At 58.8% G+C, this 57,671-nt stretch carries 50 protein-coding genes and 1 tRNA gene (1 of these 51 running past the window's edge); 28 read left to right on the forward strand and 23 right to left on the reverse strand.

The window, feature by feature from the left end; translation table 11 throughout:
• The first annotated feature begins 599 nt into the window (after window positions 1-599).
• Complete coding sequence (locus ACOMDU_RS09180) at window positions 600-1,496, forward strand: hypothetical protein (protein WP_421130037.1); 897 nt, start codon at window positions 600-602, stop codon at window positions 1,494-1,496.
• A gap of 802 nt (window positions 1,497-2,298) precedes the next feature.
• Here the strand turns inward: ACOMDU_RS09180 and ACOMDU_RS09185 are convergent.
• Complete coding sequence (locus tag ACOMDU_RS09185; RefSeq protein ID WP_421130038.1) at window positions 2,299-2,781, reverse strand: hypothetical protein; 483 nt, start codon at window positions 2,779-2,781, stop codon at window positions 2,299-2,301.
• A 119-nt stretch (window positions 2,782-2,900) separates the two neighbouring features.
• Complete coding sequence (locus tag ACOMDU_RS09190; RefSeq protein WP_022136242.1) at window positions 2,901-3,512, reverse strand: DUF1836 domain-containing protein; 612 nt, start codon at window positions 3,510-3,512, stop codon at window positions 2,901-2,903.
• A gap of 138 nt (window positions 3,513-3,650) precedes the next feature.
• On the opposite strand from ACOMDU_RS09190, the gene ACOMDU_RS09195 reads away from it, so the two are divergent.
• From ACOMDU_RS09195 to ACOMDU_RS09220, 6 genes are all read left to right on the forward strand, one after another.
• Window positions 3,651-4,325 carry an SGNH/GDSL hydrolase family protein gene (locus ACOMDU_RS09195; RefSeq protein ID WP_022136241.1) on the forward strand — a complete coding sequence of 225 codons (675 nt, stop codon included), beginning with the start codon at window positions 3,651-3,653 and terminating at the stop codon, window positions 4,323-4,325.
• A 34-nt stretch (window positions 4,326-4,359) separates the two neighbouring features.
• Complete coding sequence (locus ACOMDU_RS09200) at window positions 4,360-5,217, forward strand: DegV family protein (RefSeq protein ID WP_421130039.1); 858 nt, start codon at window positions 4,360-4,362, stop codon at window positions 5,215-5,217.
• 452 nt (window positions 5,218-5,669) lie between these two features.
• Entirely contained in the window at window positions 5,670-6,335 is a 666-nt protein-coding gene (locus ACOMDU_RS09205; RefSeq protein WP_178265081.1) for a restriction endonuclease, read from the forward strand.
• Between the two features lie 54 nt (window positions 6,336-6,389).
• Window positions 6,390-7,556 (forward strand): IS1595 family transposase, encoded by a 1,167-nt coding sequence (locus ACOMDU_RS09210; protein WP_178265082.1) that lies wholly within the window; start codon window positions 6,390-6,392, stop codon window positions 7,554-7,556.
• Window positions 7,557-7,663: 107 nt separating this feature from the next.
• Window positions 7,664-9,403 carry an AIPR family protein gene (locus ACOMDU_RS09215; RefSeq protein WP_178265083.1) on the forward strand — a complete coding sequence of 580 codons (1,740 nt, stop codon included), beginning with the start codon at window positions 7,664-7,666 and terminating at the stop codon, window positions 9,401-9,403.
• Window positions 9,404-10,287: 884 nt separating this feature from the next.
• Window positions 10,288-11,109 carry a hypothetical protein gene (locus tag ACOMDU_RS09220; protein WP_421130040.1) on the forward strand — a complete coding sequence of 274 codons (822 nt, stop codon included), beginning with the start codon at window positions 10,288-10,290 and terminating at the stop codon, window positions 11,107-11,109.
• Window positions 11,110-11,490: 381 nt separating this feature from the next.
• Here ACOMDU_RS09220 and ACOMDU_RS09225 read toward each other — a convergent pair whose 3' ends face one another.
• Genes ACOMDU_RS09225 through ACOMDU_RS09235 form a run of 3 tightly spaced genes read right to left on the reverse strand, consistent with a single transcriptional unit; the run spans window position 11,491 to window position 14,600 of the window.
• Window positions 11,491-11,967, reverse strand: a complete 477-nt coding sequence (locus ACOMDU_RS09225) for a pyridoxamine 5'-phosphate oxidase family protein (protein WP_421130041.1) — start codon at window positions 11,965-11,967, stop codon at window positions 11,491-11,493.
• Window positions 11,968-12,020: 53 nt separating this feature from the next.
• A complete protein-coding gene (locus ACOMDU_RS09230; RefSeq protein ID WP_421130042.1) occupies window positions 12,021-13,037 on the reverse strand; it encodes a sugar-transfer associated ATP-grasp domain-containing protein in 1,017 nt (338 codons plus the stop codon).
• Window positions 13,038-13,088: 51 nt separating this feature from the next.
• Window positions 13,089-14,600 carry an oligosaccharide flippase family protein gene (locus tag ACOMDU_RS09235; protein WP_421130145.1) on the reverse strand — a complete coding sequence of 504 codons (1,512 nt, stop codon included), beginning with the start codon at window positions 14,598-14,600 and terminating at the stop codon, window positions 13,089-13,091.
• 146 nt (window positions 14,601-14,746) lie between these two features.
• Here ACOMDU_RS09235 and ACOMDU_RS09240 point away from each other — a divergent pair, with 146 nt between their 5' ends.
• Window positions 14,747-15,733 (forward strand): helix-turn-helix transcriptional regulator, encoded by a 987-nt coding sequence (locus tag ACOMDU_RS09240; protein WP_421130043.1) that lies wholly within the window; start codon window positions 14,747-14,749, stop codon window positions 15,731-15,733.
• Between the two features lie 147 nt (window positions 15,734-15,880).
• Here ACOMDU_RS09240 and ACOMDU_RS09245 read toward each other — a convergent pair whose 3' ends face one another.
• Window positions 15,881-16,072, reverse strand: coding sequence for a hypothetical protein (locus ACOMDU_RS09245; protein WP_421130044.1), 192 nt, complete (start codon window positions 16,070-16,072; stop codon window positions 15,881-15,883).
• A 559-nt stretch (window positions 16,073-16,631) separates the two neighbouring features.
• Between ACOMDU_RS09245 and ACOMDU_RS09250 the strand changes: the two genes are divergently transcribed.
• The 4 genes from ACOMDU_RS09250 (at window position 16,632) to ACOMDU_RS09265 (ending at window position 22,096) form a co-directional block, all read left to right on the forward strand.
• Entirely contained in the window at window positions 16,632-17,462 is an 831-nt protein-coding gene (locus tag ACOMDU_RS09250) for a hypothetical protein (protein WP_421130045.1), read from the forward strand.
• Between the two features lie 670 nt (window positions 17,463-18,132).
• The gene (gene hydA, locus ACOMDU_RS09255) at window positions 18,133-19,506 is read left to right on the forward strand and encodes a dihydropyrimidinase (RefSeq protein ID WP_421130046.1); all 1,374 of its coding nucleotides are present in this window, start codon (window positions 18,133-18,135) and stop codon (window positions 19,504-19,506) included.
• Window positions 19,507-19,518: 12 nt separating this feature from the next.
• Window positions 19,519-20,040 carry a hypothetical protein gene (locus ACOMDU_RS09260; RefSeq protein WP_421130047.1) on the forward strand — a complete coding sequence of 174 codons (522 nt, stop codon included), beginning with the start codon at window positions 19,519-19,521 and terminating at the stop codon, window positions 20,038-20,040.
• Window positions 20,041-20,455: 415 nt separating this feature from the next.
• Window positions 20,456-22,096, forward strand: coding sequence for a hypothetical protein (locus tag ACOMDU_RS09265; RefSeq protein ID WP_421130048.1), 1,641 nt, complete (start codon window positions 20,456-20,458; stop codon window positions 22,094-22,096).
• Window positions 22,097-22,204: 108 nt separating this feature from the next.
• Here the strand turns inward: ACOMDU_RS09265 and ACOMDU_RS09270 are convergent, their stop codons facing one another.
• On the reverse strand, window positions 22,205-22,732 hold the full coding sequence (locus tag ACOMDU_RS09270) for a stage V sporulation T C-terminal domain-containing protein (RefSeq protein WP_022136270.1): 528 nt from the start codon (window positions 22,730-22,732) through the stop codon (window positions 22,205-22,207).
• A 126-nt stretch (window positions 22,733-22,858) separates the two neighbouring features.
• Here ACOMDU_RS09270 and ACOMDU_RS09275 point away from each other — a divergent pair, with 126 nt between their 5' ends.
• Window positions 22,859-23,083 (forward strand): hypothetical protein, encoded by a 225-nt coding sequence (locus ACOMDU_RS09275; RefSeq protein WP_421130049.1) that lies wholly within the window; start codon window positions 22,859-22,861, stop codon window positions 23,081-23,083.
• A gap of 155 nt (window positions 23,084-23,238) precedes the next feature.
• Here ACOMDU_RS09275 and ACOMDU_RS09280 read toward each other — a convergent pair whose 3' ends face one another.
• The 5 genes from ACOMDU_RS09280 to ACOMDU_RS09300 all read right to left on the reverse strand — a co-directional run bounded on the left by ACOMDU_RS09280 (window position 23,239) and on the right by ACOMDU_RS09300 (window position 28,739).
• A complete protein-coding gene (locus ACOMDU_RS09280; RefSeq protein WP_421130050.1) occupies window positions 23,239-24,006 on the reverse strand; it encodes an HpcH/HpaI aldolase family protein in 768 nt (255 codons plus the stop codon).
• Window positions 24,007-24,050: 44 nt separating this feature from the next.
• A complete protein-coding gene (locus ACOMDU_RS09285; protein WP_421130051.1) occupies window positions 24,051-25,328 on the reverse strand; it encodes a GNAT family N-acetyltransferase in 1,278 nt (425 codons plus the stop codon).
• Window positions 25,329-25,532: 204 nt separating this feature from the next.
• Window positions 25,533-26,177: a CatB-related O-acetyltransferase gene (locus tag ACOMDU_RS09290; RefSeq protein WP_421130052.1), complete on the reverse strand. Its 645-nt coding sequence runs from the start codon at window positions 26,175-26,177 to the stop codon at window positions 25,533-25,535.
• Window positions 26,178-26,193: 16 nt separating this feature from the next.
• Window positions 26,194-28,101 carry a hypothetical protein gene (locus tag ACOMDU_RS09295; protein ID WP_421130053.1) on the reverse strand — a complete coding sequence of 636 codons (1,908 nt, stop codon included), beginning with the start codon at window positions 28,099-28,101 and terminating at the stop codon, window positions 26,194-26,196.
• Between the two features lie 107 nt (window positions 28,102-28,208).
• Window positions 28,209-28,739, reverse strand: a complete 531-nt coding sequence (locus ACOMDU_RS09300) for a hypothetical protein (RefSeq protein WP_421130054.1) — start codon at window positions 28,737-28,739, stop codon at window positions 28,209-28,211.
• Window positions 28,740-28,867: 128 nt separating this feature from the next.
• On the opposite strand from ACOMDU_RS09300, the gene ACOMDU_RS09305 reads away from it, so the two are divergent.
• Window positions 28,868-30,235, forward strand: coding sequence for a uracil-xanthine permease family protein (locus tag ACOMDU_RS09305; RefSeq protein ID WP_421130055.1), 1,368 nt, complete (start codon window positions 28,868-28,870; stop codon window positions 30,233-30,235).
• A 296-nt stretch (window positions 30,236-30,531) separates the two neighbouring features.
• On the opposite strand, the gene ACOMDU_RS09310 is transcribed toward ACOMDU_RS09305, so the two are convergent.
• The gene (locus ACOMDU_RS09310) at window positions 30,532-31,176 is read right to left on the reverse strand and encodes an MBL fold metallo-hydrolase (RefSeq protein ID WP_421130056.1); all 645 of its coding nucleotides are present in this window, start codon (window positions 31,174-31,176) and stop codon (window positions 30,532-30,534) included.
• 145 nt (window positions 31,177-31,321) lie between these two features.
• Here ACOMDU_RS09310 and ACOMDU_RS09315 point away from each other — a divergent pair, with 145 nt between their 5' ends.
• Window positions 31,322-32,425, forward strand: coding sequence for an SLC13 family permease (locus tag ACOMDU_RS09315; protein WP_421130057.1), 1,104 nt, complete (start codon window positions 31,322-31,324; stop codon window positions 32,423-32,425).
• 43 nt (window positions 32,426-32,468) lie between these two features.
• Complete coding sequence (locus tag ACOMDU_RS09320) at window positions 32,469-33,410, forward strand: AEC family transporter (RefSeq protein WP_421130058.1); 942 nt, start codon at window positions 32,469-32,471, stop codon at window positions 33,408-33,410.
• 27 nt (window positions 33,411-33,437) lie between these two features.
• On the opposite strand, the gene ACOMDU_RS09325 is transcribed toward ACOMDU_RS09320, so the two are convergent.
• Window positions 33,438-34,157 (reverse strand): TVP38/TMEM64 family protein, encoded by a 720-nt coding sequence (locus ACOMDU_RS09325; protein ID WP_421130059.1) that lies wholly within the window; start codon window positions 34,155-34,157, stop codon window positions 33,438-33,440.
• A 120-nt stretch (window positions 34,158-34,277) separates the two neighbouring features.
• Entirely contained in the window at window positions 34,278-35,531 is a 1,254-nt protein-coding gene (locus ACOMDU_RS09330; RefSeq protein ID WP_421130060.1) for a chloride channel protein, read from the reverse strand.
• Window positions 35,532-35,763: 232 nt separating this feature from the next.
• Here ACOMDU_RS09330 and serC point away from each other — a divergent pair, with 232 nt between their 5' ends.
• The 4 genes from serC to ACOMDU_RS09350 all read left to right on the forward strand — a co-directional run bounded on the left by serC (window position 35,764) and on the right by ACOMDU_RS09350 (window position 40,261).
• Window positions 35,764-36,855 (forward strand): 3-phosphoserine/phosphohydroxythreonine transaminase, encoded by a 1,092-nt coding sequence (gene serC / locus ACOMDU_RS09335; RefSeq protein ID WP_022135446.1) that lies wholly within the window; start codon window positions 35,764-35,766, stop codon window positions 36,853-36,855.
• An 80-nt stretch (window positions 36,856-36,935) separates the two neighbouring features.
• Complete coding sequence (locus ACOMDU_RS09340; protein WP_421130061.1) at window positions 36,936-37,841, forward strand: D-2-hydroxyacid dehydrogenase; 906 nt, start codon at window positions 36,936-36,938, stop codon at window positions 37,839-37,841.
• 448 nt (window positions 37,842-38,289) lie between these two features.
• Window positions 38,290-39,474, forward strand: coding sequence for an aminotransferase class I/II-fold pyridoxal phosphate-dependent enzyme (locus tag ACOMDU_RS09345; protein ID WP_421130062.1), 1,185 nt, complete (start codon window positions 38,290-38,292; stop codon window positions 39,472-39,474).
• Window positions 39,467-40,261, forward strand: coding sequence for an SDR family oxidoreductase (locus tag ACOMDU_RS09350; RefSeq protein WP_421130063.1), 795 nt, complete (start codon window positions 39,467-39,469; stop codon window positions 40,259-40,261). The genes ACOMDU_RS09345 and ACOMDU_RS09350 overlap by 8 nt, the downstream gene beginning before the upstream one ends.
• A 78-nt stretch (window positions 40,262-40,339) precedes the next feature.
• On the opposite strand, the gene proC is transcribed toward ACOMDU_RS09350, so the two are convergent.
• From proC to ACOMDU_RS09380, 6 genes are all read right to left on the reverse strand, one after another.
• Complete coding sequence (gene proC, locus ACOMDU_RS09355) at window positions 40,340-41,137, reverse strand: pyrroline-5-carboxylate reductase (protein WP_421130064.1); 798 nt, start codon at window positions 41,135-41,137, stop codon at window positions 40,340-40,342.
• 330 nt (window positions 41,138-41,467) lie between these two features.
• Window positions 41,468-42,055: an indolepyruvate oxidoreductase subunit beta gene (locus ACOMDU_RS09360; protein WP_022134998.1), complete on the reverse strand. Its 588-nt coding sequence runs from the start codon at window positions 42,053-42,055 to the stop codon at window positions 41,468-41,470.
• A gap of 1 nt (window position 42,056) precedes the next feature.
• Entirely contained in the window at window positions 42,057-43,832 is a 1,776-nt protein-coding gene (iorA, locus tag ACOMDU_RS09365) for an indolepyruvate ferredoxin oxidoreductase subunit alpha (protein WP_421130065.1), read from the reverse strand.
• An 87-nt stretch (window positions 43,833-43,919) separates the two neighbouring features.
• Window positions 43,920-44,975 carry a butyrate kinase gene (gene buk / locus ACOMDU_RS09370; RefSeq protein ID WP_421130066.1) on the reverse strand — a complete coding sequence of 352 codons (1,056 nt, stop codon included), beginning with the start codon at window positions 44,973-44,975 and terminating at the stop codon, window positions 43,920-43,922.
• A gap of 222 nt (window positions 44,976-45,197) precedes the next feature.
• Window positions 45,198-45,554: a hypothetical protein gene (locus ACOMDU_RS09375; RefSeq protein ID WP_421130067.1), complete on the reverse strand. Its 357-nt coding sequence runs from the start codon at window positions 45,552-45,554 to the stop codon at window positions 45,198-45,200.
• 30 nt (window positions 45,555-45,584) lie between these two features.
• The gene (locus ACOMDU_RS09380) at window positions 45,585-46,193 is read right to left on the reverse strand and encodes a TetR/AcrR family transcriptional regulator (protein WP_421130068.1); all 609 of its coding nucleotides are present in this window, start codon (window positions 46,191-46,193) and stop codon (window positions 45,585-45,587) included.
• 159 nt (window positions 46,194-46,352) lie between these two features.
• Between ACOMDU_RS09380 and ACOMDU_RS09385 the strand changes: the two genes are divergently transcribed.
• A tRNA-Leu gene (locus ACOMDU_RS09385) sits at window positions 46,353-46,440 on the forward strand.
• Between the two features lie 157 nt (window positions 46,441-46,597).
• Here ACOMDU_RS09385 and ACOMDU_RS09390 read toward each other — a convergent pair.
• Window positions 46,598-49,261: a transglycosylase domain-containing protein gene (locus ACOMDU_RS09390; protein ID WP_421130069.1), complete on the reverse strand. Its 2,664-nt coding sequence runs from the start codon at window positions 49,259-49,261 to the stop codon at window positions 46,598-46,600.
• 286 nt (window positions 49,262-49,547) lie between these two features.
• On the opposite strand from ACOMDU_RS09390, the gene ACOMDU_RS09395 reads away from it, so the two are divergent.
• The 7 genes from ACOMDU_RS09395 to ACOMDU_RS09425 all read left to right on the forward strand — a co-directional run bounded on the left by ACOMDU_RS09395 (window position 49,548) and on the right by ACOMDU_RS09425 (window position 57,583).
• Window positions 49,548-49,838 carry a DUF1292 domain-containing protein gene (locus ACOMDU_RS09395; protein ID WP_421130070.1) on the forward strand — a complete coding sequence of 97 codons (291 nt, stop codon included), beginning with the start codon at window positions 49,548-49,550 and terminating at the stop codon, window positions 49,836-49,838.
• A gap of 566 nt (window positions 49,839-50,404) precedes the next feature.
• The gene (locus tag ACOMDU_RS09400) at window positions 50,405-51,979 is read left to right on the forward strand and encodes a peptidylprolyl isomerase (RefSeq protein ID WP_421130071.1); all 1,575 of its coding nucleotides are present in this window, start codon (window positions 50,405-50,407) and stop codon (window positions 51,977-51,979) included.
• Window positions 51,980-52,001: 22 nt separating this feature from the next.
• Window positions 52,002-52,727 carry a tRNA threonylcarbamoyladenosine dehydratase gene (locus tag ACOMDU_RS09405; RefSeq protein WP_421130072.1) on the forward strand — a complete coding sequence of 242 codons (726 nt, stop codon included), beginning with the start codon at window positions 52,002-52,004 and terminating at the stop codon, window positions 52,725-52,727.
• Window positions 52,724-53,401, forward strand: a complete 678-nt coding sequence (locus tag ACOMDU_RS09410; protein WP_421130073.1) for a DUF554 domain-containing protein — start codon at window positions 52,724-52,726, stop codon at window positions 53,399-53,401. The genes ACOMDU_RS09405 and ACOMDU_RS09410 overlap by 4 nt, the downstream gene beginning before the upstream one ends.
• A gap of 27 nt (window positions 53,402-53,428) precedes the next feature.
• Window positions 53,429-54,100: a DUF2461 domain-containing protein gene (locus tag ACOMDU_RS09415; protein ID WP_421130074.1), complete on the forward strand. Its 672-nt coding sequence runs from the start codon at window positions 53,429-53,431 to the stop codon at window positions 54,098-54,100.
• 280 nt (window positions 54,101-54,380) lie between these two features.
• Window positions 54,381-57,014, forward strand: a complete 2,634-nt coding sequence (locus tag ACOMDU_RS09420; protein WP_421130075.1) for a cation-translocating P-type ATPase — start codon at window positions 54,381-54,383, stop codon at window positions 57,012-57,014.
• On the forward strand, window positions 57,011-57,583 hold the full coding sequence (locus tag ACOMDU_RS09425; protein WP_421130076.1) for a uridine kinase family protein: 573 nt from the start codon (window positions 57,011-57,013) through the stop codon (window positions 57,581-57,583). Before ACOMDU_RS09420 ends, ACOMDU_RS09425 begins: the two co-directional genes overlap by 4 nt.
• A gap of 53 nt (window positions 57,584-57,636) precedes the next feature.
• Here ACOMDU_RS09425 and ACOMDU_RS09430 read toward each other — a convergent pair whose 3' ends face one another.
• Window positions 57,637-57,671: the final stretch of a pyridoxal phosphate-dependent aminotransferase gene (locus ACOMDU_RS09430; protein WP_421130077.1), read on the reverse strand. 1,156 nt of this gene lie beyond the right edge of the window; the window shows 35 of its 1,191 coding nt (coding positions 1,157-1,191); its start codon lies off the right edge, out of view — the gene reads right to left on this strand; the stop codon is at window positions 57,637-57,639.

A 57,671-nucleotide genomic window follows, 5' to 3' on the forward strand; every position in this document is an offset into this window, starting at 1 on the left:
CTTCCCCTTGAGGGGAAGGTGGCAACGCGAAGCGTTGACGGATGAGGTGTCATTGCGAGCCAGTCCGCAGACTGGCGTGGCAATCCGCTCGTCGCGGCGTCAGCCGCCTTGGCCCCCTCTGGGAGGGGGCTGTCGCCGTAGGCGACTGGGGGAGAGAAAAAACAACCAACCTCACTTTACGCAAAAACCACTTCACTTGCCTAAATTGTAACCGAATTATGAACGGGATTTGGGGCGCATTTCGGGCCGAATAGTTTACATAATGACTTTTCGATTTTAGCTGGAAAATTTTTCCAGCTAAGTTGTTGCGTTTTTTGAAAATCTCCATTTGAATTGCATAAATGCTGCGTTACACAAGAATTACGCTTTGCAGGTGCTCAGATAAATTGCGTAAATTCCTGGTAAATTATGGAAGAAATGGAAATTATTTCCAATTACGGGCGATTTTTAACGGCGCGGTGTCACTACCTCAAAAATGGAAATAACTGGTAATAAAATCCGTAAAAATTTTTACAACATAATGATGTTTACGTTGTAAACGGTGGTCCGAGTGACAAAGCTGAACCGGACGCAAACAAATTTTTATGGAGGAAACAAACATGAAGAAGATCATTGCAACTGTGCTGGCCATGGTCATGGCTCTGGCACTGTGCACCACCGCGTTCGCGGCGGATCCTGTTGCTGGTTATACCGGCTATACCAGAGGCGGCGAAAAGCTGATGGCGAACACCACGGATGCTGAAAGCTTTTCTGTGGTAGCTCACGAGGCTGCGTTCAACAAAGCCACCGGCGTTGGTAATGTTGCTTACTACACTGTAAGTGGTGCCTCGGCTGCAAACACTGGCTACAACGGTGATTACACCAAGGCAGACAAGACTGATTTCGATCTGCAGCTCACCAAGTCCGGTGCTTCCACACTGTACCTGAAGCACGTTAATACTGGTGCTAGCTATGTTGCCAAGGTTGAGGCTTTCACCAAGATTGGTGACAAGTGCGGCCAGCTTGATGTTGATGCCGATGGCACTTACTATGTGAACACCAGCAAATACACTTCTGATAACGGCACCAAGGACGCTGGTGAGGCGTACTTTGTGGCCAGCGATGCTGAGAGCGCTGTGTATGTCCTGCTGAACGGCAAGCTGGTTTCCGTGACGCTGGCTGGTGAGCAGACTCTGGTTGGCCACACTTGGGTTGCTGTCGAGAAGGATGGCAAGGTCGTTTCTTACAAGTGCTCTGACTGCGGCACTGTTGCTTCCATCTACAAGACCTATGCTGCCGCTAAGGCTTCCGGTCTGAAGAATGTTGAGGCGTTTGTGAACGATGATGGCGAGACCATCTACCTGGCCTACACCGATGGCAAGACCGACACCACCAAGCCCACCGACACCAACAAGTCCCCCAAGACCTTTGACGCAGGTATCGCTATGTACGTCGGTATGGCTCTGACCTCCGTCGCCGGCTCCGCCGTCGTCATCGGCAAGAAAAAGGAGTTCTAATTAAACACAAAAAAGAGAAAGGCCCATTGGGCCTTTCTTTTTTTGCGTTTAATTATCCCTGGCCTAACGGCCAGGGATAATATAGATGATTTTTCTTTTTGGGGTGCTTCTTTTTTGTGTTTAATTATCCCACCCCCCTGGCGGGGGTGGGGTGAATAGAGTTTGCTTTCCCGCTGGGCCTTTCTTTTTTTGTGTTTAATTATCCCTCCCGCTGCCGCGGGAGGAATAGTAAAGGGTGTTTTCCCCTATGCCTTTCTTTTTTTACTTTAATTATCCCACCCCCTGGCGGGGGTGGGGTGAATAAAGATTGCTTGCCCGCTGGGCCTTTCTTTTTTGTGCTTAATTATCTCTGGCCTAACGGCGCGGACGAAATAAATATCCCCCGCTGCCGCGGGGGATAAATATATATCCCTCCCGCTGCCGCGGGAGGGATAGTGAATGCTACTTTTCTGCGGGGTGCTTCTTTTTTTGCGCTTAATTACCCCACCCCCTGGCGGGGGTGGGGTGAATAGAGATTGCTTGCCCGCTGGGCCTTTCTTTTTTTGCGCTAAATTATCCCTGGCCTGACGGCCAGAGATAATTTAGCCCCTTTCGAGCTTGAATAACAAAAAGGCATCCCTACGGGGTGCCTTTTTGGGGGCCGTCGGGGACGCCGGCCCCTACGGGTGTTCAGCGGGGGCCCCTGCATTGTGGACGCCGGCCCCTACGGGTGTTCAGCGGGAACCCCTGCATGCAGGCGGATGTGGGCATCGGCCCCTACGAGGGAAACAGGCCGTACCCCAAGGGGGAGGGTTTTTGGCCCTCAAAACGGGATGGTGCCGCCGGTCGCCACGGTATACGGGGTAAATATGCCGCCGGCGGGGGGCAAAATGGTCAGCAGGATATAGGCCACACTCAGTGCGGCAGTCAGCAGGTACCAGGGCAGCGCGTCACCGGAGACGCGCCGCCACAGGGCGGCGTACAGGGCCAGCGCCGCCGTGATAGCCAGCACGGCCACCACCGCCGGCGCCAGCGGCATCCAGGCAAGCGCCAGGGCCAGCGCCGCGCCGGACAGGGCCATCAGGCACAGTCCGCCCCGGCTGCCGCCCTTTTGCAGCACCCACAGCGTCGGTGCCGCCGCCAGCAGGGGAAAGAACGCGGCTTTGCCCATCTCCCATGGGCTGTTCCATACGGGGGAGAGCGTGTTGGTCAGCGGGCCGGGGAACTTTTCCTGCAGCGCCCAGAGCAGGATCGCCGCGGCCAGGGCGGCGTGGAATGCCAGCACATACGGCAGGAGCTTTTTCATACGATCACCTCGCGGGAGTATATGCGCCGCGCCATAAGAAAATCCGTGGCCTTTCGGCCACGGATTTTATAGTTCGTTCACATATTCCCCTCGGAAATGCTATACAATAGCCCTGTTGATCACGGCTGGGGCGGTGTCTGCTCCGCGGCCAGCACATCCTCGGCATCTGCGCCGCACAGGCGTATCAGCTTCTCCGCCAATATCTTGGAGAACCCGGCGATCAGCGCACTTTCGATGACCAGCAGCTCCACGGCGTTATTGCCGTTCTGTTCGTTGGCGCTGCGGATGCCCTCCGACCCGGATTGCACCTGCTGGTTGAAAAACAGCCCCACCCGGCGGAATTTCAGCGAGTAATCCTCATACACCGCGCGGACGTCCGTCTCGTTGCTGTCAGCGGGCAGGATCTTCTGCACATCGCTGATGCTCAGGCTCTGCTTCATGGTCAGGATCATGATGAGGTACGCGATGTGGATGCGGTGGTATTTCCGCTTCTCCGGCGCGGGCATGATCTTCAGCCGAACGTAGTTGTTGATGGTGGAGGACGTGACAAAGCGCTCCTTGCCGCCCACCGGCGCGGGAATGAAGCTGAGATACTGCTCCAGCAGTACGATGACCTGGTCCATATACAGGCCGAAATCCGGTATCGTCTCCCAGTCCGGCAGATGATAATCCGTGATGAACTTGTCCCACCGCTGCAGCTTGTGGGCGATCAATTCCTTGTCATATTCCATAGCGACACCCCTGTATCCGATTTGCTGTATAGTATACCACATACAGGCACATCATGCAAGAAATCCAGCAGAAAAATCTGTTGACGCGCGTGTGCTAATATGCTATATTAGATAAAAACCACATGGGGAGGCAGTCCTATGGAACGTGCTTTTATCTACGGTGATTCTCTGCTGAAGGCCACCATGCCCGACGCGGATATGCGCTACCACTTCCATCTGCCGGAGGTGATGGCCCAGTATCCCAGCGACCGGCTGGAGGTGGTGAACCGCGCCAAGATGGGCGCCACAGTGACCAAAGGCCTGGCGTTGGTGGAGCACGATGTGCAGCGGGGCATGGATGCCCGCTGGGCGCTGGTGGCTTACGGCGGCAACGACAGCGATTTCGACTGGGAGGCCGTCGCCGCCGCGCCGGAGCAGGACCACCTGCCCCGCACGACCCTGCCGGAGTTTACGGAGAAGCTGCACTGCGCCGTCACGGCGCTGAAGTCCGCCGGCGTGCAGCCGGTGCTGATGACGCTGCCGCCCATTGACGGACAGCGGTATTTCCGATTTATCTCCCAAAAGACGGACGGCGGCAGCGTGCTGCGCTGGCTGGGAGATGTGGGACGCATTTACCGCCACCAGGAGCTGTACTCCGACGCGGTGGCGGCTCTGGCCTTTGCCGAGGGCGTGCCCCTTATCGACGTGCGGCGGCAGTTCCTGCCCCAGCGCGACCTGTCCGGTCTTATCGCCGCCGACGGCATCCATCTGACCATGTCCGGCTATCGCTGCCTGTTCGACACGCTGGCCGACTGGGTGCGCGCACGGCTGTAATATAATACATATCTATCCTCAAAGGAGACGCATTATGATCAAAGTAATGACTGACAACGCGGCCAATCTGCCGCCGGATCTGCGGGCGCAGTACGGTATCACGGAGTTGTGCCTGACCTATACCATCGACGGTGAGCCGGTGGACATATCCAAGCCCTTTGACGGCCACGCCTTTTACGAGGCTATGCGTAAGGGTGCGGAGGTGAAGACCTCTATGATCACACCGCTGGCCGCCCGCGAGGCCATGGAGCCTGTGCTGGACCGGGGCGATGATGTGCTGTATGTGGGGCTGTCCGGCGGTGTCAGCGGCACCTGCTGGGGCGTCAGCGTGGTGGCGCAGGAGCTGCGCGAGCGCTACCCCGACCGTGACATACGCGTGCTGGATAGCCGCGGCGCTTCCCTGGGCGAGGGGCTCATCGTGCTGGAAGCCGCCGATATGGCGCAGAAGGGCGCAGATATGGAGACGATCGTGGCCCGCGCCAACCAGCTTATCGGCAAGATGCGCCAGCACTTCATGGTGGACGATCTGAAATTCCTTCGCAAGGGCGGCCGGCTGTCCGGCGCCGCGGCCTTTGCCGGCACACTGCTGCAGATCAAGCCCATCCTACAGGGCGATCCGGAGGGCAAAATCGTGGTGCTCAGCAAGGAGCGCGGCCGCAAAAAGGCCATGGATACGCTGATCCGGTTGTATGAAGAAATGGTGGAGGATAAGTCTGCGCCGGTGGGTATTTCTCACGCCGCCGCCCCGGCGGAGGCGCTGCACCTGGCCACCGCCCTGCGGCAGGCCGGCTGCACCGGCGAGATACTCTCCGTCTGTCACGAGCCCGTCACCGGCGCCCATGTGGGACCCGGAATGCTGGCCCTGTACTTTTACAGTCAGACCTGGCGATAAGTTAACAATAATATATATTATGGTAAACCCAACAGCCGCGCTTTTAGCGAGGCTGTTGGGTTTTTCCTTTGGGAAAGTCCCTTTTCAAGATAAGTGTTGCTATGTATAATCGTGAATAAACTTTGAAATACGTGAATAAATAGTTGCATCTGCGCGAGGATACCTTTTGAAACAGGGTATCCTCTTTTCGTTTGTCTTTGTGGTAAGAAGAAATATATATTTCAAATCAAAGGATTGGGAGGTGCAGATACATTGCCACTACTTTGATATACAGTCAAACCAGCAACATACATTCAATGACCACTCAACAATCATTCAATCCCGCATGGATACATTGCAAAAGATAGCGACATCAGTCCAATTTAGGGATACCTAATTGCACACCATCCTCTCTGCTATTGAGAAGTGAACTTCACAAATGGAGTTACTACTTTTCAAAGGAGCATATAGGCATGGATACCTCATTCCTCTTTCAGAACTGTTATACAGGAACAGATTTTGAGAACCTCATGGTTCAGTTTCTTGGTGAGCATGGGTTTCGTGCAAAGAAAACAGGCAGTAATGACGGTGGCATTGACATCATAGCCACCAGTATCACAAGGCCAATCAAGTATTCATTCAACATTCAATGCAAGTTCTTCAACAAACCTTTAAGCAAGGCACCTATACAAGAGGTTTATGCTGGAACCCATTACTACAATAACGGTGCGGCACCTGTTGTCATCACTAACAATCGGGTAACAGCAGAGACTAGAATATTTGCAAAGAAACTTGGGGTAGAAATCATCGCTGATGCTGAGTGGACAGAAATCAAGCAAGTTATAGACAGTAAAAAGATAGCCAATCCAAATGTGCATGGCGGTTTAATGGGGATACTGCTGGCGTTTATCACATCCGACAGTGGTTACCTAAAGATGGTGTCCTCAGCAATACAGAAAACAGACTTAAAAGCGCCATCCAACAAAGAGCAGTTGAAGCTGGAACTCCTAAGTGCATTTGATGCGGCAGAAGAATTTATCCGTGAGTCTGCCTACTATCAGCAGAAAGCAGCACAATGCAGCCAAAAGGCGCTATCACTCCAGAAGCAAGCACTTCTAAAGAACTTGGACTACGGTTGAAGGGCAAGCACCGAAAGCAGTGCAGACAGGCGGATACTGCTAGGAGGGCTTACTATGGCCGATTTCTTCAAGGAGATACTGACTGACATTGATAAACTCAGCGATGAACAAGTCAACCAGTTAATGGCTGCACTGGAAGTTAAGAGGGCAGGAGGACAAACCACAAAGGACAGCATAAAAGAGAATGATGAAATACCTCTGGCGTGTCCACATTGTGGGAGCATCAGTCTGAAGAGACACGGAAAAGCAGGAGGCAGACAGAGATACCGTTGCAAGGATTGTTGTAAAACTTTCTGTGAAACCAGTCAGACATTGATGTATCATTCAAGACTGGCGCCAGCACAATGGAAAGGTTTATTGTTGGGAATGGTGCAAAATCTACCATTACAAGCAATAGCCGATACTATTGGTACGAGTGTACCAACGGTATGGCATAATCGCCACAAGGTATGTTTGGCACTCGAAGAAATTTATAAAGAGCAAAGTGAGTTCATAGATATTGCTGAATGTGACGAGTTTTACATTCCGGTTTCTTTTAAGGGCAAACGAGACCCTGCATTTTTCATAGATGTACTTGACCGTATGCCTCGTCATCACAGAACATACGAAGAAAAAGTCGAGTATCTAAAGAAAAATGGCCTTTGGGACAGATTAAAAAGTGAACCAGAGCGATTGGAGCGACTGCTTGAATCAGGTAACAGCTACAAAAAGGGTATCAGCAATGACCAGACCTGTGTGTTGACTTGTAAAGATAGAAGTGGACATTTTACAATAGACCCAGTATGTGTAGGAAGATTAGAGACAAATGATTTGACAAAGAATCTTTCTGGAAAGTTTGCAAGCGATGCTATTCTTGTTACTGATAGCCATAGTGCATATCAGGGATTTGCCAGAACAGAGCACATACAGCTGGAGCAAATAGAATCTGGCAAACATTCTAAGGGAGCCTACAATCTTGGACGCATCAACGCAATACATTCAAAGCTATCCGCATTCTATCCAGAACAAGAAGAGCGAGCACCGGCCACGAAATATCTTGGACTGCAATTAAAGTTGTTCTGGTGGTTAGAGGCCAACGGCACACTCAGCACGCAAGAAAAGGTAGACAAGCTATATGACATAATGGCCGACAAGACAAATGTTACCGGAGCCGACTACGCAAGCATCACCAATCGAGAATTGACACTCAACACCAAAGGATTGTTCCCAAACAAGGTTTAACAAAGCAATAATAGTGGCTTGAGAATAAGCCACTATTATCTATTGAATTGCATACCTAAATATTATATACTTTTTGCAATGTAGAATAAATTTGGAGGTAAAAACTTATGTATGCCAAGATATTACATGATATACAGCAAACCTATTATCAAGACAATTACGCAAACGATGGCCAGCGTTTTGTAGCATGGTATTTACGGAACATCCATGGGTTAAATACTGTAGAGGCAAAGGACTGCATTACAGATGGCGCCAATGACAAGCAGATAGACGCTGTTTATATCAATAATCAAGATTCTACCATCTATATCATTCAGGGAAAGTTTATGTCTGGTGAGTATATAGATGCCGAACCTGTTAGGGAAGTGTTGTCTTCGTGGATTTTGGTTCAGGACTTAAATCAGTTGCAGGATGCCGCAAATTCTAAATTAAAGGTCAAAATCAATGAAATTTCTGCAGCATTAGACGATGACTATGAGATTTGTTTTGAACTGGTAACGACTGCAAAGTTGACTGATCAGGCTCAGATGGATGCGGATGCATTTAGCAAGAAGTTATCAGACAGCGAAGAACTGAACGCCAACTTCGTTGTAGTTGACGATGAAATGCTAAAGGTCAAATATGACGAGGCACTTAACAAAACCAATAACTACATCAATTTCACTTTTCAACTTGAATCTGGGAAATACCTTGATGTAGAGTTAAATGGCACTCGCGCTGTATTGGCAGCTATACCTCTTAAGGATTGCGTAAACATTCCAGGTATTAAAGACGGAAGGCTTTTCAGAAAAAATGTTCGACAATCTCTTGGAAATAGCAACAAAGTCAACAAGGGTATAGCTAAGACAATCAAGAAAGAACCTGGAGATTTTTTCTTTTGTCACAATGGCATAACAGCGCTTTGTTCGAAGATGGACATTCAGAATGGGCAGTTAACTGTAAAAGACCTGAACATTGTAAATGGATGCCAGAGCCTTAGCACAATTTTTAGTTGTGGAGAGGCAGCTAAAAAGTCATACGGATATATCCTGTTTAAGTTCTATGAGATGGCAAACAGTGAAAAAGCTGACAAAATCACTAACTCCACGAACTCTCAAAGTGCTGTAAAAGCTAGAGATTTACGAAGCAATGATAAGATTGTACTGAGCATAAAGAAAAACTATGAGCAGACTTACCCAAACGGTTACATGGTTACTAAGCGTGGAGAAAATGTTGATACAACAAGGTATGATGCTGGGCACATCATACAGCTTACGGACTTGGGGAAAGAACTGATTGCATGGCACTCACAGCGTCCAACCTTGTCTTATAGCGAAACAAAGATATTTGACATTTACTTTAATCAACTGTTTAAGAAGGACTATCCAGCAGAAGATGTACAGGCACTACATGAATTACACAGTGCCATTATGAGTAGGTGGAATCCTGATAATCCAATGGGTCTTGATGAAACCTTACTTGCGATGAAGTCTTATGCCCCATTTCACCATTTGTATGCTGTATCTATAGTATTTGCTGAGGTTAGCAATATGAGTGAAATGGTTCCTCGCCCTAGTAAAGTACTAGCACAATTAAAGGAATGTGGCATGATGGACACAATTATAAACATTGCTGGTAAAACATTGAATCGAGCTTTCAAAAATGCGAACAGCAAGGCTGTCGCGGAAAATCGAGTATTTAGTCCTCAAAACTGGATAAAGTCAAAAGCATCTATTGTGTCTTTGACAGAGGCTCTTCGTGTGCGTTTAGATGCCATGGAAGATGATGAAACAAATCTCGGCGCAAAAGTCCAAAGCTGTTGTAAATTGGAAAAGCAGGACTTTGAATCAAGATGGACTGCTGACTAACTTGTATAAAAAGAGGCAGGAACCGTTACGGCTCCTGCCTCTTTTTATGTCCCCTAATGAATAAATCTACATTAGAATAGGCTAACCAAGCAGTAGCAACAATTAACTTAAAAGGGAGTTGGGAAAAGCAAGGCTCCCGGGCAACAGATGATATCTGTCGCCCGGGAGCTCCCCTCCTGTCGCGCGGGGCCTGTACCTCGCGCCCCCTACGTTGTTTCATGGTAGCACTCTGAAATCTGGTTTTCAAGAAAATTGGCGATTTCTTAACGGCATCTTAACGGAACATTCACAGATGTACCCCCGCGCCCGGGGGCGCACCACCCAAAGCCGCCCTCCGGGCGGCTTTGGCGCGATTTGATAATCGCCCGCCCGAGAGAAGAAAACGCCCCTACCGTGGCTGGGGCAAGTGGCCGCGTAAGCCTCCGCGCCGCCGGGACGGCGAAACTTCCTTTTACGCACAAAAACACAGACAACGCTTTCACCGAATAAATTGTAACCGAATTATGAACGGCTTTTGGCCGCTATCAGCGTCAAAGCAGTTTACATAATGACTTTTCGATTTTGACTGGAAAATTTTTCCAGCGAAGTTGTTGCGTTTTTTGAAAATCTCGATTTGAATTGCATAAATGCTGCGTTACACAAGAATTACGCTTTACAGGCGCTCAGATAAATTGCGTAAATTCCTGGTAAATTATGGAAGAAATGGAAATTATTTCCAATTTCGGGCGATTTTTAACGGCGCGGTGTCACTACCTCAAAAATGGAAATAACTGGTAATAAAATCCGTAAAAATTTTTACAACATAATGATGTTTACGTTGTAAACGGTGGTCCGAGTGATGAAGCCGAACCGGACACAAACAAATTTTTATGGAGGAAACAAACATGAAGAAGATCATTGCAACTGTGCTGGCCATGGTCATGGCTCTGGCACTGTGCACCACCGCTTTCGCGGCGTCTCAGACCTATGATGTCTTCGGTAAGGATAGCGATGTCGCTCTCGCCGAGGAAGTCACCGTAACCTACCACAAGGCTGACGCTGATGAAAACACCATTGCTTACTATGCGCTGAGTGGCGACCAATTCAAGGACGAATATTACGTCAAGGTCACTAAGGCTTCCGATGCTAGCTTGGTTCTGAAGTATACTGGCAAGACTACTGTTGCCATGTACCTCAAAGAAGTTAAAGAAGTCAAGTATACCGATGGCGAGGCGGCTGCATATACTAATCTGGGTAGCAAGTGCGGTCAGGTCAACTACAAGGATATCGCTGGTGCCGACAAGAAGACCAAGTTCTATACCGCTACCAATGATAACGACGATGTGATTCTGTTCTCCGATGTTACTGGTGGCAACAGCAAGCTGCTGGTTGGCGGCGAAGTCCTCGTTCTGACTGAGGTTGGTAAGCTGTCCGATAAAGTCGTTCCTCACACTTGGGTTATCGATAACGAGAAGCTGACCGCTAAGTGCTCCGCTTGCGGCGCCACCGCTAAGGTCTATGAGAATTACACCGAGGTTCCCTCCGGCGCTACCGCTGAGCAGGTCGCTGGTGTGTGGGTTGTTGCTGACAAGACCGCTGACCCCACCACTGAGACCAACAAGCCCTCCCCCAAGACCTTTGACGCTGGTATCGCTATGTACGTCGGTATGGCTCTGACCTCCGTCGCCGGCTCCGCCGTCGTCATCGGCAAGAAAAAGGAGTTCTAATTAAACTCAAAAAAGAGAAAGGCCCGCTGGGCCTTTCTTTTTTTGCCTTTAATTATTCCTGGCCTGTCGGCCAGGGATTTTGCGCCCTGTGGGGCGCGGTTTTCTCTGTCACTTTCTTTGCCGAAAGAAAGTGACCAAAGAAACGGCTTAAGGGAAGGGGGATTCCGATTTCCCCCTTCCCTTAAGAAACCCATCCCCTTGAAGCGGCCAAAGAAGGGGCGGACGTGCGCGTCCCCCCTTCTTTGGAAATATCCCCCCTCGGGGAGGGAACGAGGGGGCGGATTGCCGCGTCGCTTCGCTCCTCGCAATGACAGATAAGGGGGATTCCGCGCTCTGCGGGTTGGCAACAAAAGGCAGCACCTTGCGGTGCTGCCTTTTTCATCAATCGCCTTGGGATTCTTTGCCGGTAATGTGCTCCGGAATGATCTTTACCAGCATGGTGCGCTGCATGGAGTGCTCGGCGCAGAGAACGGCCCGGGACATGGAAACCGGGTCCAGCGCCTGCACCAGCAGCTTCAGGGCGTACATCTTTTCCTCCGGGTCCTGCACCAGTACGGCCCTGCCCTGCACGAGGGCGGACTTGTAGGCAGTGGTCAGCTCGCCGGGGATCAGCTCTGCCTTGGACACGGCGGACAGGCATACAGGTGGCTCCTTCGTCAGGATGTCCCACTTGCGGCCGGCGCCGGCGCAATGAAAATACACCGCATTGCCCTGCTCGTCGGCCACATGGTTCACGGGCACACAATAGGGGGCGCCGTCACTGTCGGTCATGGCCAGGGTGGCATAGGTGGCGTCACGCAGCACCTGCCAGGCAAAGGCGGCGTCACGTTCCTTGTCTTTTCTGCGCATAGGATGCATGGTCTGTCCTCCTTATCTCTGTTTCGCCCCGCGGGGCGCAGCATACGGTTTCATCACATAATGGGGCGGCCCAGCAGCTTCTCGAACCGGGGCAGCATACCCTCGTCCACATGGCCGGCGTTCTGGCACATATCGTAACCGGGCAGGTTGTTGCCCTCCACCAGCACGGGGCCGTCCGGCGTGATGGCCACGTCCCAGCCGATATATTTCAGGTGCGCCTCCACCCGCCTGGACGCGGTGCGGCACAGCTCCAGCGCCTGGTCGAACAGGGGGATCTGGAAGCCCATGATCTCTGTACCGGTGACGGGGTGGCGCTCGTAATATTTGCCGGTCTTGTCGCAGAAGGCGGGGCGGTACAGCTGGCCATGCTCGTTCACCGGGGCGTACATACCGCCGGAGGAGACGTTGTCCACGCACACGCCGCCCATGCCCATACGGACCAGGGCATAGACCATCTGCGCGCCCTGCGCTGTCACCAGCGTGACGATACGGACGGTGTTCACCGAGTCGGGGCACAGCTTATTCATGTCCGGGTGCTGGCGGATGGGCTCCTCGATCAGCAGCTGGCCGCCCTTGACCAGCCGGTCATACAGAGCGTCGTAATCGTCGATGTCCGCTGTGATAAGACGCTGGATGCCCTCGCCGCCGCACAGCCCGGCGGGCTTGCAGAAGATGGCCTCCGTGCCGGCGCAGAAGTCCCGCAGGCCCGCGGCGTCCGTCTTACGCAGGTCCAGGAAGCGGCGCTTCAGCAGGTCGGAGAAGATGGTGTCGAACTCGATCTTGTCGTTGAGTTGATAGAAATACGCCGGATCGTTCATCTGCCGGGTCAGGGCCTGGTTCTGCACGGCGGTCATATAGGTCTTCCGCACCGCGCCGCGGCGGTTCGCAAAGCCGAACACGTGGTAGTCCAGATAGCCGATGCCGTAGCGCACCTCGCACCATACCATGTCGCAGAAAATGGCCAGGCGGTTTTTGCCTGTCTCCTCATGGACGGCGTTGATGTGCAGCTTCATCCGCGCGAAGCTGAGATGCTTCAGCTGGCGAAAAAAGGTCGCAAGTTTTCTTCCCATAACAGAGTACCTCCCTTTTTTCTTCCCGCCGCGCAGGGGCGGAAAGACAGATCATTGCCGATGCAGTATCCGCCGCAGCGGTCCGGTCACCAGACCGCGCTCATAGCGGTTCATGCCGAACAGCCACATACTGGCGGCGTACACCGCCACAAACAGCAGTCCCGGCGGGATCAGCTGCCAGTAGGTGGCGGGATGGACGAACACCGCCAGCAGCACCGCCACGGTGGTGGGCAGCACCATGGCCGGCAGCAGATGGCTGATATGCCGCCAGAAGCCGGGAATGTTCAGGCCGATGTGTTTATAGTAGTAGCGGTTCATCAGGAACACGTTGCCCACCAGCGTGGCGACCGCCGTGCCGATGGCCGCGCCCAGGCCCTGCCATTTCATACACAGGGGGATGGAGATCACGATGTTGCCCACCAGTACGCCCAGATAGACCAGCGAACGGTATTTGTGCATATTCTTGGCACGCTGTATCTCGATGCCCACGGTCTGTATGTTGGTCCACAGGCAGGCGAAGAACAGCAGCAGCGCGGTCCAATAGTCGATGCGGAACTGCTCGCCGCCGCCCCACAGCACCACGAAGGACTGGCCGATAGCCACGAAGCCCAGGAATATGCCGCCCAGCAGGATGAACTGCAGCCGTCCCACCTTGGTGAACAGGGCGTCCAGCGTCCGCATGGGGGCGTTCTCCGCCACCAGACGGTGGACGCGGGGCGTCATCACGTTGGAGATGGCGTTTCCGAACAGCAGGAAATAGTTGTTCAGCTGCGAGGCGATGACGTAGACCGTCACCGCGGCGGAGCCGTGGAACCACGTCAGCAGCTGCCGGTCGATGGACCAGTTGATGTTGTCCACCACAATGCCGATGAACACATACAGCGTAAAGCCGAACATCTCACGCAGCAGCGCGAAGTCGTAGTGCCGGAAGGCAAAGGGCATTTTCAGCCGTGTCAGGCAGTAGGTGATATTGATCACGCCGCTGAGCACCGTGAAGATCAGCGAGACGATGGTCAGCGTCACGGACCGGTAGCCTATCAGCAGCAGGGGGATCATAATGAGGGGGTTCAGCACCTGCTTGCCCATGGCTACGATCTTCTGGAACAGATACCTCTCGTTGATGGTCACATGGCTCTCGAACACGCTGATGGGGAACGTCAGCGCAGCATTGACCGACATGATACGCAGCAGCCGCTGGGCAAGGTCGATCTCCTCCGCTGTCAGCTTCTTGCCGAACACCACATCGCAGTAGGACAGCCCGAAGCCGATGGCCAGCACCAGCGCGCCCAGAATGAGGTACGTTATCAGGAACATACCGTTCAGCTTGGCGCAGCCCTTCTTGTCGCCGGCGGCACGGAAGCGGGAGTAATACCGCACATAGGCGCTGCCCAGGCCGAAGCTCAGTAAATTCAGATAGGAGATGATCGGCAGCACCGCCTGGTACACGCCGAACTCGCTGTCGCCCAGCTGTCGGAGCATGATGGGCGTGTAGACCAGCGAGATAACGGTGCTCAGCGCCATGGACACATAGCTCAGCGCGGCGCCTGCCCGTATTTGGTTCACTTGCAACGCCGCACTTCCTTTCGTCGATAGCATAGCACTTTATTATAGCCTAAAAGTACGTGTATGTAAAGTCGAACGCCGGTAAAAAGTGGTTTTCTTTCCTGCCCGTATCTGGTACAATGGGACAAATGAAGGGAGGGTGCGCCATGGCCAATAAAAAGCTGAAGCTGCTGTATCTGGCGCGGTATCTGCGGGAGGAAACAGACGAGCGCCACCCCAGGACCGTTCAGGATATGATCGCTTATTTGGAACGCCAGGGTATTTCCGCCGAGCGCAAAAGCATCTATGACGACCTGGAGCTGCTGGAGCTGTACGGCATGGATGTGCAGGCTGTCCGGGGCAAGACCTACGGCTATTTTCTTGGCGAACGGGAGTTCCAGCTGCCGGAGCTGAAGCTGCTCATTGATGTGGTACAGGCGTCGCCCTTTCTCACACAGAGCAAGAGCATGGAGCTTATCGCCAAGCTGGAGCAGCTCACCAGCCGCCCCAATGCCCGCCAGCTGCGCCGTCAGGTCTACGTCATGGACCGGGTCCGCACCCACAATGAGAAGCTCTATTACGCCATCGACGGTCTGAATACCGCCATCAACGATGACCGCAAGGTCACGTTTCGCTACTTCGACTGGACACCTGATGGCGGCAAGGCCTACCGCCGCGGCGGCGCGCCCTATGAGACGAACCCGGTGGCCCTCTGCGTGGATAAGCATTACTATCTGGTGGCTTACGACCCGGCCATTCAGGACTATCGCCACTACCGTGTGGACCGTATGGAGTCCCTGACCGTTACCGATATACCCCGCGATCCGCTGCCGGAGCAGTTCGACCTGGGTAAATACGTCAAAACGATTTTCGATATGTACAATGGCCGCACCGAAACGGTGCAGCTGCGCTTTGACCGGGCCCTCATCAATGTAGTCATGGACCGCTTCGGCGCTGATGCGCATATCCGCCCAGATGGAGACCGTATCGCAGTTACCGCCCCGGTGGAGGTAGGTCCTACATTTTACGGCTGGCTGTTCCAGTTCGGCGGTCAGGCCGAGCTTCTTGCGCCCGACCCTGTGCGCCGTGATTTCACCGAACACTGCCGGCAGGCACTGGATAGTTATCGCGGCGATGATGCGCCGAACAGTTGACCATAATTTTGTTATCGTAAACTAAAGCCGCCCATCAGGGCGGCTTTGACTATTTAATTTAATAAAAAAACTCCCGGGACGCGGAGATATCCGCCTCCCGGGAGCCCTCCCTGTCGTGCAAAGCGCACCCCACGCTTCGCATCCCCCTCAGTAAATGGCTTTACCACAGATAAAAATAGCACAACACGCTCGTTTTTTCAAGAGGAAATTCTGCTTTTTTTTAAATAATTTTTCCGGCGCAGGAATTGTTTTCCATCTATTTCCAAACATTTTTCCAAAAATTACCACGAAACTCCATGGATAAAAGCTTTCACCGGCGGCGGAACCGCCACCACCCAAAGCCGCCCTCCAGGCGGCTTTGGCGCGATTTGATAATCGCCCGCCCGGGAGAAGAAAACGCCCCTACCGTGGCTGGGGCAAGCGGCCGCGTAAGCCTCCACGCCGCCGGGGCGGCGAAGCTCCTTTTACGCACAAAAACACAGGCAACGCTTTCGCCGAATAAATTGTAACCGAATTATGAACGGGATTTTGGATGTATTTCGGGCTATATAGTTTACATAATGGCTTTTCGATTTTGACTGGAAAATTTTTCCAGCTAAGTTGTTGCGTTTTTTGAAAATCTCGATTTGAATTGCATAAATGCTGCATTACACAAGAATTACGCTTTACAGGCGATCAGATAAATTGCGTAAATTACTGGTAAATTATGGAAGAAATGGAAATTATTTCCAATTTCGGGCGATTTTTGACGGCGCGCCGGCGCTGTCTCAAAAATGGAAATAACTGGTAATAAAATCCGTAAAAATTTTTACAACATAATGATGTTTACGTTGTAAACGGTTGGTTGGAGCAAGGACGCGACGCTGGCCACAAACAAATTTTTATGGAGGAAACAAACATGAAGAAGATCATTGCAACTGTGCTGGCCATGGTCATGGCTCTGGCACTGTGCACCACCGCTTTCGCGGCGGAGCCTGTTAAGGGCTACCTGAAGGGCACCGATGATAAGTCTACTAATCCCATTGCGGCGGAAAGCACCCTGACCTATGTTCCCGGCAAGGATCCCAAGACTACCGATGGTAAGACCACTGTTGGTGTTTACGCTCACTATGAGGTTGGTAACGACAAGTATATCGTAGTCAGCACTCTGGCCGAGGCTACCCATGTTCTGTACAAAGAGGCCGATGCCAAGAACGTGGTTCTGTACCTGGCTAAGATTCCCACTGCTGACTATGTGATCGGTAAGGTTTACAACGATTTCGCTGACGCTTGCGGCAAGTATGAGAAGCCCGCCAACTACGATGCCACTAAGACCTATTACACCTATGAGGTTGCTGGCAACACCCATCTGGCTGTTGCTGACAGCAGCACTACTGCTACTGGTACTCTGGTGGTTGATGGCAAGGTCGTTACCGTGCGTACTCTTGATGCCGCGAAGGTTCAGCACACTGCCGTTCCTACCGTTAAGGATGGCAAGGTTACTGGTTACACCTGCTCCAAGTGCAAGGCTGTTGCTGTTGAGGCTCCCAACTATGCTTCTATTCCCGCTGGTGCTGATACCACCAACCTGACCGGTAACTGGTATTGGACCACTTCCACCACTCCTTCCACCGACACCACCAAGCCCTCCCCCAAGACCTTTGACGCTGGTATCGCTATGTACGTCGGTATGGCTCTGACCTCCGTCGCCGGCTCCGCCGTCGTCATCGGCAAGAAAAAGGAGTTCTAATTAAACTCAAAAAAGAGAAAGGCCCATTGGGCCTTTCTTTTTTTGTACTTATTTATCCCTGGCCTGTCGGCCAGGGATAGATAATATCTCACCCCTGACGGGGTGAGATAAATATATAACCCTCCCGCTGCCGCGGGAGGGAAAGTAAATGCTGCTTTCCTACGGGGCCTTTCTTTTTTGACTTTAATTATCTCACCCCCTGGCGGGGGTGGGGTGAATAAAGATCGTTTGACCGTGGGGTCTTTCTTTTTTACGCTTAATCAGCCCGCGCCTGTCGGCGCGGACAAAATAAATATCCCCCGCTGCCGCGGGGGATAAATATATATACCTCCCGCTGCCGCGGGAGGGTTATAAGAGCTTCTTTTTACCCCTCATCCGTCAGCTTCGCTGACACCTTCAGCTGTGCACACCCCAGTGTGCGCACTGGGGTGCCCTCAAGGGGAAGGCTTGAGGGACTGCCCCGCGCCACCTGTCTCCCTGCGGGTCGGTCGGTCCACGGGTCTGACACGCCACCGGCGTGTCATTCAACACCGCGGCCCCCTCGAGGGGAAGGCTAACGAGGGAGCGCCCCCAAGGGGAAGGCTTGGGGACGTTTTTATTGTGCTTTACACAGTGGGGCGAAAAGTGGTATAATACCGACAGAAATCAACACAAACGAGGAGGTCTTGTGATGAGATTGCTGTTCAAGGGCGGTACCGTGGTCACCGGCAAGGGCCCCCGCCGGGCCGATGTTCTGGTGGAGGGCGAGAAGATCCTCGATGTCTGCCGCGACATTCCCGCCATCGGCGCGCAGGTGGTGGACGTGACCGGGATGCTGCTGTTTCCCGGTTTCATCGATGCCCACACCCACTTCGATCTGGACGTGTGCAACACCACCACGGCGGACGACTTCGCCAGCGGCTCCCGGGCGGCGCTGCGGGGCGGCACCACCACCATCATCGACTTTGCCTGCCCCAACAAGGGCGAGACGCTGCACGACGGCCTGCGCCTGTGGCACAAGAAGGCCGACGGTAAGTGTGCCTGCGACTACGGCTTCCACATGACCATCGACGACTGGAACGAGACCATCGAGCGCGAGATCGACGATATGTACGCCGAGGGTATCTCCTCTTTCAAGATGTACATGACCTACCCGGCCATGATGATCGGTGACGAGGCCATGTACAAGGCGCTGAAAAAACTGAAGGAGAAGGGTGGCATCTGCGGCGTCCACTGCGAGAACGCCGGCGTCATCGACGCGCTGATCGCCGAAAAGAAGGCCGCCGGCGAAAACGGTGTCCACTGCCACCCGGAGACCCGGCCCGACATCATGGAGGCCGAGGCCGTGGGCCGTCTGCTCCGCATCGCCGAACAGGTAGACGTCCCCGTGGTCATCGTCCACACCACCAACATCGAGGCGCTGGACGAGATCGCCAACGCCCGCTGGCGGGGCCAGAAGGTCTTTGTGGAGACGTGCCCCCAGTATCTGGTATTGGATGACAGCGTGTATTATAACGAGGACTGGCTGCAGGCAGCCGAATACGTCTGCTCGCCTCCTATTCGGAAACCGGCTGACCGTGAGGCCCTGTGGCGGGCCATCCGCCGGGGTGAGGTGCAGACCGTGTCCACCGACCATTGCAGCTTCACTACCCAGCAGAAGCTGGCGGGCCGCGACGATTTCACCGCTATTCCCGGCGGCATCCCCGGCGTGGAGACCCGCGGCGAGCTGATCTACACCTTCGGCGTGGCCAAGAAGAAGATCGGTCTGGGCGCCATGTGCCGTGTGCTGGCAGAGAACCCCGCCAAGCTGTATGGCCTGTTCCCGCGCAAAGGCGTACTGGCCCCCGGCTCCGACGCCGACATCGTGGTGTACGACCCCAACGCCGACCACGTCATCCGCGCCGAGGATATGGTGGGCGCGGCGGGCTACAACCCCTATGAGGGCGTGGTCACCAAGGGCTCCATCCGCCAGGTGTGGCTCCGCGGCAAGCCCGCGGTGTCCTCCGGCAAGGTGCTGGCCGGGCCGGACGGCAAATACCTGCCCCGGGGCAAGTGCCAGCTGTAAGGAGACGAGGCCATGTTGGACAAGACATTGGGCTATATCCTCTGCTGCCAGTCCCCGGCGCTGTTTCTGGCCGCGCTGGCGCTGCTGGTGGCGTATCTGGCCGGGCGCAAGCACAAGGTCCGGGCGTTCTTCCGCCTGCTGCTGTGCATTCTGTGTGCCGCCGGCGGCGTGGCGCTGTATTTCCTGGGGATCTACAAGGAGTATTTCACCATCCGGGACTTTTTCCTGATCCGCACTGCGGGCTGGATCGGCCTGGCCATCGCGGCGTTCTTCGTGCTGCTGGCTCTGGTGCGGGCGTTCTTCGCTGCCGCTGATGCCCGCCGCGAGCAGAAGGCCGCCATCCGCGAGGAAAACGAGCGCCTGGCCCGTGAGGCCCAGGAGGCCGCTGAAGCCGCGCAGGTAGAACCGGCCCCGCAAGTCCCTGCTGTGCCAGAGGCTTCCCCGCAGGAGCCGCTACCCGAGGCGGTTCCGGAGCCCGCTGCCGTTTCCGCCGTCGAGACTCCGGTGCCAGAAAGTGAGCAGCCGCAGGGCTAAGTTGACAATAATACAAATTATGGTAAACCCATCGGCCGCACAAAAATGCGGCCGATGGGTTTTTGTAGGCAAAGCAAGGCTCCCGGGAAACAGATGATCTGTCTCCCGGGAGCTCCCCTCCTGTCGCGCGAGGACTGTACCTCGCGCCCCCTACGTTGTTTTATGGTAGCACTCTATGATTGTAGTTTCAAGAAAATCGGTGATTTCTTAACGCAGTTTTAACGGAACGCTAACAGGGACGCGAAAAAGCCCTCCCCCTGGGGGAAGGTTTTTGCCCATTTTCATGGGCTTTATCGTCATTCTGCACAACAATCCCCCTTAAATTTCTGCCTATTGCGAATTGAATTGTTCGGTGACCGGTGATAAATTTAGGTTGGTATTTACCGAAAAGTGGTGAAACGGAGGGGTTTTTAAGATGAAACGATGGTTTTCCGGGCTTTTAGCGGCGGTTATGGTACTGCTTTTGCTGCCGGCGTCCGCCAGCGGCACAGAGAGCTTTTACGCCTACTTGTACAGCAACCCACCCGCTGCGGTCGGAGAAACAGCATCAGTGGCGTTGTTTTTGGGCCAAAACTCCACATCGCGGGAGTACAACACCTATTTCTTCCAAATCGACTATGATGCGGAAAAACTCATATTCGCAAGCGCAACCATCGGCAGCAAAGATCCTGATGTCATTGATCACTCTGTTCCTGGTCGTTTGACCATAGGCGGCTACGGAGAACCGCGCTCCGACCGCTTTATCACGCTGAATTTCACCGTAAAGGCCGCCGGTGAAGCCACTGTGAAATTGGTCAAGGCACAGATGGACGTCCGCGCCAACGCGGCAAAGGACGCCCAAACTGCCAGTGTACCGGCCGGCCAAAGCAACACGGTGACGATCCTGTGTGGCGGCTTCCCTGTTGAGCTTCCAAAATGTGCCTCCGGCGCCGCTTATGTGACAGCAAACGGCGACTACACCTTCACCGCCGATCCCGGCTATGACTACGACTTTTCGGCCACTGTGGATGGTAAAACGGTAGCCATCATCAACAACGGCGACGGCAGCTACACGATCGAAAATGTCACCGGCGAGCTGGCCATCAGCGCCAACAGCACACCCACTGTCAAAACATACGCGGCGACCGTCAAGGGCGACGGCTCCGGCGACGTCAGCGCCCCCACTTCCGCAACGCATGGGCAGGAGTACACCTTCACGGTCACGCAGGCGGCCAACTACGACTATGCGGTGGCCGTAACGGTAAACGGCCTGCCGGTGACGTGCACTGTCAACAGCAGCGGCAGCAGCGTCTATACCTACACGATCCCGGCAAAGTCCGTCACCGGCCCGGTGGTCATTACGGTGAAGAAGGCCCCGCAAAGCGGCACCACGCAAATCGTGCTTGCGGGCAGCGGCGCCGCCGATGTCTGGGATGGCGTTACGTCCTATACCGTAAAAAGCGGTGAAGCTTTTACATTCGGTATCAATCACCAAGAGGGATTTGACTACACGGTCACCGTCATGGCCGGTGAAAAAAACATCACGCTCCAGCGCAATGCAGAAAGCACCAGCACTTACACCATTCCCGGGGACTGCATCACGGGCGGCATTATTATGGTGACCATCACCAAAACGGCGCAGCTTGCATTGACGGTGGACGCGGCCGAGTATGTGAAGTATACAGACGGCAGCGTTGTGTGGCTCATCACCGCCGCGCCGAAAACAAAGCTCCCTGCGACCAAGTCCCTCTACTACGGTGATACGGCCATGTTCTGGTCAGAGAAATACGAAGCCTACGCCTGGCTGTTGGTCGGCAAGGGTACGGCGGCAGATATCGCCGCCGCGGCGAAATCCACGATCTCCGTTAAGGGCAACTCCACTGTGTCGGTATCCTACAGCGGCGACGTCAACGGCACGGGACATACCGATATCAACGACGCCCAGTATGTCTATGACCTCTATAACGCCAAGCATTCCGCACTTGACATGGAGAAGTTCCTCCGCTGCGATGTCAACGGTGACTGCGGAGTTAACGTCGGAGACGTACGAATGGTTGTCAGCCTGCTGCTGCGCTGATAAATCAAAAGAGAAGCGCCTGAAGGGCGCTTCTCTTTTTCAGGCCGGTCAAAAAGCTTGCGAAAGCCGTTATGCAAGGCTCCACGGCGAAAGCCGCGGGGCTTTTTGTCAGGACTCCATGTGTTTGCCCAGAAAGGACGCCACGGTCTGGGCAAGCTTGCACTCCGTCTCCCCCGCCGGCTTGCCGTCGGGAGAGAGAAAGAGCACCGCGCCCAGCACGTCGCCGCCGCAGAGAATAGGTGCCGCCACAGCGGCCCGGAACTGCTCGTTCTCATCGCTGATGGCCACACCCTCGCCGCAGTAGAGGCCACGCTGGTCCATGACCTGCTCCAGCGCAGGGGAGACAGGCTTGCCCAGCAGTTCCTTCTTCCCCGCCCCGGCGATGGCGATGACCGCATCGCGGTCGGTAACAGCGGCGGAAAAGTCCGTGCTGCGGCTGAGGGTATCGCAGAACTGTGCGGCGAACTCCTCCAACCCGCCGATAAGGGAATACTTCTTGAAAATGACCTCGCCGTCACGGGTGGTGTATATCTCCAACGGGTCGCCCTCGCGGATACGCATGGTGCGGCGAATCTCCTTAGGGATGACCACGCGGCCCAGGTCGTCGATGCGGCGCACGATGCCTGTTGCTTTCATATATGAAATTCCTCCAGTCAAAGCAGATTTTACATCCGTAGTCTTTGTCCGGTGTCGGAGGAATATACATCCGCCGCATATAATCGCGGTGAGATATACTATGAATATCGAGACCTTACTGAAGAAATGAAAAAACAGCTGGACTACATGATCGCCCAGCGCCGCTGCCCGCATCGACACCCCTGCGTCTCCTTCCATGATGAGGACACCCAGGACTATCTGGCCGCGGCGATCGCGGCACTTGGCCCGGACGCGCTGCGCACCTGCGGGAAAAACGACATGGTAGCCGACCTGCGCGGCTATATCGGCAGACGGGCCATCACCTTCCGTGCCTTAACGCCGTCTCCCTGACGCCCAACGCCTTCAACTGCCACTCCACTCAGGAGTACCTGAGCATCCGCGAATGTCGGTACTTCTACGACAAGATGGTAGAGCTGCTGGAAAAAATGAAGGATATGTAATATGCAGAGGACGGCGCCCCGTGGGGCGCCGTCCTCTTTTCTTCTTTATCCGCGGCAGGCGGCCAGCTGCGCCCGTACACCGGCGATCAGCATCGTGGCATCCAGTCCGATGGCCACGCCGTCGAAGCCCTGGGCCAGCCGTGCACCGGCGGCCGCACCGTCCCCGGCAAATATCAGGCAGGGTTTGCCCGCCTGGCGGCAGGCCTGTTGTATCCGCGTCAGGGCCGCCTTGAAGCGCTGCTCCTCAAAGGCCCCAGGCAGCCCCATAGAAATAGACAGATCGAAAGGACCGATAAAGATGCCGTCCACACCCTCCATCGCTGCGATATTCTCAATACCCGCCAGCGCCTCTATCGTCTCACACTGGGGGATCACCAGCGTCTCACCGTTGAAGTGCGCCATTGTCTCCAGTACGCCGGCCGGCGTATCGGTGCCCCAACCATCCTTCCGGGACGGGCAGAACCCCCTCTGCCCCACCGGGGCGTACTTGGCATAGTCCACCACACGCTTCACCTCCGCCGCGCCGTGCACATCCGGAACAATGATCCCCTGCACGCCAACGTCCAGCAGCTTCAAGATCGCCGGGCGGCTGATCTCCCGCACCCGGGCCAGGGGCGTGATGTTCCGCCTTTCCGCGGCGCACACCAGCCGGGCGGTGGTCTCCGCCTCAATGGGGCTGTGCTCATTGTCCAGAATGACAAAATCCAGCCCCGCACAGCCCAGACATTCCACCACGGCAGCACTGCCGGTACCCACGAATGTGCCCAGCGGCTTCTCGCCTCTGGCCAGCTTTTCCTTCAATATGTTCCGCATCTCTTGTTCTCCTGCGTTGTTTTCTATTTGTCAACCGCGGCAGCTCAATAATCCGCGTTCAGCCAGGGCTTCTGGACACAGTACAGCAGCTGCGCCAACTGCCGCGCCTTTTCGGCGTCATCTGCGGACGCCGCACCCAGCCGCAGCAGCGCCGCCAGACCGCAGGACCCCATCAGCAGCGCCGCCAGATCCCCCTGCCGGCAGATCACTGTCACGTCCGCGGTCCCCTCTGCCACGGCCCAGCGGCCATCGGAAAAGCCGATACGCAGCTCCTCCTCCCGGTCCGCCATCTCATCCCGATAGCGGAAGGCCGCCGTCAGCGTCCCCGCCGGGAAATTCCGATAGCCGGTCCGCCGCACGAAGTCCGCCCCGTCCGTCAGCTTGAACATGGTCCCCACGGCGGAAACATTGGTCTGCAAAAAGCCGTAGTCGATGTAGTTTCCGGACACGTCCTGCGGATCGCCCAGCAGATGGTGGAAATCCTCCTCCCCTGTCCGCAGTATCACTGTCTGGGCCAGATCCTCCTGCATCTGCAGGCCACCCAGCAGCGCCCGCAGCACCGTGCCGTTCTCATACACCAGTTCCTCCACGCTGAGCCGGTTTTGGGTATAGTTGCACGCACTGGCGCTTTCAAACCGATAGGCCGCGTAGCCTAACAGGCGTCCGCCGTCGTAATAACCCATACGGCGCACCTGAATATCCCCCCGGGCTCCGCGCAGCTCCTCGTCGAACTTCTCCACCATGCCATGGTTTCGGGCAGCAAAGCGCCGCTGGCAGTCCATCGCCTGGTCAAACTCCTCCGGCTGCAGCAGGCGCAGGTGCGCCCGCACCTCTCCGTCCAACCGCGGCAGTGCCCCGGTTGGCAGATGGTATTCATATAACTTCCCGCCAAAGCCGTAGCCCATCCGACGGTAAAAGCCGATGTTGAACGGCAGCAGCATGGTCAGCAGCGCGCCGTTTTCCCGTGCATAGCGCTCGGCATACCGTATCATATACAGCGCCGCGCCCTTCTTCTTGTGCAGGGGGTGTACCTCCAGCGCCATCACACCGCAGGCAGGCTGCATGACCCCAAAGAAGTTCATGGAGAACAGGATCAGCTTCATGGTGGCGATCAGTGTGCCGCCCTCAAACAGGCCCATCGTCCAAGTCTGGGTGTCCTCCCGCAGCTCCGTAAGATGCTTGCTCCGGTAGTGCGCCCGGCATTCCTCGTCCAGCGTCTTGTACGCCGGATAGGAATTGAGATAGATGTCCAGATACGCCTCTATGTCCGCCTCCGTCACCGGATGGACATCCCATGCGCGGTCCGCTGTCACATTACCCATAGGTTTCTCCTTTCTCGCCGTTCCGCAGTATGTTCTCCTTAGATTATACCTTTCCCCGGCCCGTTTCGCAACAGGCAGTTGAAAGCCCTCCGGCAGCTGCCGGAGGGCTCATTTCGTTGTCCGTATACACGTATCCCTCAGATACTCTTTTGCAGCAGGGTCAGAAAGTGGCCGGCGTGTACGCCTGGTCCACGGCCGCCGGCCTTATACCAACTTTTCCAGGGCGTCCAGATCGCCGGCCTGCAGCAGCGGGATAGCCCGCCGTACCTGCGCCTCCGGCCAGTCCCACCACCGCAGCTTCTCCAGCCGCGCGACAGTCTCCTCGTCATACCGCCTGCGGATGGGCTTGGCCGGCAGGCCGCCCACGATGGTGTAGGGCGGCACATCCTTTGTCACCACGGCGCGGCTGCCGATGATGGCGCCGTCGCCGATGGTAACGCCCGCCAGGATCACGGCCTCATAGCCGATCCATACGTCATTGCCCACCACGATATCCCCGTGGTTATCCCAGGCGGCGGCAATGTCCTCGCACGCCGTCCCCAGGTCCCACTCCTCGAACATGATGGGGAACGGGTAAGTAGACAGGCTGTTCAGCGTATGGTTGGCCGCGTTGAAGATAAACTTCGCCCCGCAGACGATGGAGCTGTACTTTCCGATGATCAGCCGGTCATGGTTGCACTCGGGATAGTGGTACAGCACGTTGTTCCGCTGGAAGTCCCGGGGGTCGTTGACAAAATCGTCATAGATGGTGTACGCCCCCACCTGTATGGCAGGATCTGTGACCACGTTCTGTAGGTACACGGTGCTGTGTCCCTGAGAACGGGGGTAAATTTTCCATTCCGGTATCATTGTTGCTCCTTTTGCTTTACAAAAGCTTCTCCCAGCGGGGCGTTCCCCATCCGGCGGTATCGAAGCACTCCCGCACAGCGCGGCACATCCATTCCAGCTTCTGCCGTATGGCGTCTGACTGGATCAGCAGCCCCGCCTCGTCCTCATGTACCATGAAATACTCCATGATCCGCGCCCGGTCCTCCTGTGCCGCCAGCTTGGCGTAGCTGTCCACAAAGTACACGCCCTCGCCGTTGTCGAACATGGTCCAGCGGGCGTCGTACCGGTCATAGTCACCGCTGTCGTTCCAATAGGTAAAGCCCGCCGGGTTCAGCGCATTCCAGTCATCCCAGTTGAAGGCGGTGTAATCGCGTGAGAGTATCTCGTTCTCCGTAGCGTGCCAGATCTCGTGGCAGACAGTGCCCTCCCGCATATAGTCGGCCTGCACGTCCAGTGCGATATACTGCCAGTCCGCCGAATCGTAGGTGCAGCCTACCACGCCATAGTCGCTGTCGATGTGAGCCACCAGCAGGAAGCACAGCCCGCCCTCACCGGCGCGGTTGCGGAACTGCGCCAGAAAGCCCTCCGGATACAGGGCAAAGCTGCGGTCCATCGCCGCCAGCACGGCGCGGACGCCGTTCAGCTCTGCTTCCGTGTCCATGGTGTCCGACAGAGTGATGGGATAGCTGCTCAGTTCTGCCGCCTCTCTGCACTGGGATGACAGCAGTATCCGCACGCCGTATCGCTGCTCCAACACATCCGCCTGCTGCCGCGCCTCCTGTAAGCTCTCTGCCACCGGCAGGCCGTTCAGGGCACCCCAATAGGCCTGCAGCAGTGTCTCATTCACCGTCAGCGGCGACGGGACGGGCACCGCTGACGCTACCGGCTCGAAGGTCAGCTGCGCCGGGTCTGTAACGTACAGCCGGAAGGCGCCGTTTTCATACATGCCGCCCACCAGCAGGCCTGCCTCCGGCAAAACGCAGCAGTCGTACATCTCTCCGGCAATACCGTTAGCCGTCAGGTCGCAGGCCGTGATGCTCTCCCCCACGTTATACAGCGTCGTGCGGCCCGTTCCCACACCGATCAGCTCCTCCGCATCGCCGACGGCGTACAGCGCGCCTCCCGCGTCCAGAAACAGCGAAGCATCGGCGAACCAGAACGTATCGCCGCTGCCGCACAGGGCGGAATATCCCATTTTATCGTTGTCAAAGGCCAGCAGGCTCATGCCGCCCGTCGGCGCCAACATCACCTGATACCGCTGCTCCTGCAGCAGGCTGATCGCCCCCGTCTCCGGGTCAAAGACCGCCGTACCGCAGACGCTGCCGTAGGGTGACAGGCGGAACAGGGCCGCCATCCGCCCGCTTGCCGCATCATAGGCCGTCAATTCCGCGAACCGCAGCTGTGACAGCGCCGTTACCGGCTGTGCCTCTCCTCCGGCTACGTTCTGACAATGCAGCACCCCGTCCCGCAGGAAGTAATAGCTCTCCCCGTCATATGAGAAAAAGCCATCCACGTTCTCCGCATCAAAGCTGCCTGTCTCCGTCAGCGCATCGTCCAGGAGCTTCCAACGATTCGTCTCCCGGTCGCACAGCGCAAATCCATGCGCCAGGGCCTGCCGCTTCGTATCCCAAACCCCATCCAGCGTGACCTCACGCTTCACGGTGTCCGCTTCCGCATCCACCAGCTGCACAGTGGTCCTGCCGCTCTCATAGTCCGCCCAGCTGATCAGCACCACGCTGCCGCCCGCCGGATACAGCCCGGACAGGGATGCCGGGCGGGTACATTCCAGTGTCTGCACCGGCTCGCGATCCACCTTCTCCCCCAGGCTGCACCCGGGCAGCAGCACCAAAAAACACAGCGCTGCCAGCAGAGCCGCCGTATACGACAGCAGACTCACCAGGCCCAGCAGACACAGCTTCTGTGCCAATGTCTTATTTGTTTTCACTTCAATACCTTCTTTCCACCGGAGGAGTATACCGCCATTGTCCCATGGCAGCCATTGCTTTTCCTTGCATTTCCTGCAACTTTCTTACAATTTTGCAAGACGGCCTCTTAGCGGAATAATTGATGCGCTGCATTCTCCCTCTCTGCAAATTCCGGCAGCTTCTTCGGCGGACCGTAATACGCCGCCAGTGCACGGAACTCCCGTCGAAAGGCTTCCCGAAGCTCCGTCTCTGTCAGCGCCAGATGCCCGGTGTTGGCGAGGATGGCCAGTCCGTAGGAATAATACGTCATATCCCGGTGAAAGGCCTGGGCCGTGACCTCGTCATAGCCGAATTCGTCCATGACGGTCCGGATGATCTCCGGCTCCAGCACGTCCTCCTGATGGCGGCCCGGCTGGTTGTCCTCCAGATATAGCCAGCGGAACAGCTGCTTTTCCTGGGCCGCGAACTGCACAAAGCCCATGCCGTAGCTGCTGTACCGACTATCGCACCCCTCATGCGCCCGCAGAGATTCCCGTACCCGCTGGGTATGCTGCTCGATGGCCCGCTGGGTCAGCGCAGACTTCAACTCCTCCATATTGCAGTACAGACACGCTGAAGCGCCCGTTTTTCGCCAGTGTCCGCAGGCATAAACACGCATGATCTGACCGCCCTCCGGCATCACCGGAGGGTGGTTTTGCGCCGCTTGGGCTGTTTGTGAGAAAACGGTTGAGTTTTCCGTTAAAAACGTGCTATACTGAGCACACTACGCACAAAGGAGACCACACCATGCGAAAGCTTGAATGCCGCCGGGAGGCGCTGTTTCAATACCGGGGCCTGCCACCTGTTGGCATAGCCGTATCCATGGCGCTGCAGCACCTGGTGGCTATGATCGTGGGCTGCGTGACCCCAGCCATCATCATTGCCAACGTGGCCGGACTGGCGCAGGACCAGCGGGTCCTGCTGATACAGGCATCGCTGGTCATGTCCGCCGTTACCACGCTGCTGCAACTGTTTCCCATCGGTGGGCGCTTCGGCGCGGGGCTGCCGGTGGTCTTCGGTGTCAGCTTCGCTTATCTGCCCAGTATGCAGGCCATCGTCTCCGGCAGCGGCGGGTTGGCCGCTGTGTCGGGCGCTATGATCGTGGGCGGCGCGGTGGCAGCACTGGTGGGCATCTTCATCAAGCCTATCCGCAGGCTGTTCCCGCCGGTCATTACCGGTACGGTAGTGTTCACCATCGGTCTGTCTCTGTACCCCACGGCCATCAACTATATGGCCGGCGGCACCGGCAACACATATGAAAGCGTTGTGGTGCAGCGGGGCCTGCCGGAAGCGCTGGTGTACGGATCCTGGCAGAACTGGGCTATTGCGGCGTTTACACTGGCGGTGGTGCTGGTGCTGACCAATCGCGGCAGGGGCATTTTTAAGCTGGCGTCCATTTTACTGGGTATTCTGGCGGGCTACGCCGTCGCTTTTGGGGCCGGGATGGTGGATCTGTCCGGCATCGCGGGGGCCGGGTGGTTCTCTCTGCCGGAATTTCTGCCCTTTGGCGTGACATTCGAACCCTCGGCGTGCGTCGCACTGGGGCTGTTGTTCGCCATCAACGCCATTCAGGCTATCGGCGACCTGACGGCCACCACCGTGGGCGGCATGGATCGGGAGCCCACCACGCAGGAGCTGCGGGGCGGCATCGCAGCCTATGGCGTCAGCAACATTCTGACAGCGCTGCTGGGCGGTCTTCCCACGGCGACATACTCCCAGAATGTGGGAATTGTAGCCACGAATAAAGTTGTAAATCGCAACGTTTTTGCGCTGACCGGCGCGTTTTTACTGCTTGCCGGTATCATTCCGAAATTTTCCGCCGTACTCACCACCATCCCGCAATGCGTGCTGGGCGGGGCCACGGCGGCGGTGTTTTCCACCATCGCCATGACCGGCATGAAGCTCATCGCCGCCGAGGGGCTGACCGCCCGAAACACCACGATCGTCGGGCTTTCCGCCGCACTGGGTGTGGGCATTTCCCAGGCGGCAGAGGCCCTGGCACAGTTCCCGGAGGCGGTGACGACCATCTTCGGAAAGTCCCCGGTGGTGGTGGCCACACTGATGGCCGTACTGCTCAATCTGGTGCTGCCGCGGGAGGAAAAAAGCGAGAAATAGTGCTTTCTTTTGATACATTTGCTTTACTTTTTCTGTACCCGCCCTGTACTCTTTGGTTCCCTTTTTGTGCTTTTTTTGTAAGCAAAATGCAGCAAAAATGAAGTGACGGCCCCCGGCTGACGCCGGGGGCCGCTAAGTGTCTTTTTTGCTCATCCGATCATCCCCCCCGGCTGACGCCGGGGGCCGCTGAATGTCTTTTTCGTTCGCTCGATCATCCTCCCCGGCTGGTGCCGGGGGCCGTCACCTCCACCGTCTGGTCGGCATCGGCTGACGCCGGGGCGGAATTCTGTACGGGGTCATTGGCGGATCAGCTGCACGGCGGAGATGTCCGCCGGCAGGGCGGCGGCAAAGGCCGCGCCGTCCGTCCTCTCCCCCACGATACAGCCGTAGTGGGTGGGGACGGCGATCTGCGGGCGGAGGGCGGCCGCCAGACCGGCGGCCTGGGCGGCGGTCATGGTGTAGGTGCCGCCCACCGGCAGGAAGGCGACGTCACACGACACGGACCGTGCATCGGGGGTATCGTCGGTATCGCCGGCCACATAGACCCGCCGGCCCTCCAGCGTGACCACATAGCCTACCCAGCGGTTCCCGCGGGGGTGGAAGGGCTTGCCGAGGTTATAGGCGAACACGGCGGTGAAGGGCAGGCCCTGCACGGTGTACGCCTCTCCGGGCCGCACCGGCAGCAGCTGCGCCGAGGCAAAGCCGGCCTGCAGCGCCGCCGCCACACACGTCTCCGGCAGCACCAGCACCGCGTCGGGCTTCATCACCCGGCGGATATCCTCCGGGGAGAAGTGGTCATAGTGGTCGTGGGTGACGAATACCACGTCCGCATCGCAGGGCGCGTCCGCCACGCGGAAGGGGTCGAACCACACCGTCATCGCGCCGGCATAGCGGATGCTGCTGTGGCAGTTGATGGAAAAACGGCTCAAGATGTCATCCATGGAGCACCTCCCTTTTCTGTATCGCTTTCAGTATAGCACAGGCAGCGGAAAAGGGCAAGAAAGCCGGGGCGAACCCTTGCGTTTCCGGCCAAAATATGGTAAGGTAACAGCCGTTGAGTCGTATCGTGCGGAGGTGCATACATACATGAAAGTTCTCCAGTGGTGCCGCGCCAACGCCATGCCGGTGATCGCGGTGCTGGCGGCGGCCGTCACCGCCGTATTCGTGCCGCCGGACAGCGCCTATCTCGGGTACTACGACGTGAAGACGCTCTCATGCCTGTTCTGCATACTGGCGGTGGTGTGCGCCCTGCGGGGCGCGGGACTGTTCCCCCTGCTGGCGCAGCGGCTGGTGCGGGCGTTTCACACGGCCCACAGCGCCGTGACGGCGCTGGTTGTCGTTACGCTGATCGGCTCCATGCTGCTGACCAACGACACGGCGCTGCTGACGTTTCTGCCCCTGAGCTGGTTCGTGCTGGAGGGCACAGGGCAGACGAAGCACACGGCGCTGACGTTCATATTGCAGAACTGCGCCGCCAATCTGGGCGGGATGCTGACGCCCTTCGGCAATCCGCAGAACCTATACCTATTTAATCATTATACGATCCCCAATGGGGAGTTCCTGACCATCATGCTGCCGCCGTTCCTGCTGTCCACGGCGCTGATCCTGGCGTGCTGCCTGCTGATTCCCCGGGAGACACTGACGGTACCGGCGCAGGAGACGCCGGTGGACAAGCGCCGGTGCATCGTGTACGGCGTACTGTTCTGCACGGCTGCGGCCATGGTGCTGCGCGGCATACCGTATTGGCTGGGGCTGGCCGCCATCACGGCGGCGCTGCTGGTGCTGGACCGCCGGGCGCTGCTGAGCGTGGACTGGGGGCTGCTGGTGACGTTCGCGGCGTTTTTCACCTTCTCGGGCAATATGGCCCGGATAGAGCCTGTGCGGACACTGTTCCGGCAGCTGCTGGCCCACGGGGCCATGCCGGTGGCGGCGCTGACCAGTCAGGTCATCAGCAATGTGCCCGCGGCCATACTGCTCAGCCAGTTTACCGACGATTACCCGGCGCTGCTGGTGGGGGTGAACATCGGCGGGGCGGGGACGCTGGTGGCGTCGCTGGCCAGCCTGATCACCTTCCGGGAGTATACGAAGCACGTCAAAGGACAGACCGGACGGTTCCTGGCACTGTTCTCCGCCGTCAGCTTCGGCTTTTTGGCCGTGCTGCTGGCAGCCATGACGTTTTTGACGCAATAGACCGTGCGCCGGGGCTGCACGGGGGAAAGGAGGCCGATGGGTCATGCTCAGCAATCTGCAAGTCTGCTTTAACGCCGTGATGCCCCTGTTTCTTATTATGGGACTGGGCTACGGGGTCAAGTGTCTGGGCGGTATCCGGGTGGAGGACGTGCCCGGACTGAACAAGATGGCGTTCCGGTTCTTCATGCCGGTAATGCTGTTCTGGAACCTGTACACCTCCACCATCGACCAGGCGGTGCAGCCGAAGCTGCTGCTGTTCGCCGTGGGGGCCACGCTGGTGATGTACGGCCTGTCCCTGGCCATCGTGCTGCCCACGGAGAAGGACCACGAAAAGCAGGGCGTGAAGATACAGGGTATGTACCGCAGCAACCTGGCCATTATCGGCCTGCCGCTGGCCACGGTGCTGGTGCCCGGAGCGGACATGGGACCGGTGGCCATGCTGGCGGCCATCATCGTACCGCTGTTCAACGTGCTGGCGGTCATCACCCTGACGGCGTTCCGGGGCGAGAGACTGCCCGCCGGAAGGCTCATCAAAATGGTGGCCACCAATCCGCTGATCCTGGGTTCCGCCGTGGGGCTGGTGTTCCTGGGCACCGGCTGGAGGCTGCCTACGGCGCTGGAGTCGGCGGTGCACCAGGTGGCCGCCATGACCAGCCCGTTCATGCTGTTCCTGCTGGGGGCCTTCTTCCGGTTCAGCGGCCTGCGCCGGTACCGGAGGGACCTGATCGAGGTGTGTGTGGTGCGGCTGTTCCTGATGCCGGCGCTGCTGCTGACGGCGGCGTTTCTGATCGGCATACGGGGCGTGGGCTTCGCGGGACTGATCAGCGTGTTCGCCAGTGCCACGGCCATCGCCTCCTTCACCATGACACAGCAGATGGGCGGCAACGCGGAGCTGGCTGGGGACATCGTGGTGTCCACCAGCGCGCTGTGCATCGTGACCATGTTCGCCTGGTCGGTGCTGTTCAAGGCACTGGGCGCGTTCTGAGGCTGAAAAAGATACAAGACCGACGGCTCAGCCGTCGGTCTTTGTGTTATCCGGTTTTTGTCCGTGCCGACGGCAGACGGCGCGGTAGATCACATAGCCCACACCCGCCACAGCCAGGGCGAGAGCGAAGGCAATGACCGCCGCCCGGTAGTTCTGCTCCCCCAGGGCGCTGCCGCCCACGGTGGAGGTGACGATGGAGGGCAGGCGGCCCACTGTGGCGATCAGCAGCCAGGTCCCCCACGGCAGGTCCGTCAGGCCCGCGAAGTAGCACAGCAGGTCCTTGGGCGTACCGGGAACGGTGAAGATCAGCCAGAACAGGGCGGTGCGCTTGGGGGAGGTATGGAGGAGAAAATGGAGCTTTTCCAGCTTGTCCGCCGGGAAGAACACCTCCACCAGACCGCGGCCCCAGCGGCGGACCAGGGCAAAGACGGTCACGCTGCCCAGCACGGCACCGAGCAGGCACAGGGCCGTGCCCGCCCAGGCGCCGAAGGCGTAGCCCCCGGCGATCTCCAGCGGCTCGCCGGGGATAATGGCCACCAGCACCTGCAGAAACACCATGGCCGCGTAGGCCAGCGGCCCCCAGGCGCCGTGGCCGTCTACCCAGGCGCGAAACTGCTCCGGCTGGCGGGCAAAGCGGACCATGGGCCGCCCCACGAACCAGGCCAGCGCCGCCGACAGCAGAACGAATATGACGATGGCCAGTACGGACAGCGTTTTTTTCTGTTGTTCGGTCAGCGTGCGCTTCACGGGCGATACCTCTTTTTCTTGTACTACCCGCAGGATACCACGATTTTCGGAAAATCATGTGAACGAAACGTTAAGATTTGCTTATAAAATGTCAGCCCCCGGGTTCCCGGGGGCTGCATTTTACTCATGAGTATGCACATTGATAAACTCCGCCTTCAGCTTGGAGTAGAGGATGGTCTGGCTGCTGTAGAGCCCGCAATAGCCGGAGAGCAGGTAGCTGAGGGCGCAGGCAGCGGCGAAATAGACCAGACCGCCGGAGCCGAAGAGCTCGATGCTGAGGATAACGGAGGCGATGGGGCAGTTCACCGCGCCGCAGAACACGGACACCAGGCCGATGGCGGCGGCAAAGGCGGGCGGCAGGCCCAGCAGTCCGCCGAACACGCAGCCGAAGGTCGCGCCCACGAAGAACGACGGCACCACCTCGCCGCCCTTGAAGCCGCAGCCGATGGTGACGGCGGTGAAGGCCAGCTTCAACAGCCAGGCCCAGGGGTCCGCCTGGCCGGACAAGGCGCGCGCCACCACATCCATGCCCGCGCCGTTATAGTCCGTAGTACCCAGCAGCAGCGTGGCGGCTACGATCACGCAGCCGCCCGCGGCGGCACGGAGGAAGGGATCCTTCAGGACACGGGCGGCCAGGTGCTCGGTGATGTGCAGGCCGCGGCAGAAGAGGATACTCACCAGAGCGCAGCCCACAGCCAGCACCGCCACAAGGCCCAGGGTGGGCCAGGCCAGCGCCGGCATGGCCACGGTGAAGCGGGTGGGCTCCACGCCCATGAGGAGAGCGATGTAGTAGCCGGTCAGAGAGGCGGTGATGCAGGGCAGCAGCCCGGCGTAGTACAGCACACCCACGCTGATGACCTCCAGAGCGAAGATGGTGGCCGTCAGGGGTGTGCCGAAGAGGGCGGAGAACACGCCCGCCATGCCGCAGAGGGTGGCCAGGGGCAGGTCCTTCTCCCCCAGGCGCAGCAGCGTGCCGGTGCGGTAGCCGATGCCGCCGCCGATCTGGAGCGCCGCGCCCTCGCGGCCGGCGCTGCCGCCGCACAGGTGGGTGATGACTGTGGAGACGAAGATCAGCGGCACCAGAAGGGTGGGTATTTTTTTGCCGAAGTGGACGGACTCGATGACGGCGTTGGTGCCCGCGCCCTCCAGCCGGCACAGCCTGTACAGCAGGGCGATGACCACGCCGCCCAGGGGCAGCAGGTACAAAATCCAAGAGTGGGCCAGGCGGACGTTGGTGGCACAGTCGACGCCCAGGTGGAACAGCGCGCCCACGAAGCCGCCCACGCCGCCCACCAGTGCGCCCACCGCCAGCCATTTCAGCAGGGCAGTGACGTACAGACTGTAGTGTGTGATGCGCTCCTTTACCTTCTCCATGGCCGTGCCGCCTCCTGTAACGTTCTCTTTGCAGACGATTATTCTACCATCTATGCGGGAGTGTGTCAAACCCTGTCGGATAAACTTTCAGCAGGGCTGAAAAATTTTCAGTTTATCTGACTTTTTTTCATTTTCCCTGTTGATTATGGCGCGGTGTTGCCGTATACTATATATTACCAAACGCAAAAGGCACAAGGAAGACCCAACAATATACAAATAGGAGGAAAACCACATGAAATACGGTCGTACTTTTAATTTCTCCGCCGGTCCCGCCATGATGCCGGAGCCCGTGCTGGAGGAGATCCGCGACGAGATGATGAACTACCGCGGCAGCGGTATGTGCGTCATGGAGATGAGCCATCGCTCCAAGGTGTTCCAGCAGATCATCGACGAGGCCGAGGCCGATCTGCGCGAGCTGATGAACATCCCCGACAACTACAAGGTGCTGTTCATCCAGGGCGGCGCTACCCTGCAGTTCGCCGCTGTGGCGTGGAACCTGATGAAGAACGGCAAGGCCGTGTACATCGAGACCGGCGCGTGGTCCAAGAAGGCCATTGCCGAGGCTAAGAAGTACGGCGAGGTCATCGTAGCCGCCTCCTCCAAGGATAAGAATTACAGCTATATCCCCGACTGCTCCGATCTGGACATCCCCGAGGACACCGACTATGTGTACATCTGCGAGAACGAGACCATCCACGGCGTGACCTGGAACAAGCTGCCCAACACCAAGGGCCATGTGCTGGTGTCCGACCAGTCCTCCATGTTCCTGAGCAAGCCCTGCAACGTGTCCGACTACGGCATGATCTACGCCGGCGTGCAGAAGAACGTGGGCCCCGCCGGCATGGTGGTGGTCATCATCCGCGAGGATCTGATCCGCGAGGACATCGACCCCAAGATGCCCGTCTACATGAGCTACAAGACCCATGCCGACAACGGCTCCATGTACAACACCCCCAACTGCTGGGCGATCTACTGCTGCGGCAAGGTGTTCAAGTATCTCAAGAGCATCGGCGGCCTGGAGGAGATGCACAAGCGCAACATCGCCAAGGCCAAGGTCATCTATGACTTCCTGGATCAGTCCAAGATGTTCAAGGGCACCGTGGAGCCGGAGTTCCGCAGCCTGATGAATATCCCCTTCGTCACCGAAAGCGCCGAGCTGGACGCCGAGGTGGTGGCCGCCACCAAGGCCGCCGGTTACGACAACCTGAAGGGCCACAAGTCCGTGGGCGGCCTGCGCGCCAGCGTGTACAACGCCATGCCCATCGAGGGCGCCCAGGCGCTGGTGGAGTTCCTGAAGAAGTTTGAGGCCGAGCACACCAAGTAAAACCTGTTAAAGGGGGAGCAAGCTCCCCCTTTAATGGCAAATTCCGACAACAAAACGTATTTTAAAAGGAGAGTATTACCATGCGTATTCTGGTTACTGACGGTATGGATAAGACCGCGATGGCGGAGCTGCGTGAAATGGGTCACGAGGTCGTGGAGCAGTTCTATGAGCCCGATCAGCTGGGCAAGGCGCTGCGTGATTTCGACGTGGTGGTGGTCCGTTCCAAGACCAAGGTCCGCGCCAACCACATCGACGAGGCCAAGGGCAGCCAGCTGAAGCTGATCATCCGCGGCGGCGTGGGCGTGGACAACATCGACGTGGACTACGCCAAGGCCAACGGCATCGACGTGAAGAACACCCCCAAGGCCTCCTCCCAGTCCGTGGCGGAGCTGGCTATGGGCCATATGTTCTCCTGCGCCCGCTACATCTCCATCGCCGGCCACACCATGCGTGAGGACAAGTGGGAGAAGAAGGCCTACGGCAAGGGCATTGAGCTGCAGGGCAAGACCCTGGGTATCGTGGGCTTCGGCCGCATCGGCCAGCACCTGGGCGTGATGGCCAAGGCCATCGGCATGAAGGTCGTGGCGTTCGACATCTTCCACATCCCCGGCATCGAGGAGCAGCTGGGCATCCCCTATGTGGAGATGGATGAGCTGCTGGCCATGTCCGACTTCGTATCCGTGCACGCCCCCGCTGTGGACGGTGGCGCTCTGATCTCCGCCGAGAACATCGCCAAGATGAAGGACGGCGTGGTGGTCATCAACACCTCCCGCGGCACCAACGTGGACGAGGCCGCCCTGCTGGCCGCCCTGGAGTCCGGCAAGGTGCGCGCCGCCGGTCTGGATGTGTACGCCGACGAGCCCGCCACCAACAAGGCGCTGTACAGCCATCCCATGGTGTCCTGCACGCCCCACATCGGCGCTGCCACCAACGAGGCCCAGAAGCGCATCGGCGCGGAGATCGTGGACATTATCAAGGCCATGTGACCTGCTGAAAAGCATATAAAAAAGAGACTGCTTTCGCAGTCTCTTTTTTTGCGCTTTTCTTTTGGCAGGCTGTGTCTCCGGGTGGAGCACAGCGCCGTTTTCTTTGTACACCCCTTAGATGCGCGCAGGGCAAAAAAGGTTCCATGGCTTTTGAAAGAATTTTTCTGTCCGTTTTTTTGGACAGCAGCCTTGCTATGATGGGGAAAACACAGCAAGGAGGACGTTTTTATGACAGCCATCACGATGATCTGCACGGTGTGCGGGGCGGCGGCGCTGAGCCGGGGCATTCTGCGGCTGCTGGACGTTATCGACGGACAGGAACGCTGACGCAAGTAGACGTTGACAAGTTTTCTATCTGCCTATATAATATTTTCATTCAAAAAAAGCGATATCAGCTTGTTAAGTTCCCGTTAATGCTAATATTCTATATCAGATAGAGAGGTCTTGTATGGATATCTTTGAGAAGTGCTTTGCGCCGTCCCTGGCGGGGGAATTGAAGGAAAAGGGCGTGTACCCCTACTTTCACGCCCTGCAGTCCCGGCAGGATGTGGAGGTGCAGATGGAGGGCAAGCGCCGCATCATGCTGGGCTCCAACAACTATCTGGGACTGACTACGGACCCGGAGGTCATCGAGGCCGGCATCCGGGCGCTGGAGCAGTACGGCACCGGGTGCTCCGGGTCGCGGTTCCTCAACGGCACGCTGGAGATGCATCTGGAGCTGGAGGCGGAGCTGGCGAGGTTCCTGCGGAAGCCGGGGGTGGTGACCTTCGGCACCGGGTTCCAGTCCAACGTGGGCATTATCTCCGCGCTGGTGGGGCGGCACGACTACGTGATCTGTGACCGGGAGAACCACGCCAGCATCTACGCCGGGTGCCAGCTGTCCTACGGCAAAATGCTGCGCTATCGCCACAGCGACATGGCGGAGCTGGAAAAGTGCCTGCAGAAGGTGCCGGAGACGGCCGGAGCGCTGATCGTCACCGACGGTGTGTTCTCCATGGGCGGCGACATCGCCAAGCTGCCGGAGATCTGCGCCCTGGCGAAGCAGTACGGCGCACGGGTCATGGTGGACGACGCTCACGGGCTGGGCGTGCTGGGCGAGGGCGGCCGGGGCACGGCCAGCTACTTTGGCCTGGAGGACCAGGTGGACGTGTACATGGGGACCTTCTCCAAGTCGCTGGCGTCGCTGGGCGGCTATATGGCCGCCAGCGCGGAGGTGGCGGATTTCGTGCGGCACGCATCGCGGCCGTTCATCTTCTCGGCGTCCATCCCGCCGGCCAACTGCGCCACGGCGCTCTCGGCCCTGCGGAAGCTGGAGGCGCATCCGGAGCTGCCGGAGCGCCTGCGTGCCCTGAGTCTGTATGCCCGGAAGGGGCTGACGGACCGGGGACTGACCATCCGGCCCTCGGCGCTGGAGGCGCCTACGCCTATCATCCCCATCTACACCTATGAGACGTACCGGACGCTGCGGGTAGCGGCGGAGATCTATGACCGGGGCGTATATGTGAACCCCACGCTGCCGCCGGCCACGCCGGAGGGTGAGGCACTGCTGCGGACCAGCTATATGGCCACCCACACGGAGGCCCTGCTGGACGAGGCCATGGACATCATCGGGGAGGTGATGGCCCGTGAGTAAGGTCGCTGTCGTCACCGGCGGCACCTCCGGCATCGGACGGGCTACCGCCCTGGCGCTGAAGGACGCGGGCTATACCGTGTATGAGCTGTCCCGCCGGGCGGAGGGCGTGGAGGGTCTGCACCACATCTCCGCCGACGTGACGGACCAGCAGGCCGTCAACGATGCCGTGGCGCAGATCATGGCGGCGGAGGGGCACATCGACGTGCTGGTGAACAACGCGGGCTTCGGCATCTCCGGGGCTATCGAGTTCACGGAGACGGCGGAGGCTAAGGCGCTGTTCGACGTCAACTTCTTCGGCATGGTGAACATGAACCGGGCCGTGGTGCCCCTGATGCGGCAGGCGGGCCGGGGAAGGATCGTGAACCTGAGCTCCGTGGCCGCACCGGTGCCCATCCCCTTCCAGGCCTATTACTCCGCCACCAAGGCGGCTGTCAACGCCTACACCATGGCGCTGGCCAACGAGCTGCGGCCCTTCGGCGTAACGGTATGCGCCGTGATGCCGGGGGATATCCACACGGGCTTTACCGCCGCGCGGCGGAAGGTCAGCGCCGGGGACGACATCTATCAGGGACGCATTTCCCGGTCCGTGAAACGCATGGAGCACGATGAGGAGACGGGCATGGACCCGGCCAAGGCCGGGGCGTACATCGCCAGCGTAGCCATGCGGGAGGGACACCACCACCCGCTGTACGCCATACGCTTCGACTACAAGTTCTTCACCTTCCTGGCCAAGGTGCTGCCGGCACGGTTTTTGAACTGGCTCATCTACTGCCTGTACGGAAAATAAGGACAAAGGCCCTCCCCGGTGGGGAGGGCCTTTCTTTACACGATACGCCGCCCCCGGCTGAGCCGGGGGCGGCGTGGTTCACTTCTTCAGCTGAAGGGTCTTTTCGTAGGCGGCAATGACGGCGTTCATGGCGGCGGCGCGGAGGCCGCCCTCCTCCAGCGCGCGGACACCGGCAATGGTGGTGCCACCGGGGGAACAGATCTCGTCCTTCATCTGCCCGAAGGGCTTGCCGCTCTCCAGGGCCAGCCGGGCCGCGCCCAGCAGCATCTGGGCCGCAAAGGTATTGGCCTTGTCACGGGGCAGGCCGCAGGTGACGGCACCGTCGGCCAGTCCCTCCATGAACAGGCAGGCAAAGGCACCGCCGCAGCCGGCCACGGCGCTGCCCGCGTCGATCAGGTGCTCCGGCAGAGCCTCCAGCCGCCCGGAGGCGGCCATGTCCGCCAGGAAGGCGTCCAGCTGTGGTTTCGTCAGCAGGGCGTTGGCATCGTACAGCGTCAGCCCCGCCCCCACGGCGCAGGCGGTGTTGGGCATGATACGCAGGATGGGGCAGCCGGGAGCAGCCTGCTCCAGCGCGGCGATGGTGACGCCGGCGGCCATGGACACCAGCACGGGCTTGTCCGTCCGCTGTGCCAGCGTGGGGGCCAACTGGGCCAGCACGCCGGCGATGAGGTTGGGCTTGACGCCCAGGAAGATATAGTCACAGGCAGCGGCGATGTGGGCAGCGGTGTCCGCCCGGGCTCCCAGCTCTGCTGCCAGGGTCTCCGCCTTGGCGGGCGTGCGGTTGTTGAGATACACATCTGAGGGAGAGACTTCCCTGACCAGGGCGCGGGCCAGCGCCCCGCCCATGTTGCCGGTGCCGATAAAGCCATAGGTCATGGTGATACACCTCGTTCCTGATTTTTTGTCCATTATAATGCAGCGCGAGACGGAGTGCAACAAATAAATTCCCGCGGCGGGAGTTTCGCCGCCGCGGTGAGGACGAGGGACCCCTCATCCGGCGCTGCGCGCCACCTGTCTCCCTGCGGGTCGGTCGGTCCGCGGGTCTGACACGCCACCGGCGTGTCATTCAACACCGCGGACCCCCAAGGGGAAGGCGAATGGGGGCGTCCTTCAGGGGTGCCTGTCTTCCCCGCTGATCCTCAGATGAAGGCTTGGGGTAGGTGCAAAAAAGGACCGCCGGAAGGCGGTCCTTTTTGCGGTATCGGTTTACTTAGCGGCCTTGGCGGCTTCACGGCCGGCGCGGAAGGCCTTGAGGTTCAGCTCCTTGACCTTGGCGGGGACCGTCTCGGCCACGACCTGCTCCCAGTCGATCTCGGGGCAGCCCAGGGAGTCACACATGGCACCGAAAAGCACCACGTTCATGCACTTGGGATTGCCCAGCTCAATGGCGATATCGCTGGCGGGGACGGCGATGGTTTTAAAGTTCTTCTGCATGGCCTCGATGCAGCCCTCGGGATACGCCTCGGCACCGGAGGCGATGGTGGTGGACTTGATGGCGTAGTCATTGATGACGGCCACGCCGTTGGGGTTCAGGAACTCCGCATAGCGGACAGCCTCCATTTTCTCCAGCGCCACCATGATATCGGCCTCGCCCTTGCCGAACACGGGGCCGTAGACCTTCTTGCCCCAGCGGACCTGGGTGGACACGGAGCCGCCGCGCTGGGCCATGCCGTGGACTTCGCTCTGCTTGACATCGTAACCGGCCTTCATAAAGCCGTTGGACATGATCTTAGAGATCAGGATGGCGCCCTGACCGCCAACGCCGACCAACAGGCAGCTTTTCACATCGTTCATGTTACTTCTCCTCCTTTTCAATAGCACCAAAGGGGCAGGCCTGGGCACAGACGGTGCAGCCCACGCACTGGGTACGGTCGATGAACGCCTTGCCGTTCTCCATGGAGATGGCGGGGCAGCCCACCTTCAGGCAGCTCTTGCAGCTCTTGCACTTGTCGGCGTTGACGACGCACATACCGGTGTCGTGCTTCACGCGCTTGATAAGCAGGCAGGGACGACGGGTGACGATGGCGGGGTGCTTGCCCTCGTTCAGGGCGGCCACAGCGTCGTCCACGGTCTTCTTCATGGCGGTCAGGTCCTGAGGATCCACGGTGAAGACAGGGGCGAAGCCATAGGCCTCCAGCACCTTCTCCACGCTGATCATGGGGGCGGGCTCGCCCATCAGGGTGAAGCCGGAGCCGGGGTTGTCCTGGTGGCCGGTCATGCCGGTGATGCGGTTATCCAGCACGCAGGGGATCATGCGGCCGTTGTTGTAGATGATCTCGGCCGCGCCGGTCATGCCGGAGTGGAAGAACGTGGAGTCGCCCATGACGCCGAAGACCACCTTATCGGTGACGCCCTCGCGCTGGAAGGACTTGGCCATGCCCATGCCGGCGGAGAAGCCGCCGCCCATGCAGATGCACACGTCCATGCAGTTCAGCGGAGGCGCGAAGCCCAGGGTGTAGCAGCCGATGTCGCCGGTGACCACATAGTTCTTGTTCTTGGACAGGGTGTAGAAGAAGCCGCGGTGGGGGCAGCCGGGACACAGTGCGGGGGGACGCTTGGCGACCTTGACCTCGTCCACGGTCTTGTACGCGGGCTTGATGCCCAGCACGCGCTCGCGCACCAGCTCGGTGTTCAGCTCATACAGCTTGCCGGTCAGTTCCTTGCCGACGCAGTCGATGCCGGCGGCCTTGATCTCGTCCTCCATGAAGGGGTCCAGCTCCTCGATGATGTAGAGCTTCTCCACCTTCTTGGCAAAGTCGCGGATCAGGTCCATGGGCAGCGGATAGGTCAGACCCAGCTTCAGGAAGGACGTACCCTCGGGGAACACCTCCTTGGCGTACTGGTAGCTGATGGAGGCGGTGATGACGCCCACCTTGCCGTCGCCCAGTTCCACCTTGTTCAGGCCGTTCTCCAGGGCGCGGGTACAGCCGTACTCAGCCAGCTTCACCAGGCGCTCCTCCACGATGGGGTGGTTCAGGTAGGCGTTGGCGGGGGCGCAGACGTACTTACGGGTGTTGCGGGCGTAGGTGGGGGCCACGTGCTCCACACGCTCGCCGAACTCCACCAGGCCCTTGCTGTGACAGACGCGGGTGGTGGTGCGGTACAGCACGGGGGTGTCGAACTCCTCGGAGATCTCGCAGGCCAGGCGGACAAAGTCCTTGCACTCCTGGGCGTCGCTGGGCTCCACCATGGCGATCTTGGCGGCGCGGGCGTAGTGGCGGTTGTCCTGCTCATTCTGGGAGGAGTGGCAGGAGGGATCGTCGGCGGTGACGACCACGTAGGCGCCGTTGACGCCCATGTAGCCGGCGGTGAACAGGGGGTCGGCGGCCACGTTCAGGCCCACCATCTTCATGGTGCAGAAGGAACGGGAGCCGGCCACGGACGCGCCGTAGGCCACCTCGGTGGCGACCTTCTCGTTGGGGGCCCACTCACAGTACACGTCCTTGCCGTACTGGGGCAGGTTCTCCAGGATCTCGGTGCTGGGGGTTCCGGGATACGCGGAACAGACCTTGATACCGGCTTCGTAGACGCCGCGGGCGGTGGCCTCGTTACCGGACATCAGATGTTTCATAGCAGTTTCCACCTTTCTTGTCTTTTTCCTCTTATTTCCACTTGCAAATCAAAAACGGTTTATCTATATTCCTGCCGGAATATCAGATCAATACTGGCCGGCCTCCTGCTGGCCGCGGAGGACCCGGAGGGCACCCTCCGCCAGGGAGCGCATCTCCTCCTCGCCGGGCAGGCGGATGATGGGCGCGATCTTGCCCACATAGGCGGTGATGTCGTCGCAGAAGAAGTCCTCATAGGCCATGCCGGCGGTGTAGACGATGGCGTCCACGTCGAAGTGCAGCACGGCGGCCATGGCACCGATGTCCTTGGCCAGCTGGTAGACCAGGGCCTGATAGGCCTCCACGGCCTTGGGGTCGCCCTCCACCACCTTGGCGCAGACCACGCGGAAATCGGTGGTGCCCAGATAGGAGAACATACCGGCGCGGCGGCCGAAGGTACGCTTGACCTCGTCCTTGGTCTTACCGGAGAAGCAGTAGTTGATGAGCTGGTTCACCGGCAGGCCGCCGGCGCGGTCCATGCCCATGGCGCCCTCGTCCTTGACGTTGCAGACATCCACCACGCGGCCGTGCTGATGCGCACCCACGCTGACGCCGCCGCCCAGGTGGCAGACGATGAGGTTCACGTCCTCATACTTTTTGCCCAGCTTCTCGGCGGCCTTGCGGCCCACGGCCTTGTGGTTCAGGGCGTGGAACTGGCACAGACGGCGGAACTCGGTAAAGCCGGTGTAGTGCGCCACCTCGGTCATCTCGTCCACGCAGACCGGGTCCACAAAGAAGGCGGGAATGCCCACCATGTCGCCCAGCTTACGGGCCAGGTAAGCGCCCAGGTTGGAGGGATGCTCGCCGTAGGGCGCGGCCTCTACGTCGGCCATGACCTTGTCGTTGACGGCGTAGGTGCCGGAGGGAATGGCCCGGTACAGACCGCCGCGGCCGCAGACGGCGGCAAAGTCGGACAGCTTATAACCGGCCTCGGTGACGGCCTTGAGAATGGCCTCCTTACGGTAGTCCGCCTGGTCGATGACCCGGGGGAAGCGGTCCAGCTCCTCGGCGGAGTGGTCGATGGTCACTTTGAAGAGCTGTTCCTCGTCCTCGAACACCGCGATCTTGGTGGAGGTTGCGCCGGGGTTGATGATCAACAGCTTCATAGTCTCTCTCCTTTTCTGTCACGCCCGGCGGGCGGTTTTCGTTAAACTTTTCACCGAACCACTCGGTGATTATACTTTATTATGGCACCGCTGATCCGGGATGTCAACGGCGATTTTGGCATTTCCGAAAAGTCGGCGTTTCGCACAAAAAAAGACCGCGAGCGCTGTTGAAAACAACGTTCACGGTCTTTAACTTATTCCTCGTGCCGCAGGGCTGTCCGCTCAGATATCATTTGCCATTTCGCCTATCATTCCCAGCATATCCCTCAAGGCCGTTATCCCCGGTACTGCCAGCACATTGATGAGGATCACCGTAATGATAAGCACAACCAGCCCGCCGATAAGACCCACCAGCGACAGCACGAAGGCTATCGTTCGCTTGTCTCCGGTATAGCCCTCTTTCTTTGCCTTGTCAGTCCATACCAAGCCGAGGATGCCCAGTACAACAGATGCCACGGCAGAGTAGCCGAAAAACCAGAATACCACGGCGGCAATGCCCATTATCAAGCCCGCAACAGCTGTGTTTTCGCCCGGCTCCCGCCCACTCTCCGGCGGCCGCCTCTCTTCACTCTTACCCATCCGCTCCTCCTTTTCTGTGTATGCCTCTACTCACTCCTCGTGCCGCCAGCCCTCCAGCAGCGCGGCGGCCATACGGCGGCCGCGGCGGGGCAGGTCGAAAGCACCTTCGTAGATACGCCACTCCAGCAGCATACCGCGGTGCAGGGCCACCAGGTCCGCCACCAGCTCCTCGCGGTCGCGGTCGTGGTGGATCGTGCCCTCCTGCTTGCAGCCGTCCACCAGCTCACGCAGAACGCGGAAATACACGCGCTTCTCGTTGTCCCGCAGGATGCCCTGCTGGGGATAGCGGATGCCGTGGATAAAGCTGCGGTAGAGGGACGGGTCCTCGGCGCTGATGACCAGGGTCTGACCCACAAAGTCCAGCAGCTTATCGTGCCAGGAGTTGGCCTCGTCGGCCAGGTAACTCGCCTCCAGCACGCTGTACTGGGCGTCCACGCTGCTGGTCACCTGGATGACCAGCTCGTCTTTGCTCTTGAAATAGTGGTAGATGTTGCCCACGGAGCAGCCCACCGCCTGGGCGATCTGCTCCACAGAGACATTCTCAAAGCCCTCCTTGTCGAACAGCTCCAGCGCTACGTTCTGGATACGACTACGCATTTCCAGGGCCTGTTTTTTCCGGGGGGTAAGCTCCTTTTTCATAGAGATATACGCACTCCTTCGGTGAATGGTTTTTTCTATCATAACAAGTTTTGGGCGGCAGGTCAAGGCATGAACGCGCCGGAAAACAATAAGTTTGGAAATTTTGAAAAAAGGGGTTGACAATTCAGCCGGTACATACTATAATCTCACTTGTTCGACGCGCGAGTGGTGGAATTGGCAGACTCGCTAGATTCAGGTTCTAGTGCTCATTACGGGCGTGCGGGTTCAAGTCCCGCCTCGCGCACCAAAAGAAAAGAGACATCCTTTCGGATGTCTCTTTTCTTTTGGTGCGGCGATTTTGCTGCGCGAAAACCAAGGCCGCCAGCGGCGGCCCTTGACATGGCACCCACTCCGGGACAAAAAAGGAGACGGCAAAGGCCGTCTCCTTTTTTGCTTGTAAACAGTCAACCGATAAATCCGCCCATATCCGGTACACCGTTATCCGGCGGACCGTCCATAGCATCATCGTGGTCGCCGTCCGGCATATTGAAGTCGTCGTCCGCCTCGTCGCCAAAAAAGCCGTTCCATCCGCCCTGCATCATAAAGGCGTCCTCCACCACGATCTCGTCGTGGCCCTCGATCAGCTCACGCTGGTAGTTCAGCACGGAGCCGGTAACGGTGGTCACGTTGCCGTCGCTGTCCGCCATGTTGACGGTGTAGGTGGGGGCGGTGTGCATGGTGCAGACGGCGGTGGGGGCGTTATCCGCCGCCACCAGGGCCGTGTAGACGCGGCTGCCGCGGACGTCCAGGGCGCAGTTCTCCGATGCCAGCATTCCGCTGTCAGCACAGACCGATACGCTGGTCAGGCCGGAGCAGGAGAAGAAGTCCTTGTTGGGCAGGTCCTCGTGGATGGCGCTCATGACCTTGCGGAACACAGCGGAGCAGGGGTTGCCGCTGGCCACGATGCGCTGGTTGTGCTCGTAGCCCGCCCAGACGGCGCAGCTGTAATAGGGCGTGTAGCCCACGAAGTAACGGTCCTTGTTGCTGTTGGTAGAACCGGTCTTGCCGGCGATGTGCATACCGCTGAACTGTGCCTCGTAGCCGGTACCGTTCAGGGCGGCCTCCTGCAGCAGATGGTTGATGATAGCCGCCGTGGTGTTCTTCATGGCCACGGTGGACTGGGCCTCGTTCTCCAGCACCACGTTGCCGTTGGCGTCCTCCACACGGATGAAGGTACGGGGCTTGGTGTACACGCCCTCGTTGACGAAGGTCGCGAAGGCCGCGGACATCTCCTCGGTGGTGACGCCCTTCTCAAAGCCGCCCAGAGCCATGTTGCCCACCTGCTGGGAGTCGGTGTAGGTCAGGTTCTCGAAGCCCAGCTTGTCCACCAGGAAGTCGTAGGAATTGCTGACGCCGTAGGCCAGGTTCGTCCGCACGGCACAGGTATTCAGGGACTGGGCGATGGCGGTGTGCAGCGCCGTCAGGCCCTGATAGCGCCAGTTGGCGTTGCGGGGCCAGACCTCGCCGTTGAGCAGCATGGGATAGTCGTCGATGACCGACGCGCCGTTGATGGTGCCGTCGTCCAGTGCCGGGGCGTAGGTGGACACAGGCTTGATGGCAGAACCGCACTGCCGGGCGTTCACAGCCCAGTTCCAGCCGCGGTCCACCACCTTTTCACCGGCACCGCCGATCATAGCCACCACATAACCGTTGGTGGGATCCACGATGGTCAGGGCGATCTGCAGCTGATCCTCCACCTGCTCACCGGCGGCGTTCGTATAGCTGCTGGTATAGGGGATATTCTCCAGATTATAGCAGACCTCCTCGGCGATCTGCTGGTACTTGGGGTTCTGGGTGGTGTAGATCTTGTAGCCCCTGCTGTAGACCATGTTGATGGCCTGGTCGTAGGCGGAGACCTTCTTGCCCTCGCTGTTGACCTTTTCGGTGATGCCCAGCTTCTCCACCAGTGCCTCGGCCACATCGGTGATCATGGCATCGGTGAACCAGGAGTTGCTGCCCTTGATGGTGGGGGTGCTGTCATCCGCCGGGGAGTCGGTATCGTCGCTGGTATCGGTGGTATCCTCCGTGTCCAGCTCGGTGACGGTACCGTCGCTGCCCACATACTTGCCGGAGATGGTGAAGCCGTTGGCAAACTGGATATCCTCGGCCACGGCGGCGTCATACTCTTCCTGGTCGATCTTGCCCTGAGAGAGCATCTCGCTGAGGATGGTCAGCTGGCGCTCCCGGTTGTTCTCGCGGGTCCAGGAGCTGATGAAGGGATCGTACATGGAGGGGTTGTTGGTGATGCCCATCATGCTGGCACACTCGGCCAGCGACAGCTCGGACACGTCCTTGCCAAAATACACCCGCGCCGCCGTCATCACGCCGGAGCAGCGCTGGCCGAAGTAGACCTCGTTCAGGTAGGCTTCAAGGATCTCGTCCTTCTCATAGCGCTTTTCCAGCTCCAGTGCGCGGTAGATCTCCGTGATCTTGCGCTTGACCGTCACCTGATTGTCGCCGGTGACGTTCTTCACCAGCTGCTGGGTGATGGTGGAGCCGCCCTGCACGTTCTTGCCGAACAGGGTGTACAGAATGGCGCGGGTGGTACCCTTCCAGTCCACGCCGTGGTGCTTCTCAAACCGCTTGTCCTCGATGGCGATGGCGGCCTCCTGCAAATACTTGGGAATGTTCTCCAGGTCCACCCAGATGCGGTTTTCGTCCATGTACAGCGTCTGGTACATGACCCACTCCTGGGTGTCGGGGTCCTGGTAATACAGCTCGGTGGAGACCTGGGTCTCGAATTCGTCCAGATAGACCTCCACCTTGCCGCGCATGGCGCTGTTGATGTACGCCATGAAGATACCGGCGAAGATGGACGCCGTAAGCACGAACACCAGCAGCAGCGTGCCGATGATGCGTCCGGCCTTCTTCCAGCCGTTCTTCTGCTTAGGGGTCATGTTCCGCACACGCTCCTGCGCGTCATGCTGCACGCGCCGCGCACCCTCGGCGGCACTGTGCTCTACCCGGCGCGCACCCTCCTTTGCCTCATTTTCTATGTGCCGGGCGCTCTGCCGGATGCGTCCCCAAAAGCCGGTGGACGACGACCGTCTGCGCTTGTTCTCACTCAAGACAGGGCACCTTCCTTTCTTTATTGATGTTCCTGTGTATTCTTTTCGTTCCGGGGTCAAAATTCACATACCAATCCACTATAAGGAACATTCTACCATACTTGTCAAATGCAAAAAAGAGGATTTTTTGCAGAAATCCGCCCGTTTGGCTGCTCAATTCCCGTTATTTTCCCCCATTCCACCGATTTTCAGTCCGACAGATGGCAGAAACTGCCGAACGCTTCCACTTGCGTTTTCTCCAGCTTTCGGGTATACTATGGATATAAAGACAAAGGAGGACTCTCCCATGAGCGAGGAATTCGGCCCCAACTTCATCACCCTGACCGACGAGGACGGCAACGACATTGAACTGGAATACGTGGACGCGCTGGAGCTGGACGGCCAGACCTACATGGCGTTCTTCCCCGTGGTGGAGGATGATGCCGACGAGGAAGCCGCCGAGGAGTACGGCCTGGTGATCCTGAAGTCCGTTATGGAAAACGGCGAGGAGCTGCTGAGCACCCTGGACAGCGATGAGGAGCTGGATAAAGTCTACGACCTGTTCATGGAGCAGATCCTGTCCGACGAGGACGAGTGATCTTTCGACGGGATTTTTCGTCCTGCCGATGGCGAGACGCCGCCGGCTACGCCGGAAAATGGCTGGATTTTTCGCCAAGACGAGGCGCGGCGGTGCAGCGAAAAAGATACACGCCACTCCTTCGGCAGGATTTTTCGTCCTGCCGATGGCAAAGCGGCGATGGCGTACTTTCTGTACGTCGAGCCGATTTGACGAAGGCAGGGCGGAAAATTGAGCGATGGGCAGCGGTTCTATTTATCCTGACATTGGTTATACGGGACGTCGGATCGGCAGATGGTTTGCAGGCCTCCCGCCTGCCGTATGCGGGCGGATGCTGGAAGCAGTAAAGTCAGCCGGAGACGACCCACCTGCGAGTTGTGCAGGTTATAACATGGCCGCTGCCTGTCGCTGAGCACAAGACCCCCATTCCGAAACGGAATGGGGGTCTTGTGCTCAGTGAGCGCGGTAAAATGTTCACAAATTCCAGGCGTTTCCCTCTTGCGAAAAGGTGCGGTATACGATATAATGACCGAGTATGTTACCAAACAAGGGCGTATTGCGCCCAAAATCGAGAGGAATGAATTTCAATGAGCGCATCAAGAGAAAAGAAGATCCGGCAGGATCTGGCGGCCCAGGGCGTCACCGACCCCAAGAAGATCCGCGAGGCGGAGGAGAAGGCCAAGGCACGCAAGAACAATATCCTGTACGGCGTGATCGCCGGCGTGTTCGTGATCGTGGCCGCGGTACTGCTGGTGTATAACTCCGGCGTGCTGCAGCGCAGCGCCACCGCCGTGACCATCAACGGTGAGAAATATACCGCCGGGCAGGTGGAGTATTTCTACGCCAACGTGAAGAGCAGTCTGTTGAAGAGCGGCTATGCCAGCTTTTACGGCATCGATACGTCCAAATCCCTGGACCAGCAGGTGGTGAGCGACACCATGAAGACCGCGCTGGGTATCGAGGACGAGGGTGATGTCACATGGGAGCAGTATGTCCGCGACACCGCGGTGAAGCAGCTGGCCATGTACGTGCTGACCGCCCAGGAGGCTGAGGCCAACGGCATGGGCGCCGATGAGCACACTCAGGAGGAGCTGGATGCCACTATGGAGGAGCTCAACGCCGCCGCCAAGCAGAACGGCTACTCCACGAAGACGTATCTGAAGCTGATCTACGGCAAGAACATGACCGTGGATACCTTCAAGGAGATGGTGCAGCTGGTGGACGTGGCCACCCATTACCAGAGCCACTACGCCGAGGAGCTGACCTACACCGTCAGCGACCTGGAGACCTACTATCAGGGCAACAAGAGCAGCTTTGACGTGGCCAGCTATGAGTCCCTGTACTTCAAGGGTACCGCCGACAGCACCAAGGACGACGACGGCAACACCGTGGAGCCCACCGATGAGGAGAACGCTGCCGCCAAGGCCAAGGCCGAGAGCGATGCCGCCGCTGTGCTGGCGCGCGTGCAGGGCGGCGAGGCGCTGGAGGATGTGGCCAAGGATTATGAGTCCGCCAGCTACACCAGCACCGATGCCGGCAGCAACAACGGCAGCGACGTGGCCAACTGGGTATTTGACAGCGCGCGCAAGGCCGGTGACAGCGCCGTTGTGGCCAGCGATTCCAACTGCTATGTGGTCGTGTTCCGCAGCGTGGGCCGTCAGGAATACGCCACCAAGGACGTGCGCCACATCCTGTTCAAGGTAGACGAGAGCGCACTGGACAGCGAGGCCGAGACCTATGAGGCCGACCTGCAGGCGGCTAAGGACGCGGCCAAGACCGCAGCCGAGGACGCGCTGGCCCAGTGGAAGGCCGGCGAGGCCACCGAGGACAGCTTCGCGGCCCTGGCCAACGAGCTCAGCACCGATGCCGGCAGCAACACCAACGGCGGTCTGTACACCAAGATCTACAAAAACCAGATGGTCACCGAGTTCAACGACTGGTGCTTCGATGCGAGCCGTCAGTCCGGCGATACCGGCATCGTATACGGTGAGAGCTCTAACTACAAGGGCTATCATGTGATATACTTTGTGGGCGACGATGTGCCCTACTGGCAGGTACAGGCCGAGAACGCTCTGCGCAACACCGACACCGAGGCCTGGCTGGACGGTCTGCTGGACAGCGCCGATGTGGTGCAGGAGAACGGCATGAAGCACGTGGGCTGATGACCGCCCCTTCTTCGAGTCTATGAACGAGCGTTTTCTCAGAACAGAAATGATATTGGGCGCACCCGCCTTGGACAAGCTCCGCCGCAGCCATGTGGCGGTGTTTGGTCTGGGCGGTGTGGGCAGCTACGCCGCTGAGTGCCTGGCACGCAGCGGCGTTGGCACGTTGACGCTGGTGGACCAGGACACGGTATCCGTATCCAACATCAACCGCCAGCTGTGCGCGCTGACCTCCACCGTGGGGCAGTACAAGGCGGAAGTCGCGGCGGCACGTGTGCGGGACATCGACCCGGACACGGTAGTATACCCGATCTGCGCCACCTATGACGCCGCCCATCGGGAGGAATTTTTCTCCCGGAAATTCGATTACATCGTGGACTGCATCGACCTGGTCAGCTGCAAGCTGGACCTGATCCAACAGGCCCGCCTACGGGGAATTCCCATCCTGTCGGCCCTGGGCACCGGCAACAAGCTGGAGCCCGAGCTGCTGCGGGTCACGGATATCTCCAAGACCAGCGGCTGCCCGCTGGCCCGGGTCATGCGGAAGGAGCTGCGCGCCCGGGGGATCCACCACCTGAAGGTGGTGTTCAGCCCGGAGCTGCCCCACGAGACACAGCAGCTGGAAGCGCCGTCACCCGGACGGCGCAGCGTTCCCGCCAGCGTGGCGTGGGTGCCCTCTGTGGCCGGCCTGATGATGGGCGGCACGGTGGTGCGGGATATTATCGAAGATGGAGGTCTTGTACCATGATATTAACAGGCGCGCTGGTCAACGGTGGAGCCATTGTTGTCGGCGGCCTGCTGGGCACCTTCGGCGGCAAGCTCATGCCGGAAAAAATGCGGCAGACGGTGCTTGGTGCTACGGCGCTGGTGTCCATGGGCATCGGCATCTCCGGCGCCATCGGCAGCAGCAACCAGCTCATCCCCATACTGTCGCTGGTCATCGGCGCCGTCATCGGCGAGCTGCTGCACATTGAGGACGGCGTCACCCGGGCGGGCGACTGGCTGCAAAAGAAATTCGGGAAAATGGGTCCCATCACCGACGGCTTCGTCAGCGGCTCGCTGGTGTTCGCCGTGGGCGCTATGGCGGTGATGGGTTCGCTGGACAGTGGTCTGAAGAACGACCACGGCATCCTGCTGGCCAAGTCGGTCATCGACTTTGCCGGATCCGTGGCCTTTGCCAGCTCCATGGGCATCGGGATCGTCTTTTCCGGATTGTCGGTGCTGGCGGTGGAAGGTGTGATGACGCTGCTGGCCTCCCTGCTGACAGGGGTGCTGACCGATGCGGTCATCACCGAGATCTCCGTCACCGGGTCACTGATGATCATCGGCATCACCCTGAACGTGCTGGGCGTCACCAAGCTGCGTATCCTGAACATGACGCCGGCGCTACTGCTGCCCGTTCTGCTGTGCAAATTCATGTGAGCGCTTTAATTAAAAGGAGTACATAGCATGGCTTTTGAAGGCTATACACAGGAGACACTGGACTTTCTGTGGGGCATTCGGTTCAACAACGAACGCTCCTGGTTTCTGGCGCATAAGCAGGACTATGAGGCACATCTCCTGGCCCCCACCCGTGCGCTGGGCGAGCAGGTGTATGAAGCCCTGCACGCGGCATTCCCCAAGGAGCCGTTTCTGCTGAAGCTCTCCCGCATCTATCGGGATGCCCGACGGCTGCACGGGAATGGACCGTACAAGGACCACCTGTGGTTCTGCGTCCGCGCCGGCGGCGAGGACTGGACGGGGCGGCCCACGTTTTACTTTGAGATCGGGCCGGACTATTACAGCTACGGCATGGGCTTTTGGGCGCCGAAGGCGGCGCTGATGGAAGCGTACCGCAAGGCCGTCGACGAGCATCCCGAGGTGCTGGAAAAGCTGGTCAAAAGGTTCAATAAACAGGCGCAATTCACGCTTTCAGGCCCGGAATATGCCAGGAAAAAGACCGCCCCCTCTCCCCTGCTGGCGGCGTGGTACAACAAGAAGTCTATCAATTTACAACATGACGCCGCACCGGACGAGCGTATGTTCTCGCCGGAACTGGCACAGGATATCATTGAGGGCTTCCGGACACTGATGCCGCTGTACAAGTATTTCGATGGTCTGTGCGCCGCGGAAATGGTGTAAAAAACCGCCCTTTTTGGGGTTGACAGCGGGTAAAAAAGCGGGTAAAATACCCCATAATGAATGAGGGAGTAATTCCGCAGCGCCGGTTTTGGCGCGGCGTGGCACACCGTCATCCCGGCGCGGCAGCGCCCGATGTGTCCTGAAAGAATGAGACTCATGCACAGACATAGCCTGTCCGTGCATGAGTTTTTTGTTGTCTTTTGGTTTATTTTCTGTTTCGCTTTTTGTTCTGCTTTTTTGCTTCAAATTATAAAACCATGATATAAAGGAGTAATAGACGATGGAAAAGGAATACAACCGCAGTCCGCAGGAGGTGCTGGAGGAGCTGGGCTCCTGTCCCACCGGTCTGACAGAGGCGGAGGCGGCTGAACGTCTGGCCAAGCACGGCCCCAATAAGCTGAAGGAGGCGGAGAAGCCCTCCCTGCTGCAGCGGTTCCTGGCACAGCTGAAGGACCCCATGCTGCTGATCCTGATGGCAGCGGCGGCGGTGTCCGCCGTGACCAACGCACTCAGCGGCGAGAGCTTCACCGAGGTGTTCATCATCCTGGTGGTGGTGCTGCTGAACGCGGTGCTGGGCGTGGTGCAGGAGAGCAAGGCCGAGGCGGCCATTGAGGCCCTGCAGACCATGACCGCCGCCAAGTGCAAGGTGCTGCGGGACGGCCACCAGGTGGTCATCGAGAGCAGCCAGCTGGTGCCCGGCGACGTGGTGCTGCTGGAGGCCGGCGATGCCGTGCCCGCCGACGGACGGCTGCTGGAGAGCGCCTCCATGAAGATCGAGGAGGCGGCGCTGACCGGCGAGAGCGTCCCTGTGACTAAGGCGGTGGGGCTGCTGACCGGAGACAACGTGCCCCTGGGCGACCGGAAGAATATGTGCTACATGGGCAGCACCGTGGTCTACGGCCGCGGCAAGGCGGTCATCACCGCCACCGGCATGGACACGGAGATGGGCAAGATCGCCGGTGTGCTGGCCCAGACGGAGCAGGAGCAGACGCCCCTGCAGCGCAAGCTGAATGAGCTGGGCAAGACCATGAGCAAGCTGGTGCTGGGCATCTGCGTGTTCATCTTTATCTTTGACCTGGTGGTGGCCGGCGAGTTCACGCTGGACACCGTGCTGAGCACGTTTATGGTGGCCGTTTCCCTGGCGGTGGCGGCCATCCCGGAGGGACTGGCCACGGTGGTGACGGTGGTGCTGAGCATCGGCGTGACCAACATGAGCAAGCAGCACGCCGTGATCCGGCGGCTGACGGCGGTGGAGACGCTGGGCTGCACCCAGGTCATCTGCTCCGACAAGACCGGCACCCTGACACAGAACAAGATGACCGTGGTGGAGCACACCGGCCCCACGGAGCTGCTGGCCACAGCCATGGCGCTGTGCAACGACGCCGCGCTGGAGGAGAACGGCGCCATCGGTGAGCCCACGGAGGCGGCGCTGGTGAACTTTGCCGCTGCCCAGGGGCTGAAGAAGCCTGTGCTGGAGAGCCGCCAGCCCCGCTGCGGCGAGGCCCCCTTTGACTCCGGCCGGAAGATGATGTCCACCATCCACCGCACAGACAACGGCTTTATTCAGTACACAAAGGGCGCGCCGGACGAGGTACTGCGCCGGTGCACCAGCTATACGGAAAGCGGGCAGATCCTGCCCCTGACTGAGGAAAAGCGCACCGCCATTCTGGCGGAGAACAAGGCCATGGCCGACAAGGCCCTGCGGGTCCTGGCGGCGGCGGAGCGCCTGTACGACGCGCTGCCCGACCGACAGGAGCCGGAGGACCTGGAGCAGGACCTCTGCTTCATCGGTCTGGCGGGCATGATCGACCCCATCCGCCCGGAGGTCAAGGCCGCCGTGGCCGAGTGCCGCGCCGCGGGCATCCGCCCGGTGATGATCACCGGCGACCACAAGGATACCGCCGTGGCCATCGGCAAGGAGCTGGGCATCATCACCGACGCCAGCCAGGCCGTTACCGGCAGCGCGCTGGACAGCCTCACCGATGAGGAGCTGGACAAGGCGGTGGAGAAGTACAGCGTCTATGCCCGGGTGCAGCCGGAGCATAAGGTCCGCATCGTCAACGCCTGGCGGCGCAAGGGCGCCATCACTGCCATGACCGGCGACGGCGTCAACGACGCGCCCTCCATCAAGTCTGCGGATATCGGCGTGGGCATGGGCATCACCGGCACGGACGTGACGAAAAACGTGGCGGACATGGTGCTCAGCGACGACAACTTCGCCACCATCGTCACCGCCGTGGAGGAGGGCCGCCGGATCTATGACAACATACGCAAGGCCATCCAGTTCCTGCTGGCCAGCAACATGAGCGAGGTGCTGGGCGTGTTCTTCGCCACGCTGCTGGGCTTCACACTGCTGAACCCGGTGCACCTGCTGTTTATCAACCTGATCACCGACTGCTTCCCCGCCCTGGCCCTTGGTCTGGAGAAGGGTGAGCCGGATACCATGACCCGCCCGCCCCGGGACAGCAAGGACGGCATCTTCGCCGGTGGCCTGGGCTTTGACATCCTGTATCAGGGCGTGCTGATCACGATCATCACCATGACCTCCTACATCATCGGGCACTGCATGGAGGTGGGCTATTTTGAGATGCCCAAGGGCGTGTCCGACGACGGTATGACCATGGCCTTCCTGACCATGAGCATGTGTGAAATCTTCCACAGCTTCAATATGCGCTCCCAGCGCAAGAGCGTGTTCTCGCTGCCCAGCCACAACAAGGTACTGTGGGGCGCGATGATCGGCTCGCTGGCTCTGACAACACTGGTGCTGGAGGTGCCCGTCATCGCCAACGCTTTCGGCTTCACCCCCGTCAGCTGGACGGAGTACGGCGTGGCCCTGGCTCTGGCCTTCCTGGTCCTTCCGGTGGTGGAGCTGGTGAAGCTCATCCAGCGCCGCGCCGCCCGGAGGGCGAAATGACCCCTGCTGACTACGACCGCCTGCTGACGGTTATCCGGGCGCTGCTGGACCGGCAGACGCGGGTCATCGCGGCCATCGACGGCCGCTGCGGCGCCGGGAAAAGCACGCTGGCGGCACAGCTGCAGGCGCAGCTGTCCTGCCGGGTGTTCCACATGGACGACTTCTTTCTGCGCCCGGAGCAGCGCACCGCCGCACGGCTGGCACAGCCGGGCGAAAACGTGGACCACGAGCGCTTTCTATCGGAAGTGCTGCAGCCGGCACTGCGCGGTGAGGCGGTCACCTACCGCCCCTTCCGCTGTGCGCGGCAGGCGCTGGACGAGCCGGTGACGGTCCCGGCGGCGCGCCTGACCATCGTGGAGGGCGCCTACGCCTGCCATCCGGCCCTGTGGGACAGCTACGACCTGCGGGTATTCCTTACCGTGGACGCTGCCGAGCAGCTCCGCCGCATTGAAGCCCGCAGCGGCCCGGAGAAGCTCCGGATGTTCCGGGATCGCTGGATCCCGCTGGAGGAGGCCTATTTCGCCGCCTTTGACCTGCCCGCACGCTGCGATATGGTGCTGAAGGGATAAGATACGCAAAAAAAGAAAGCCCAAAAGGGCTTTCTTTTTTTGCGTATATCAGTTTACCGGGCGTTGTAGGCGGCGATGCCCTTGGCCA

The sequence above is a fragment of the Vescimonas sanitatis genome, assembly GCF_049060325.1.
GTDB lineage: Bacteria > Bacillota > Clostridia > Oscillospirales > Oscillospiraceae > Vescimonas > Vescimonas sanitatis.

Bases quoted from the DNA above. Each gene is read 5' to 3' on its own strand.
- ACOMDU_RS09180 (WP_421130037.1), top strand. From the start codon at position 600: ATGAAGAAGATCATTGCAACTGTGCTGGCCATGGTCATGGCTCTGGCA.
- ACOMDU_RS09185 (WP_421130038.1), bottom strand. From the start codon at position 2,781: ATGAAAAAGCTCCTGCCGTATGTGCTGGCATTCCACGCCGCCCTGGCC.
- ACOMDU_RS09190 (WP_022136242.1), bottom strand. From the start codon at position 3,512: ATGGAATATGACAAGGAATTGATCGCCCACAAGCTGCAGCGGTGGGAC.
- ACOMDU_RS09195 (WP_022136241.1), top strand. From the start codon at position 3,651: ATGGAACGTGCTTTTATCTACGGTGATTCTCTGCTGAAGGCCACCATG.
- ACOMDU_RS09200 (WP_421130039.1), top strand. From the start codon at position 4,360: ATGATCAAAGTAATGACTGACAACGCGGCCAATCTGCCGCCGGATCTG.
- ACOMDU_RS09205 (WP_178265081.1), top strand. From the start codon at position 5,670: ATGGATACCTCATTCCTCTTTCAGAACTGTTATACAGGAACAGATTTT.
- ACOMDU_RS09210 (WP_178265082.1), top strand. From the start codon at position 6,390: ATGGCCGATTTCTTCAAGGAGATACTGACTGACATTGATAAACTCAGC.
- ACOMDU_RS09215 (WP_178265083.1), top strand. From the start codon at position 7,664: ATGTATGCCAAGATATTACATGATATACAGCAAACCTATTATCAAGAC.
- ACOMDU_RS09220 (WP_421130040.1), top strand. From the start codon at position 10,288: ATGAAGAAGATCATTGCAACTGTGCTGGCCATGGTCATGGCTCTGGCA.
- ACOMDU_RS09225 (WP_421130041.1), bottom strand. From the start codon at position 11,967: ATGCATCCTATGCGCAGAAAAGACAAGGAACGTGACGCCGCCTTTGCC.
- ACOMDU_RS09230 (WP_421130042.1), bottom strand. From the start codon at position 13,037: ATGGGAAGAAAACTTGCGACCTTTTTTCGCCAGCTGAAGCATCTCAGC.
- ACOMDU_RS09240 (WP_421130043.1), top strand. From the start codon at position 14,747: ATGGCCAATAAAAAGCTGAAGCTGCTGTATCTGGCGCGGTATCTGCGG.
- ACOMDU_RS09250 (WP_421130045.1), top strand. From the start codon at position 16,632: ATGAAGAAGATCATTGCAACTGTGCTGGCCATGGTCATGGCTCTGGCA.
- hydA (WP_421130046.1), top strand. From the start codon at position 18,133: ATGAGATTGCTGTTCAAGGGCGGTACCGTGGTCACCGGCAAGGGCCCC.
- ACOMDU_RS09260 (WP_421130047.1), top strand. From the start codon at position 19,519: ATGTTGGACAAGACATTGGGCTATATCCTCTGCTGCCAGTCCCCGGCG.
- ACOMDU_RS09265 (WP_421130048.1), top strand. From the start codon at position 20,456: ATGAAACGATGGTTTTCCGGGCTTTTAGCGGCGGTTATGGTACTGCTT.
- ACOMDU_RS09270 (WP_022136270.1), bottom strand. From the start codon at position 22,732: ATGAAAGCAACAGGCATCGTGCGCCGCATCGACGACCTGGGCCGCGTG.
- ACOMDU_RS09275 (WP_421130049.1), top strand. From the start codon at position 22,859: ATGAAAAAACAGCTGGACTACATGATCGCCCAGCGCCGCTGCCCGCAT.
- ACOMDU_RS09280 (WP_421130050.1), bottom strand. From the start codon at position 24,006: ATGCGGAACATATTGAAGGAAAAGCTGGCCAGAGGCGAGAAGCCGCTG.
- ACOMDU_RS09285 (WP_421130051.1), bottom strand. From the start codon at position 25,328: ATGGGTAATGTGACAGCGGACCGCGCATGGGATGTCCATCCGGTGACG.
- ACOMDU_RS09290 (WP_421130052.1), bottom strand. From the start codon at position 26,177: ATGATACCGGAATGGAAAATTTACCCCCGTTCTCAGGGACACAGCACC.
- ACOMDU_RS09300 (WP_421130054.1), bottom strand. From the start codon at position 28,739: ATGCGTGTTTATGCCTGCGGACACTGGCGAAAAACGGGCGCTTCAGCG.
- ACOMDU_RS09305 (WP_421130055.1), top strand. From the start codon at position 28,868: ATGCGAAAGCTTGAATGCCGCCGGGAGGCGCTGTTTCAATACCGGGGC.
- ACOMDU_RS09310 (WP_421130056.1), bottom strand. From the start codon at position 31,176: ATGGATGACATCTTGAGCCGTTTTTCCATCAACTGCCACAGCAGCATC.
- ACOMDU_RS09315 (WP_421130057.1), top strand. From the start codon at position 31,322: ATGAAAGTTCTCCAGTGGTGCCGCGCCAACGCCATGCCGGTGATCGCG.
- ACOMDU_RS09320 (WP_421130058.1), top strand. From the start codon at position 32,469: ATGCTCAGCAATCTGCAAGTCTGCTTTAACGCCGTGATGCCCCTGTTT.
- ACOMDU_RS09330 (WP_421130060.1), bottom strand. From the start codon at position 35,531: ATGGAGAAGGTAAAGGAGCGCATCACACACTACAGTCTGTACGTCACT.
- serC (WP_022135446.1), top strand. From the start codon at position 35,764: ATGAAATACGGTCGTACTTTTAATTTCTCCGCCGGTCCCGCCATGATG.
- ACOMDU_RS09340 (WP_421130061.1), top strand. From the start codon at position 36,936: ATGCGTATTCTGGTTACTGACGGTATGGATAAGACCGCGATGGCGGAG.
- ACOMDU_RS09345 (WP_421130062.1), top strand. From the start codon at position 38,290: ATGGATATCTTTGAGAAGTGCTTTGCGCCGTCCCTGGCGGGGGAATTG.
- proC (WP_421130064.1), bottom strand. From the start codon at position 41,137: ATGACCTATGGCTTTATCGGCACCGGCAACATGGGCGGGGCGCTGGCC.
- ACOMDU_RS09360 (WP_022134998.1), bottom strand. From the start codon at position 42,055: ATGAACGATGTGAAAAGCTGCCTGTTGGTCGGCGTTGGCGGTCAGGGC.
- iorA (WP_421130065.1), bottom strand. From the start codon at position 43,832: ATGAAACATCTGATGTCCGGTAACGAGGCCACCGCCCGCGGCGTCTAC.
- buk (WP_421130066.1), bottom strand. From the start codon at position 44,975: ATGAAGCTGTTGATCATCAACCCCGGCGCAACCTCCACCAAGATCGCG.
- ACOMDU_RS09375 (WP_421130067.1), bottom strand. From the start codon at position 45,554: ATGGGTAAGAGTGAAGAGAGGCGGCCGCCGGAGAGTGGGCGGGAGCCG.
- ACOMDU_RS09380 (WP_421130068.1), bottom strand. From the start codon at position 46,193: ATGAAAAAGGAGCTTACCCCCCGGAAAAAACAGGCCCTGGAAATGCGT.
- ACOMDU_RS09395 (WP_421130070.1), top strand. From the start codon at position 49,548: ATGAGCGAGGAATTCGGCCCCAACTTCATCACCCTGACCGACGAGGAC.
- ACOMDU_RS09400 (WP_421130071.1), top strand. From the start codon at position 50,405: ATGAGCGCATCAAGAGAAAAGAAGATCCGGCAGGATCTGGCGGCCCAG.
- ACOMDU_RS09405 (WP_421130072.1), top strand. From the start codon at position 52,002: ATGAACGAGCGTTTTCTCAGAACAGAAATGATATTGGGCGCACCCGCC.
- ACOMDU_RS09410 (WP_421130073.1), top strand. From the start codon at position 52,724: ATGATATTAACAGGCGCGCTGGTCAACGGTGGAGCCATTGTTGTCGGC.
- ACOMDU_RS09415 (WP_421130074.1), top strand. From the start codon at position 53,429: ATGGCTTTTGAAGGCTATACACAGGAGACACTGGACTTTCTGTGGGGC.
- ACOMDU_RS09420 (WP_421130075.1), top strand. From the start codon at position 54,381: ATGGAAAAGGAATACAACCGCAGTCCGCAGGAGGTGCTGGAGGAGCTG.
- ACOMDU_RS09425 (WP_421130076.1), top strand. From the start codon at position 57,011: ATGACCCCTGCTGACTACGACCGCCTGCTGACGGTTATCCGGGCGCTG.